We start from the raw sequence: 54197 nt of genomic DNA, 5'->3' as shown, positions 1-54197 counted from the left end.
GAGGCGCTTTTCTCGAGGGCAATAGGCAAAACCAGCTTTTCCGATCTATCCACAGATCGAACCCTTATGCACAGGTCGCCCAGCGCCTTAGCCACCCCCTACCCCGCCGCTATATAGGTACGTAGGCTTTCGGCCTCATGCGTGGCCTGGGCGATCTGGCATTTGACCACGTCGCCGATCGAGACGACGCCGGCCAGACGCTTGTCCAGCAGGACAGGCAGGTGGCGGATGCGGCGGTCCGTCATTCGGGCCATCAACGCTTCAACGGTCTCGGCCGGGTCGGCGAAGACCACCTCGCTGGTCATATAATGGGAGACAGGGCGCTCCAGCGCCTGCGTCCCGTCGCGAGAAATCGCGCGCACAATATCGCGCTCGGACAGGACGCCCACCACGCCGTCGCCTTCGCAGACGATCAAGGCCCCCACCTGACGGCGCTCGAGCTCGGCGCAGGCTTCATTCAGATTGGCGTCCGGCGCCAGTGTGAATACTGCGCCTCCCTTGCCCTTGAGAATCTCGGCGACCAGCATGGCGACTTCCTCCTGATGGGCAGGCCGTCGTCCGCGCGTCGCGGGCGGGCCGCAAGACCAACAGGTTGGCTCAGACGCCGCCGATAGGCAAATCACGGCGCGCGGCGAACCAGCCCCCGATCGGCCCGATGGCGAGAATGCCGAACACGAAGCCGATGGCGTGCGCCTCCCAGGCGATGCGGGCGCCGTCCGCCCCCGGCGCCAGACCGATCAGACCCACAATGAGATTCACCGCCATCCAGGCCCCCGAAGCGCGCAACACCATCGGATGGAACAGCGGAAGGACGCGCCCATGCCCGCCCATCAGCCGGGTGGCGGCTCCGATCAGGCCGAAGACCGCGCCCGAGGCGCCGACCAGCGGCCCCATGCTGTACGGATGCACCAGGCCATAGCCCAGGGCCGCCACGACGCCGGCCGCTATATAGAAGAGGATGAAGACCAGCGGTCCCGGTCCGCGTTCCATCAGACGGGCGACGGGCGCGCCGAAGGCCAGGGCGCCCACCGCGTTCATCGTCACATGAGCCCAGCCCCCGTGCAGCAGCATGGAGGTGAACAGGCCCTGCCAGTCGCCCGCCCACAGCCTTGCCGGAACGAAGGCCATCGACACTCCCAGATCAGGAAGCCGCTCCTGCAGATAATAGAGCACCGGCATGGATGCTGCGATCAGCAGGGGCAGGAAAGGCGCGTTGAACATCTTTTCGCGCGGCGGCCGCGGCGAACGGGCGTCAGATTGGGACATTCGTCCTTGATGAGGCCAGTCGCATTCCAGCTCAAGGCGTCGTTTTGCGCCATTCCGAGACTGATACGGTCTGGCACGGTCATTGCGAGGGCCCTTCCAGAAGTTCTCGGGAGCGCCTGATGCCGTCTCATAGACTGACACTCATGACCGTTGCGGCCGCCGCCGCCGTGCTGGCGGGCCTGCCTGCCGGTTCGGCCGTCGCGCAGTCGACCGGCTCGGCCGGCGCGGGCCAGTTCCAGGCCGGCTACGGCGCCTCGCGCTACACCACCGCCCAGGCCAGCCGCGGCACGACCCGCGACGCCAACGGCAACCGCCTGGTCGTCGACGGCATCATCCAGCAGAACGGCAGCGCCTATTCGCGAAGCGACAGCAGTGCGTCGTCCAGCATTTTCAACGGCGGCGTCGGCTCGAGCGGCGGGACCAACATCGGCGGCTCGACCGCCATCGGCAACAACCTGAATGTGGTGGTCCAGGGCAACCGCAACACGGTCGTCGTCAACTCCAACCAGACCAACACCGGCGACATCAACGCCGGCACCACCCTGAACGGGCCGCGTCCATGAAAATCTCAGCCATCCGTCGCTCGCCTGTGCGCGCCCTCGGCTGCGTCGCCGCCGCCGCCGCCCTGCTGGGCGGTTGCGTCAGCACCTCCGCCGGACCGTCGGGCCAATACGCCAAGCCGATCGGCAACGCCCCGGTGACGTCGAACCCGACGCCCTATTCGACCGCGCTCTACTGCCTGGCCGACTATGCGCGCCGCTATAACCTGCCCTCGCCGCGCATGGCCGTGGGTCGGATCAGCGACTACACCGGCTCCATCTCTTCGGACGGCGGGCGTCAGATCACCCAGGGCGCGTCCCTGATGGCCAACACCGCCCTGGCCAAGGCCGGCGCCCGCATCGTCGAGCGCTACGACACCTCGGTGTCGGAGCTGGAGTTGCGCTACGCCAACAACAAGCTGATCGGCGACGACGTGCCGAACGGCGGAGCCCAGGACGCCGCCTTCCGCCGCATCCTGGCGGGTCAGGTGCCGGGCTCGGACTTCTATGTGGTCGGCGGCATCACCGAGGTGAACTACAACATCCGCTCAGGCGGCTTCGACATCGCCGGCGGCGAAGTGAAACAGAACGGCGGATCGGGCCTGATCACCGGCAAGGTGTTCGTGATGAACGTCGCGATCGACCTTCGTCTGGTGCAGACCACCACCCTCGAGGTCGTGGATGTCGTCTCCTATCAGAAGCAGATCGTCGGCCGCGAAGTGTCGGCAGGCGTGTTCGACTTCCTGAACGGCAACGTCTTCGACATTTCCGCCGGGTCCAGCGGCCTGGAGCCGGTTCAACTGGCCGTCCGCGCCTTGGTCGAACGCGCCACGGTCGAGTTCATGGCCAATCTGTACGGCGCCCCCGGCCCGGAAATCTGCCTCAACCCCGCCAACGACCCGCTGGCCGACAGCCCTGTCGGCGCCACCGGCGGCTATTATCCCGCTTACGCAAACACGGACACGAACAATGGCCAAACTCGCGCCGACCCGTCTCGCTGGCACGATCGCCGCGACAGCGCTGTGCGTAGCGGCGGCCGCTGAGGCTTCCGCTCAAGATCGCGGGCTGGTCCTGAATGAGCAGCTCAACCTTGGCGACGTCATCAGCGGTCAACGCCTGAACGTCGTCAACGTCAGCGACAACGTCGCCGTGTCGAACGCCGCCATGGGCAACGCCCTGTCCGGCGGCGCCGAAGGCCGCGCCGCCGACATCCGTTCGACCCAGGACATGCAGGGCGCCGCGATAGCGGACACCTCCCTGACCCTGCGCGGCGATACGGGCTATGTGAACAGCGTCACCCAGGCGCGCGGCAACTATCTGGCCGCGACCGCCGTCAACACCGGCATCGACGTGGACGCCGGTCAGAATCTGGATGGCGACGTCACCGCGCGTACTCGGATCGAGGAAACCGGCGCCCGCCTGAACTACGGCGGCCACGTCTCAGCCGACGCGATCGGAAACACCGTCGCCCTGGGCGCCAGCGGCACGGGCGACCAGCGCGGCGCCATCACCGGCCGCGCGGATCAGAACTCGACCGGTCAGATCTACGCCGAGAACGAAGCCCGCTTCACCTACGCCCCGGCCCCGGCGGTCTTCACCAGCCATGCTTCGGCCAATGCCGTGCAGGCGACTTCGACCCCTAACTCGCACCAGGATCTGTCAGTCAGCCAGAACGCCTCCGGCGCCGGGGTCACCGCCTGGACCGGCGTGTGGGCGGGCAACGCCTGGGACATCGCCGCGCGCAGCCGCGCCGCCTCCAACCAGGCCGCCTTCTACAACCAGGGCGGCGCTTTGCTGGTCGACGTGGACCAGCAGAACTCGGCCGAGGTTCTGTCGCGCACCGAGCTTAGCTCCTACGACTTCGGCGCCGCCTATTCGACCGCCGAGGCTGTCGGCAATGAGGTTCATGCGGGCAACAACGACATCTATGTCAGCATCGACAACACCCAGATGAACACCGGCGGCGTCACCGCCAGCGCCGGGTTCACCGGCCAGAACGGCTACGACGCCTATGTCGGGGCCAATGCGGCGGGCAACGCCGTCACCGGCTTCGCCTGTTCGACCTGCGGCGGCGACCTGAACGTCCGCAACAGCCAGACCAACGCAGGCGACGTGCGCGCCACGGCGACCGCCACCGTCAACGGTTGGGGCCGCAATGTCGTCGCCGGCGCCAACGCCGTCGGCAACACGGCGACCTTCTATGTCGCACGACCGGGAAATTAACTTTCGGTAACTTGAGCTAGTCAAGCTCGTTTGTCACCGTAAACAGGCGCGAGGCTGAAGAAGCTTCGCGCCTGTCTTACGTGCAGGGCCGCAATCAGTCCCGGGGGCCGCCCGCTCGCACGTCGCGGAGACCACCGAATGCGATCCCCTCGCCCTCGCCGCCTGCTTCTACTCGCCGCGTCCAGCCTCGCCCTGATGGGCGGCGCGGCCCTCCCTGCCGTCGCTTTGACGCCGCCTTCGGCCGTCGCGACGCAGAACGCTCAACCATCCAAGCCCTGGGCTCAGGCGGCCAGCGACATCCCGGCTGACGCGGCCGTACGTTTCGGCGTCCTGCCCAACGGCATGCGCTACGCCATCATGAAGAACGCCACCCCGCCGGGTCAGGCGTCGCTGCGCCTGCGGATCGCGGCCGGTTCCCTGATGGAGAACGAAGACCAGCTGGGTCTGGCCCACTTCATGGAGCACATGGCCTTCAACGGCACGACGAACGTGCCCGAGAACGAGCTGCTGCGGATTCTGGAGCGTCTCGGCCTGGCCTTCGGCGCCGACACCAACGCCTTCACCAGCTTCGACCAGACCGCCTATACGCTGGAGCTGCCGCGCACCAACGACGAGACGGTCGACACCTCGCTGCGGATCATGCGTGAACAGGTCTCCGAGGCCCTGATGAAGGCCGAAGACATCGATTCCGAACGCGGCGTGATCGAGGGTGAAGAGCGCCTGCGCAACACCCCGGCCCTACGCTCGCTGAAAGCCCAGATCGCATTGCTGGCGCCGGGCCAGCGCCTGTCAAACCGCCTGCCGATCGGCGACCTCAGCATCATCCGCAGCGCCCCGCGCGAACGCTTCGTCGAGTTCTACGAGGCCTATTACCGCCCCGAACGGGCCACCATGATCGCCGTCGGGGACTTCGACGTCGATCAGATGGAAGCCAAGATCAAGGCGACCTTCTCGGACTGGACGCCCAAGGCCGCCGACGGCCCCGAGCCTGATCTAGGACAGGTCGCTCCGCGTCAGCCCGAGACCCGCATCCTGGTTGAGCCGGGCGTGCAGTCGTCGGTCCAACTGAACTGGATCCGCAACCCCGACCTCGATCCCGATACGGCTTCCGAACGCCGCGACGCCCTGTTGCAGAATCTGGGCATGGCCGTGCTGAACCGCCGTCTGGGCGAACTGGCCCGCGCGGACAACCCGCCCTTTATCGGCGCCGGCGGCGGACAGGGCGCCCTGTTCAAGACCCTCGACCTGGCCAGCGTCTCAGCCGCCTTCAATCCCGGCGGCATCCAGCGCGCGCTGGAAACCATCGAACAGGAACAGCGCCGCCTGGTGCAGTTCGGCGTGTCCCAGATCGAACTGGATCGCGAGATCGCCAACAGCCGCGCCGCACTCGAAACGGCGGTGCAGGCCGCAGCCACACGCAGCACCCCCGCCCTGGCGAACGCCCTGTTGGGCGCCGTCAACGACGACAAGGTCTTCTCCTCGCCCGCCACCAACCTCGCCTTGTTTGAGGCCACGGTGAAAGACCTGCAGGCGGCCCAGGTCAGTGAGGCCGTCAAGCGCGCCTTTGAAGGTCAGGGGCCCCTGGCGCTGGTCGTCACGCCCGAGCCGATCGAAGGAGGCGAGGCCGGCGTCACCACCCTGCTGGAAGCCAGCCGCGCCACGCCGGTCGCCGCCCCGGCGGAACAGGCGGCTCTGGATTGGCCCTACGCCGACTTCGGCGCCGTCGCCACGCCCGCCTCGACCACCGAAGTCGCCGCCGTCGGCGCCACGGTCGTCACCTTCCCCAACGGCGTGCGCCTGACCGTCAAGCCGACGACCTTCAAGGACCAGCAAATCCTGATTTCGGTCCGCACCGGCATCGGCGAGATGAGCCTGCCGACCGATCGTTTCACCGCTCAGTCCCTGGCCCCGATGGTCTTCACGGCGGGCGGCCTCGGCAAGCTGACGGCCGATGAGCTGAATCGGGTCCTGACCGGCAAGATCTATGGCGCTGGTTTCAGCATCGACAGCGACGCCTATCAGTTGTCGGGCGCCACCCGCCCGGCCGATCTGCAACTGCAGATGCAGGTGCTGGCCGCCTATCTGACCGACCCGGGCCTGCGTCCGGCGCCGTTCGAACAGATCAAGGCCGTCCTGCCGCAGTTCATGGCGCAGCAGATGGCGACCCCCGGCGGCGCCTTCGGCCTTCAGGCCTCGGGCCTACTGGCCAGCGGCGACAAGCGCGAATCCATGCCTTCGCCTGCGGAAATCGCCGCCTTCACCCTGGATGAACTGAAGCAGGGCGTGGTTCAGGGCCTGGCGACCGGCCCCATCGACATCGTCATGGTCGGAGACGTCAAGATCGAGGACGCAGTCGCCTCCGTCGCCTCAACCTTCGCCGCCCTGCCCGCCCGCGCTCCGGCCGCCCAGCCTCTGGCCGGTTCGGACCAGCGCCGCTTCCCGGCGCCGACGGCCGAACCGATCCGCCTGACCCACGCCGGTCCGGCCGAGCAGGGTCTGGCCTATGTCGCCTGGCCGACCACCGACGCCGTCAACGACCGGACCGAAGCGCGCAAGGCCTCCATCCTGGCCGAGGTCCTGAAACTGCGTGTCATGGAGGAGATCCGCGAGAAGCAGGCCCTGGCCTACTCGCCCGGCGTCCGCGCCTCGTCGTCCGACGTGTTCACGGGCTACGGCTCCATCTCGATCACCGCCGACACGGCGCCCGAGAAGTTCGACGCCTTCTTCGCCGCCGTCGACGCCATCATCGCCGACCTGCGCGACAAGCCGGTCAGCGAGGACGAGTTGAATCGCGCGCGCCTGCCGGTGATCGAAAGCCTGCGCCGCAGCCAGGCGGGCAATGAATACTGGCTAGGCCAGTTGGAGGATCTGGCCGCCAGGCCCGCTACGCTGGAACAGATCCAGACGCACATCAGCGATCTGGAATCTTTCACCGCCGCCGACATTCAGGCGGCCGCGCGCCAGTATCTGAAACCGGATGCGGCGTGGAAGGCCGAGGTCGTCTCTATCAACGCCCCGCAATAACGAAGAAAGGGCCCCGTTCTGCAAGGAACGGGGCCCAGTCGTTTAGGCCTATCGACGGAGAGTCGATGGCTGAGACTAGACGCCGGCGTCTGTCGCCAGGCTGAACAGCGGGTTCAGAAAACCCGGCCGCCGACCCCGCCGTCCATCATGATCATGCCGGTAGAGGCGGCGCCCTCGACCATCTCCTCGCGATACTCGGTGTAGGTCTCTTCGCGGATCATGGTCAGAACCTTCACGCCGGCGCCGTAACGGCGCAGCAGCGAGCGCTCATTACACTGACGCGCCTGCTTTTCAGGACGGCATTCCAGACGGCCGCCGGCGCCGTGCCACAGGGCGTCGCCCTTGTTGCAGGCCGTGGTTTCGCCGGCCGCGCCTTCCGCCTCGCTGACGGTCCACTGCAGCTTTGTCCCCGCCAGGCAGCGGTACAGTTCGCCGTCGTAGCTGTCCGCGACGTCGCGGCCCGGAACGACCTGGGACGCCGGGTGCGGCACATTGCGGTCGTCGATGCAGACGGCCTGCAGCACGACCTGTTTCTCGATACGGCGCGACGCGGTGAAGGGCACCCGCACCATCTGCATCCCGCCCTGGACGTTCAGTCCCTGAATGGTGGTGGGATAGGGCTGATCGACGTTGAAATAGGCCCCGCCGCCGCCCGCCACGATAACCGTGGACGCCGCGCGCGATCCGGCCCAGGCGCGCGCCGAGGCGTTGGCGCTGGCGTTCGCATTGACGTTGACGTTGACGTTCACATTGCCGCCGCCAGAGCCGCAGCACGGAGGGGGCGGAGGCGGCAGGCATCCTCCGCCGCCGCAGGGCGGCGTCACCGGCGGGCGCGGGGGCAGACAGCCGGTGGGGCCGCAACCGCCGCCCGGCGGCGTCACCGGCGGGGTGATCGGCGTCGGCGGAGGCAAGATCGGCGTGGGCGGCGGCGGCGGCAGGCAACTGGACGGCCCGCACTGCGCCGCAGCCGCATCAGCAACCGCCATCAGCCCGACAAAGGCCACAGCGCCGGCCAGCATTTTCGTAATCCCTATCCGCATGGGATCGGACTCCTGCATTGATCGTCAGCAGAGGCAATGCAAGCGCCGGGCCGTTTCGAGTGTCCGCCAATGGGCTGTTTCATCCCCTCATGCGCGAGTTTGCGCCGTTCCGGCCCGTTAGCCGCAGCGCCTGTCCCATTGTGATCCGTGCCATTGTGGGGCGACGGTCAGTCGATCCGCTTCAGGTCTGTCACATAGCGCCGCCAGTTCTGGACATAGTGCTGCGCCGACATGCGCAGACCCTCGATCTGACCCTCTTCCAATTCCCGCACCACCTTGCCGGGCTGTCCCATGACCAGACTGTTGTCGGGAATGACCTTGCCCTCGGTGATCAGGGCGTTGGCGCCGATCAGGCAGTTCTTACCTATGCGCGCGCCGTTCAGGACGACCGCGCCGATGCCGATCAGGCTGTTGTCGCCGATTTCGCAGCCGTGCAGCATCACCTTATGCCCCACCGTGACCCCGGCGCCGATCGTCAGGGGCGATCCGAGGTCGGTATGCAGGATGCTGCCGTCCTGAATATTGCTGTCGGCTCCGATGACGATGGGGTCGTTGTCGCCGCGCAGCACGGCGTTGAACCAGATGCTGGCGCCCGGATGCAGAATCACATTTCCTAGGACGGTCGCACTGGGCGCAATCCAGTATTCGCCTTCCGCTGGAAGCTGAGGCTTGCTGTCGCCCAGACTGTAAACACTCATCCGCACACCGCCTATTCTTCTTAAAATGAAGGCTTTAACCCTTCAGAAACCACGTTAGCATCAGTCTGTTGATGCGATTCGGCAGGCCCCATTCGCCCCCGGATCCGAAGCCGGATCAAGCCCGGTCCGGTCAGATGCTGGAGAATGCGCTTGGCGTGTTCGCGACCAGTTCGGGGACGGCGACGCACCTGCTGCGGCGAAGACCCTGCGACCGTTCGGGACGGCTGCGCGACTTCGGCCCCCACCTCCCCCACCGACGACCAAGGCGAGACCCAGCCGGGCTCGCCTTTTTTCATGCCCTGGAGGCGTCCATGAGCAAACGATCGGCCATCAAGCGTCAGCTGCGCGAAGGCGTGCTGGATTCGCCCGAATTCATTCAGGACGCCAAGGTACGGCGATTGCCCGCCCGCGTTGGCGGCTGGTCGCCCCTGCCTTCGAATGATGAGCGGGACCAGGCCTATATGAAGACGCTGAAGCCCAAGTCCGACGGCCAGGCCGAACTGATGGACGCCGTCGACCACGCCAATCTGGTGCTGGCGCTGGGCCCGGCAGGCACGGGCAAGACCTATCTGGCCGTCGCCAAGGCGGTCGAGGCGCTGGAGGCGGGCAAGGTCGGCCGCATCGTCCTGAGCCGTCCCGCAGTCGAGGCCGGGGAATCGATCGGCTTCCTGCCCGGCGACATGGAGGACAAGCTGGCCCCCTATCTGCGCCCGCTCTACGACGCCCTGTCGGACCGTCTGTCGATGAAGCGGGTCAAGGCCCTGATGGCCGAGGGCCTGATCGAGATCGCCCCCATCGGCTATATGCGCGGTCGCACGCTGAACAACGCCTTCATCGTCGTGGATGAGGCGCAGAACTGCACCTACGTCCAACTGAAGATGCTGCTGACCCGTCTGGGCTGGCACTCGACCATGGTGGTCACGGGCGACCCGCAGCAATCCGACCTGCTGCCGGGGGTCTCCGGCCTGTCCGACATCGCCGACCGTCTGGAAGCCGTGCCCGAGATCGCCGTGGTCCGCCTGGCCGAGCGCGACATCGTGCGCCACCCGCTGGTCGCCAGCATGATCGGGGTGCTGTAACCTGAGCCTTCCTCTGAGGAGAGGACGAAAAAATAGAGTCCAATTCGTCTGAATCGTCTGAAATCTCCCCTCGGCCCGCGCGCAGTCTAGCACAGGCGCCGAGGGGGGATGGCCGATTGCAGATTTAGGCTCGCGCGTGATCGCCGTCGTTCACCATCTGCTTGTGGCGGACATAGTCGGAATGGTGCGATCCTTTCGCGCACCTTCTCCCTCCCCTTCATGGGGAGGGTGGTCGCGCAGCGACCGGGTGGGGAGGGCTTGGCGATACGGAACTCAGGCGGTCCTGAATCCAAGCGGTCACGGCTCAACGCCTGAATAGCGAAGCCGCCCCCACCCGTCTTCGCCCTACGGGCTCAGCCACCCTCCCCATGAAGGGGAGGGAGAGGCGTTGCGCCTATGTCAGGCTCGTACCGCCCGGCTGGCGTCGACGCCCAGGGCGGTCACGGCGGCGGCGGCGATGTGTTCGGCGTTGAGGCCGGCATGGGCGTACATGACCTCGGGCTTGTCCTGATCCTGGAAGATGTCGGGCAGGTGAAGGGTGCGGACCTTCAGCCCGCCGTCCAGCGCGCCCTTCTCGGCCAGCAGTTGCAGCACGAAGGCGCCGAAGCCGCCCATGGCGCCTTCTTCCACCGTGATCAGCGCCTCATGTTCGCGCGCCAGACGCAGGATCAGATCGGCGTCCAGCGGCTTGGCGAAGCGGGCGTCGGCGACGGTGGCCGAGACGCCGCGCGCGGCCAGCATATCGGCCGCCTTCAACGATTCCTGCAGGCGGGTGCCCAGCGACAGGATGGCGACCGACGTGCCTTCGCGCACGATGCGGCCCTTGCCGATCTCCAGCGGGGCGGCCAGTTCGGGGATGTCGACGCCCACGCCCTCGCCACGCGGATAGCGGAAGGCGCTGGGGCGGTCGTCAATGGCGAGCGAGGTCGAGATCATCGCCGCCAGTTCGGCCTCGTCGGCCGCAGCCATCAGCACCATGCCCGGCAGGGCGCCCATATAGCCGATATCGAACGACCCGGCGTGGGTCGCGCCGTCCGCGCCCACCAGACCGGCGCGGTCCATGGCGAAGCGCACCGGCAGGGACTGGATCGCCACATCGTGGACGACCTGATCATAGCCGCGCTGCAGGAAGGTCGAATAGATGGCGCAGACCGGCTTCATCCCATCAGCGGCCAGACCGGCGGCGAAGGTCACGGCGTGCTGTTCGGCGATGCCGACGTCGAAGGTGCGATCCGGGAAGTCCTGGCCGAACAGATCCAGCCCCGTGCCCGACGGCATGGCGGCGGTCACGGCCATGATGGCCGGATCGACCTGCGCGTGCTTGATCAGCTCGGTCCCGAATACCTTGGTGTAGCTAGGCGCGTTGGAGATGGCCTTGGCCTGCTTGCCCGAGATCACGTCGAACTTGACCACGGCGTGCAGCTTGTCGGCGCTGCTCTCGGCCGGAGCGTAGCCCTTGCCCTTCTGGGTGACGACGTGGACCAGCACCGGGCGGTCGGTGATGGCCGCCGCATTCTTCAGAATGGGGACCAGATTCTCCATGTCGTGACCGTCGATCGGCCCGACGTAGTAGAAGCCCAGCTCCTCGAACAGGGTGCCGCCGACGATCATGCCGCGAGCGTATTCCTCGGCCTTGCGCGCGGCGTCGCGGAAGGGACGCGGCATATGGTCGACGAACTTCTTCCCGACCTTGCGGATATTCTGATAGGCGCCGCCCGAAACCTGTTTGGCCAGATAGGCGCTCATGCCGCCGACGGGCGGAGCGATCGACATGTCGTTGTCGTTCAGGATGACCATCAGCTGGCCGCTGGTGGCCTCGGCGGCGTTGTTCATCGCCTCATAGGCCATGCCCGCCGACATGGAGCCGTCGCCGATGACGGCCACGACGCGGTTGTTCCCGCCCTTGGCGTCGCGCGCGGCGGCGAAGCCCAGCGCCGCTGAGATGGAGGTCGAGGCGTGGGCCGCGCCGAAGGGGTCGTATTCGCTCTCGGACCGCTTGGTGAAGCCCGACAGGCCGCCGCCCTGTCTCAATGTGCGAATCCGGTCGCGCCGCCCGGTCAGAATCTTGTGCGGATAGCACTGGTGGCCAACGTCCCAGATCAGAATGTCCTGCGGCGTCTCGAAGACGTGGTGCAGGGCGACCGTCAGTTCGACCACGCCCAGACCCGCGCCCAGGTGCCCGCCGGTCACCGACACGGCGTCGATGGTCTCGGCCCGCACCTCCTCCGCCAGCTGTTTCAGCTGGGGAATGTCGAAGCCCCGCGTGTCAGCAGGAAACTTGACGGTGTCGAGAAGCGGGGTGTTGGGCATAGGGATCGGGGGCCTTCAGACGACGGAGCGTCAAACAGTAACCCGCTGAGGGCGGGCGCGTTTCCTATCAGGACCGGCGTTTAAGCACAAAGTCCACGCTGGCCTTGAGGATTTCGGCCTCATGACCGAACAGGTCAAGGTGCGAGCGGGCCTGATCGGCCAGATGCGCGACCCTCTGTCGCGCCGCATCGACGCCCAGCAGGGTGACGAAGTTGGTCTTGCCCAGGGCCGCATCCTTGCCGCCTGCGGCCTTGCCCATCTCTTCGGCCGAGCCTTCGGCGTCCAGAACATCGTCGACGATCTGATAGGCCAGACCGATGTCGTGGGCGAAGCTGGTCAGGGCGTGCCACGCCGCCTCATTGGCGTCGGCGACGATCAGGGGAATCTCGAAGGCGTAGGCGAACAGGGCGCCGGTCTTCAGCCGCTGCATCCGGGCCACTCCGCCCAGATCATCGCGCACCCCCATCAGGTCGATCATCTGGCCGCCCGCCATGCCGCGCGCGCCCGAAGCGAAGGACAGACGCCGCGCCAGTTCGCAGCGCACGGCCGCGTCGTCGTGGGTGTCCTCGTCCAGAATGATGTCGAAGGCCGCCGTCTGCAGCGCGTCGCCCGCCAGAATGGCCGTCGCTTCATCATAGGCGATGTGCAGGGTCGGACGGCCGCGCCGCACGTCGTCGTCGTCCATCGCCGGCAGATCGTCATGCACCAGCGAATAGGCGTGGACGCATTCCAGCGCGCAGGCGGCGCGCAGGACGGCGCGGTCGTCCGCCTCCAGCATCCGGCCCGCCTCAATGGCGAAGAAGGGACGCAGGCGCTTGCCCGGCCCCAGGGCGGCGTAACGCATGGCCTCGGTCAGGCGCACTTCCGGTCCATCGGCGCGCGGCAACAGTTCATCCAGCGCCACGGTGACGACATCGGCGACCTCAGCGACGCGGTCGATGACGGCTTGCTCGGGCGAGTTGGCGGCGAGCACCTTCAAAACAGCCTCCCGCCCAGCGGCAGGTCGCGATCGACGCCGACCAGGACGACGTTCCCCTCCGCATCCGGGAAGCCGAGGGTCAGCACCTCGGACATCACTGGGCCGATCTGGCGCGGCGGGAAGTTGACGACGGCGGCGACCTTGCGGCCGTCCAACTGGTCCAGGGTGTAATGATGGGTGATCTGAGCCGAGGACTTCTTGACGCCGATGGCGTCGCCGAAGTCGATGGTCAGCTTATAGGCGGGCTTGCGCGCCTCGGGGAAAGGCTCGGCCTTGATGATCCGGCCGACGCGCACGTCGACCTTCATGAAGTCGTCGAAGCCGATCTGCGGCGCGAGGTCGGTCGCGGACATCAGCCGAACTCGGCCGGTTCGACGCCTTTGGCCTGGCCGTCGGCGCCGACGACGATCTTCTCGACCCGCAGCTGGGCGGCCTTCAGCCGCGCCTCGCAGTGAGCCTTCAGCCGCGCGCCCTCTTCGTACAGGGCGATGGACTCTTCGAGCGGCGCCTGACCCGATTCCAGGCGCGAAACGATGCCCTCCAGACGCGACAGGGCGTCCTCGAAGCTGAGATCGGCGGGCACGGCGGGGGAAACGGATGCGTCGGTCATGATGGGCGCAACCTAGAGAGGCGCGCGCGCCGCTTCAACGGCCTTCCTGAGACCGCGACGTCAGCGCTTCACGAAACGGCGCAGGGACCAGTATTTGAAGCCCTGATTGTGGGCCAGTCGCCAGCCGTGCGCCTTCAGCCGCTGGCCGACCATGTGGTTGAAATAGCCGTGCGCCAGCACCAGCACGTCATGGCCTTCAGAGGCGCGGGCGATCAGCACGCGCGCGGCCTGATCGGCGCGGACCTCGGCCTCGGCGCGGGTTTCCTGACCCTCATGATGATTGAAGGCGTGCCACCAGATGCGCGAGATCACGCCCCAATAGCGCGGCGACAGCTTGATCCAGGCGGGAAAACGCGGCGGCGGCAGGGGCGCTTCGATGAACAGGGCGTCGACCAGCACGTCGCGATCCGGCGCCACCGCTCTGGCGGTTTCCTGCGCGCGCGGCCGTGTCGAAGCGTAAATGGCCCCCGCCCCTTCGGCCGCCGTCAACAGCGCCTGAGGCGGCGTCTGGCCCGCGCGCAGACCGCCGATCTCATAGCGGCCCCACCAGTCGCGATATTGATCCGAGGTGATCATGCATTTGCGCGACAGGGCCGGTTCGCCGTGGCGCGCCAGCGTGATGGCCCCATAGGCGACTTCAGCCCCGGCGGAGCGGGCGGCCGCGACCGGCGTCTGAGTTGCGGATTCGGAATGAGTCATGAGCGCAGGAGAAGTCATAGCACGGGGATCGGCCTGTGAAACCAAGGCCTTGGCGTCCCTTAACCTCCCCATCCGAGCATTGGCGTGCGCCGCGGACGACGCACCTTGGATAAAGGTGGTAGCCCTCGTCGCCCGCCCCTGCAACCACGCAAAGATGACGAGGCTGCGATGATGTCGCCACGCGGGTCTCGACACGCCTTCACCCGACGCCCGCCCGGCGCTATTGCGTCGATCATGAGCGACCCTGTGATCCGCCCCGCCCGTCCTGACGACGCCGCCGCCCTGGCCGTGCTGGGACGCCAGACCTTCATCGACACCTTCGTCACCGGCTTCGGCATTCCCTATCCGGTCGCCGACCTGACCGCCTTTCTGGACGCCAGCTTCAACGCCGAGGCCATCACCACCAAGCTGGCCGAGCCGGGCGCCGCCTGGTGGGTCGCGGAGCGCGACGGCGAACTGCTGGCCTTCGCCAACGCCGGGCCGAACACCCTGCCCCACCCCGACGGCCGCGCCAGCCACGCCGAGCTGCGCCGCCTCTATGTCGGCAAGCAGGCGCAGGGGCTGGGCCTCGGCACGAAGCTGCTGAAAATCTCGCTGGACTGGATGGAGGCCAATACCGACGGCCCCCTGTGGATCGGCGTCTGGAGCGGCAATCTGAAGGCGCAGAAACTCTACGCCGCCTACGGCTTCGAGAAGGCGGGCGAGTACCAGTATCCGGTCGGCGCCTGGATGGACGACGAGTTCATCTTGCGGCGCGGCTAGGCCGGGGCCAGTCTTAAACCCATGCTGCTGCCCTTCTTCACCGCCCTGCGCGAGGCCAAGGTGCCTGTGTCGCTCAAGGAATGGCTCCATCTGATGGAGGCCATGGACAAGGGCGTGGCGGGGCGCGACGTGGAGGCCTTCTACCACCTGTCGCGCGCCGTCCTGGTCAAGGACGAGAAGCACTACGACCGCTTCGATCAGGTCTTCGGCAAGGTGTTCAAGGGGCTGGAAGGCGTCAGTCCCGGCGAAGAGATCACCGCCGACATCCCCGAGGACTGGCTGCGGCTGCTGACCGAAAAATACCTGACCGACGAGGAGAAGGCGCAAGTTGAGGCGCTCGGCGGTTTCGACAAGCTGATGGAGACGCTGAAGCAGCGGCTGGAGGAGCAGAAGGAGCGCCACCAGGGCGGCAACAAGTGGATCGGCACGGGCGGGACCAGCCCCTTCGGCCACGGCGGCTATAATCCCGAAGGCGTGCGCATCGGCGGGCCGGGGCGGCACGGCCGCGCGGTCAAGGTCTGGGAAAAGCGCGAATACAGGAACCTGGACGACACGGTCGAACTGGGCACGCGCAACATCAAGGTCGCCCTGCGCCGCCTGCGCCGCTTCGCCCGCGAAGGCGCGGCCGAAGAACTGGACATCGACGGCACCATCGACGGCACGGCGCGTCAGGGCTGGCTGGACATCCAGATGCGGCCTGAGCGGCGCAATACGATCAAGGTGCTACTGTTCCTCGACGTCGGCGGCTCGATGGACGGCCATATCCAGCTATGTGAAGAGCTGTTCTCAGCCGCGCGGACCGAGTTCAAGAACCTGGAGTTCTTCTACTTCCACAACTGCCTCTACGAAGGGGTGTGGAAGGACAACCGGCGCCGCCACAGCGAGCGCATCCCGACCTGGGACCTGATCCATAAATATCCCGGCGACTGGCGCGCCATCTTCGTCGGCGACGCGACCATGTCGCCCTATGAAGTGACCATGCCCGGCGGCTCGGTCGAGCACTGGAACGAGGAGGCGGGCGCCGTCTGGCTGAAACGCGCCCGCGAACAGTGGGACAAGTCGGTCTGGCTGAACCCCGTGCCCGAACGCCACTGGAGCTACACTCCCTCGGTCAGCCTGATCGGCGAGGTGATGGAGCACCGCATGTTCCCCCTGACGCTGGAGGGACTGGAACGGGCGATGCGGACGCTGGCGCGCTAATCGACGCTCAGCGCGCCGAAGGCGGGCTGGATGCCCGTTGCAGTCTCCTGACGGAAGAAATAGCGGCCGGGGTGGAGGAAGAAGGTCGCCTCCGACGCGCCGGGCGGCAGCAGATAGTGATCCGACGGCGGACCGGCGGCGGCTTCCGCCATCGGCAAGGCCTGGATCAGCGCCTGTTCGTTCAAGAGGGGGACCTTGATCGTCACGCGCCGTCGCTCGGGATCCGCCGCCAGCCACCCGGGGCGGCCTGCCACAGGCGTCATGCGCGGATGGAAGACCGACATATCCATCTTTCCGGCATAGTTGGGCGTGGCGATGCTTTCGCCATCCTTTGACACCACGATCGGGGCATCGGGCGCAAAACGGGCCAGGATGGCGGCCACGTGGGGGGCATCGTTCTGAGGCGCGAGCGCGGGCCAGTTCATCGACTGCTCAATGGTCAGCGGATCGATGCCCGTCTTGGCCTTGAGACGCGCGGCGAACCATAGGCCGCCCCGTCCTTCGGTCTCCATCGCGTGACTGTAGCCGACGAAGACGAAAACGCGCGCCTCGGGGTGGGCCGACAGGATGTTGGCGATCAGGTTGTCGGCCTGCGCCTCTTCACGCGCCGCGATCTGCGCTGCGCTGTCCGCGCCCTCGGGCGCCCTTTGGTCGAAGCGCTGTTCATAGTCCGAGAAGCGGTAACCGAGCTGGGCCGCCTCGCGCACCATCTCGGCGAAAACCGGATCGTGGGTGTAGTAGCCGTAGCTGGCCAGGAAGGGCGCGCCCCTCGCATAGGCGCCGATCCGGACAAGGGGGTCAGGCTGAGGCGGGGTGAAGGTCTCGGCGGCGAACCAGTCATAGCCCAGCGGGCGCAGCGCCCGCATGACCCGCGCGGCGAAGGCGCGGTGTCCGGAAATATTGTGCGCTTCATTCAGGATGACGATGCGGGTGTCGCGGGCGGCCTCGGTAATGGCCTCGATCGCATCGCGGGCCACGGCGCCGTCAAGATCCGGCGGAACGACTGACGGCCGAGGCGGCCGTTCGTCCAGACCAACGGCGGTCTCCTCATCGCCCAGAAAGGACGCGAACTGGCTGAGCATCTGGCGCGCGGCCTCGTCGCCAGCTTCGGACCTGGCCTTGAGGTCCAGATAGGTCGGCAGATAGCGACCTTCGGTGAAGAAGAGCTCGTCATTCGACAGCGCCTCCTGCGGCCAAACAGGAGTCGCACGCGCTACGCCCGCCCCTGCAGCCCCTAACAAGATCGATCTACGCGACCACATCCGCTTGCTTCCCCCCAGCAGCGACTGACATGACGACGATACTTAAAACAGATTTCGGCAGCACTGTGGCCGCGACCGCCGCCCAGCAAGGGCGGCGGTCGAGACGAAATCAGTCCTTGTCGCCCTTCAGGGCGTCCTTGACGCCGCCGACGGCGTTCTGGACCTTGCCCGCGACCTGATCGGCGCGGCCTTCGGCTTTCAGCTTTTCATCGCCGGTGACCTTGCCGGCGGCTTCCTTGATCTTGCCGCCGATGTTCTTGGCGGCGCCTTCGATGCGGTCGTGATCGGCCATGGGGAGCTTCCTGTCTGACGGCCGCCGGGACTGGCGGCCTCTCAGGGAAAACAACCCTTTCTGCTCAACCCGGTTCCGAGGCTGCGGCATGACGGTCGCGCAGCCAGCGGGCGACGGCCCAGCTGTGGGCCTCATGGCGCAGACTGAACAGGACGCGCATCGGCTCCATCCAGACCAGTTCGTGGTCGGCTTCCTGTTTGGTCGAGGGGTCGGCGCCGGCCACGCTAACCACCCAGACCCCGCCGACGTTGTTCACCGGCGTGCCGTCAGACTTGAGGAAATACTGCCCCGCTTCGGTCAGGCGGTCGACCGGCTGGATGATCAGGCCGGTCTCTTCAGCGAACTCGCGGACCAGGGCCTGCTGTTCGGTCTCCTCGCCATCCAGGGCGCCGCCGGGCAGATCGTAATAGACGACCCCTTCGCCGCGATCCACGCGGACGCAGGCCAGACGGCCTTCACGCTCGGCGATGCCGAAAACAGCGGGGCGGTGGATGTAGTCGAGGCCCGGGCGGGCCGTGCCGAACTGAAGCTTCATTTCACCGAGCTTAAACCCGCCGCGCCGCCGGGCGAAAGCCCAAATGCACGCTCAGAGGTCGAACGCCAGTCGCGCGCGCACGCCATGATGCGCCGGGTCCACTTCGATCGCCGAGCGCAGGCCGCTGGCCATCGCCGAGATGATCTTGGAGCCCAGGCCGGTGCCCTTGGGCGCGCCGTCGCCAAGACCCGGCCCGTCGTCCTCGACAGTCAGCAGGGCTCGCCCGCCGCCCTCCGCCTGTTCCAGGATGATGCGGATTTCGCCTGCCGCGCCGGGCTCATAGGCGTATTTGACGGCGTTGGTGACCAGTTCGGTCACGATGACGCCCAGGGACACGGCCTGGTCCGTCGTCACCCTCAGGGGCTCGGCGCGCAGGGTCAGGCGCGACCCATCGCCATCCGGCCCGATCGACTTGCTCAGTTCCTCGACCAGCCCGGCCAGATATTCATCCATCTGCACCCGTTCGACATCGGCCGAGGTGTAGAGGCGGCGGTGGACATGGGCGACGGCCTCAATGCGGACCTGAGCCTCGCGCAGAGCGGCCCGCGCGCCTTCGTCGGCGAGCTGGCGCAGTTGCAGGGAGATGAAGCTGGAGACCAGTTGCAGCGAGTTGCCCACGCGGTGATTGACCTCGCGCAGCAGAGCCTCGGCGCGGTCGCGCTCTTGCCGCACTTCATCGTTCGCTCGCTGGTTCTCATGCTCCAGACGGCGACGCAGCAGGGCGTCCTCGACCGCCGAACGCAACAGGGCGGTGAAGTCCTCGGACACGTCCTTGATGACGTAGTCGGCAGCGCCCGCGCGCAGGGCGGCCACGGCGATCCGCCCGTCCTGCGCACCGGTGACATAAACCACCGGCGGCGGGGTCGGCAGGGCCAGGATGTCCGGCAGAACGTCCAGTCCTTCGCGGCCCGGCATATAGTGATCCAGGGCGCAGACATCGAAGGCTTCCGCCTTCAGCGCCTCATAGCCCGCATCGGCATCGGGCGCGCAGACGACCTGATAGCCGTGGCGCTCCAGTTCCTTCTGGACCAGGCGCGACAGGCCGCGATCATCGTCGATGTATAGAAGCCGTATGGGAGGCTGGACCTGATCCACGTGTCAGATCTCGGGGGCTTGCATGACGGAAAGGAACAGGCCCAGCTGACGGATCGCGCCCGCGAAGGCCTCATAGTCGACCGGCTTGGTGATGTAGACGTTGCAGCCCAGGTCGTAGCAGCGCTGGATCTCGCCCTTGTCGTCCGTCGTGGTCAGCACCACCACCGGGGCGCGGCGCAGACGCTCGTCCGCCTTGACCCGCTCAAGGATATCCGTGCCCGACATGTCCGGCAGATTGAGGTCCAGAAGGATCAGCAGAGGGCCGCTGCGGCGAACCTCTTCCTGAAAGAGATAATCCAGCGCCGCATCGCCATGGTCGAAATGAACGATGTCGTTGGCGATATTCGCCCGCCGGATGTTCTTCTCAATGAGCTTGGCGTGGCCATGGTCGTCCTCGACCATGACAATCTTCACCGAGTGGCTCACAGGCGATCTCCTTGATAGTCACCCAGCATAATCAGACGCTTCGGAAATTTTAGGTAAAAAGTCGAGCCTTCGCCCAGTTCGGATTCGACGTCGATCACGCCGCCCATCCGGCGAACGATGTTGCGTACGAACGCCAGGCCCAGGCCTTCCCCCGGCGTGTCCTGCTTGCCCGAGCGCCGGAACAGCTCGAATATCCGTTCATGATCCCGAGGCGAGACGCCCCGGCCGTTATCTCGCACAGCATAAGAGACCCAGCCGTCCGGCTCCTGCCGGCCGCTGACCTCAATATGGATCGGCCGGCCCGGCTGCTGATACTTGACGGCGTTGTCGATCAGATTGCTGAAGACCTGCTCGATCGACAGACGGTCGTTCTCCATCGCAGGCAGATCGCTGATCGTGATCTCGCCGCCCGTTTCGGCGACCTGATGGCTGACGGTGTCAGCGATGGCGCGGACCATGGCCGTCATATCGAGCGTCTCGGGCTGAAGGGCGCGGCGCCCCTCGCGTGACAGGCGCAGGATGGCGTTGATCAGCCGGTCCATCTTGGCCGTCGAGGTGCGGATAAAGCCCACCGCTTCGGGCGCATCCTCGCGCACTGAACGCAGCGCCTCAGCGTCCACAAGCTCCGGGTGGGTCGCCTCCAGCGAGGTCAGCTGCTGCTCCAGAGCCTTGCTGACCTGCTCCAGCTCAGACGTGTAGCCCATGACATTGACCAGGGGCGCGCGCAGATCGTGGCTGACGATATAGGCGAACCGCTGGATTTCCTCATTGGCGCGGGTCAGTTCAGCGGTGCGGTCACGGACCTCGTTTTCAAGCCCGGCGTTGACGCGGTCGAGTTCGAAATGCGCCTCCTCGATCTCGGCCACATAGCGTCGCACCATCCAGACGCTGATGCCCGCCAGGATCAGCACCAGAACCGCCGCCAGGGCGTTGACTGCGACCGTGACCGTTTGCGCCCGCTCGGACTGACGCGTCCTTTCCGTCAGACGCTGCGCCTCGACCGCATCCACTGCAGACAGCTCGACGCGGATCTGGTCCATCAGAAACTTGCCGCGACCGTTACGGATCAAGGACACCGCTTCGCCGATGCGCCCCGTTCGCGTCAGCTCGATCGTGTCCGCCATCAGTTTCAGACGCTCACGATAGAGCCCCTTCACCTTGGCCACCCGGCGGGCCTGATCCTGATCGCCGACCGCCAGTTGCTCCATCCGCTCGACCACGCCCGGCAGCTTGGCCACTGCGTTCTCGTGCAGCCCCAGATATTCGGTCCGAGCCGTCAGCATGAAGCCTCTCTGACCCGTCTCGGCCTCGGTCAGCAGCATCAGCATGTCCTTGGCCGCCAGACGCACCTGCTGGCTGTGGTCGACCGTATCGTTATAGGTCGCCGTCCGCTGGATCATGACGAAGGTCGCGGCGTTCACCGCCATCAGCAACAGGATGGCGAGCGCCAGAAGCGCGATGATGGAGCGACTGAGGGTCGGGGTGCGCAGGAAGGTTCCGAAGGTGCGCAGGGCCGGCCGAATGCGTTTCATGGCCGGAACCATATTCGCCGCCTGCGCGGTGTCCAGCGATTAACCGTGAAGTCGCCTAAACCGAGCCGACGGTGCGCAGGCGGGCCTTGGGGTGAATCTCATTCTGGCTCATCACCACCGTCTGGCCCCGGAAGCGTTCGATGATGGAACGGACGTAGGGACGCACCTGCGGCCCGGTCAGGAGGACCGGGTTCTCGCCCGTCATGGCCGCGCGCTCGAACACGTCGCGCACGGCGCGGATGAAGTCCTGAAGTTTGCTGGGCGCCATCGCCAGCTGCTTGTCTTCGCCGGGACCGACCAGACTGTCGGCGAAGGCCTGTTCCCACTCGGGCGACAGGGTGACGATGGGCAGGGCGCCGTCGTCGGCCTTGTGCTGCCAGCACAGCTGACGCGCCAGACGGCTGCGGACGTGCTCGACCAGGGTGGAGACGCTGGTGGTGTGCGGCGCGGCCTCGGCCAGGCCTTCGAGGATGGCGGGCAGGTCGCGGATCGACACCTTTTCGCGCAGCAGGGCCTGCAGGACGCGCTGAAGCGTCGTCACGGTGACGACCGAGGGGATCAGCTCCTCGACCAGCTTCTGCTCCTCGCCCTTCAACTCCTTCAACAGCTTCTGCACCTCAGCATAGGACAGCAGCTCGGCCATGTTCTCCTTGAGGATTTCGGTCAGGTGCGTGGTCAGCACTGTCGAGGGGTCGACGATGGTGTAGCCGCGGAAGGTCGCCTCCTCGCGCAGGGACTCGTCGATCCAGGTGGCGGGCAGGCCGAACGCGGGCTCGCGCGTGTGTTCGCCGGGCAGTTCGACCTGACGCCCCGCAGGGTCCATCGCCATCAGGGAGGACAGACGCACCTCGCCCGATCCGGCGTCCATCTCCTTGATACGGATGGCGTAGCCCTGATTGGGCAGGCGCATGTTGTCGAGGATGCGCACCGACGGCATGACGAAGCCGTATTCCTGGGCCAGCGATCGGCGCAGGGCGCGGATCTGGTCCGTCAGGCGCCGCCCCTCCAGATCGTTGATCAGGGCCAGCAGGGCATAGCCCAGTTCGATCTTCACCTCGTCGATGGTCAGGGCGGTGGAAATGGGCTCCTCGACATCCTCCCTGGGCTTGAGGTCCACCGGCTCGGCGGGCGGCGGCTTCAACCGGTCGCGGCCGAGTTTCCACGCCATGAAGCCCGTCGCCAGCGCCAGTCCCGCGAACGGCAGCAGCGGCATCCCCGGGATCAGGCCGATCAGGCCCGCCGTGCCGGACACCACCCCCAGCGACACCGGATTGGTCGCCAGCTGCGCCGCGAAGGCCTTGTCGGCCGAGCCCTCGACCCCGGCCTTGGTCACGAGGAAACCCGCCGCGACCGAAACGATGATGGCCGGAATCTGCGTCACCAGACCGTCGCCGACCGTCAGCTGCACATAGGTGTTGGCGGCCTCCATGGCCGGCATGCCGTGCTGCAGCACCCCGATCAGCAGGCCGCCGATGACGTTGATGAAGGTGATGATCAGGCCCGCGACCGCATCGCCGCGCACGAACTTCGAGGCGCCGTCCATGGCGCCGAAGAAGGTGGATTCCTGCTCCAGTTCCTTGCGACGCAGCTTGGCCTGTTCCTCATTGATCAGGCCGGACGACAGGTCGGCGTCGATGGCCATCTGCTTGCCCGGCATGGAGTCCAGGGTGAAGCGGGCCGAGACCTCGGCGATACGGGTCGCGCCCTTGGTGATGACGACGAAGTTCACCACCAGCAGGATGGCGAAGATGATCACCCCGATGATGAAGTTGCCCCCCATCATCAGCTCGCCGAAGGCCTGGATGATCTTGCCTGCGCTGTCGTGGCCTTCCTGGCCGTTGCTGAGGATCAGCCGCGTCGAGGCCAGGTTCAGCCCCAGGCGGTAAAGGGTCGAGACCAGCAGCACGGTCGGGAAGATGGCGAAGTCCAGCGGCCGCTTCATCATCACGGCCGTCATCAGGATCAGCACGCTCGAGACGAGCGAAATCGCCAGCAGCAGATCCAGAAGCATCTTCGGGACCGGCAGGATCAGCAGCATGATGACGCCGATGACGCCGACCGCCATGCCGACTTCGCCACGCAACAGCCAGCCCATCGCATCACGCCCCGTGGGGCGCGCCATGCCGTCCTTCATCAGGAACGGCGCGTCAGCCATGACGACGTGCGAAGGTCATGTCGCCTGATGACAGGATTCGCCAGATCTCATCCATGTCAGCCATGCCCCAGCGCCTTGAGCGCCTGCCGCGTCGCATCGGCGACCACCGCCTCGCGCTGGGCGTCGGTCGAATCCTTCGTGGCGTGGAAATAGACGGCGATGGCGATGGGCGCGCCGTCGGTCGGATACAGCACGCCGATGTCATTCACCGGACCGTCGCCGCCCGTGCCGGTCTTGTGCGCGACGGTCCAGCCGGAAGGAACGCCCGCCTTCAGGCGCGCCTGCCCCGTCGGCGACGCCACCATCCATTCCAGAAGCAACCGCTTGAAAGCCGAATCGAGCGGCGAGGCCTCCGACAGGATCAGCCGCTCGATATTGCGGGCCGACTGCGCAGGCTGGATGGTGTCCTTGTCGCCGTCCGCCCGGTTCAGTTCCGGCTCCAGCCGATCCACGCGGGTCGTCTCATCGCCGATGCCGCGATAGAAGGCGCGCAAGGGCTCCAGCCCGCCCATTTCGCGGATCAGGATGTTGGCGGCGGGGTTGTCGCTGACTTCGACCGCGCCCTTCATCAGTTGCTCGATGGTCAGGGCCCGACCGACGGCCGGCTCCGTCACCGGGGCGTGGCTGATCATGTCGGCCTGCGTCACCGGGATCGCCCGGTCCAGCCGCTCCTGCCCCGCCTGAACGCGCAACAGGGTGGCGGCGGCCAGATACATCTTGAAGGTCGAGCAATAGACAAACCGCTCGTCGCCGCGCCAGTCGGCGCGCTTGCCTTCGGTCAGGACCGAGACGCCCAGACGGCCGCCGTGGCGGGCTTCCAGCGCCGACAGGTCGAGGTCCAGAACGACGGGCTCGGCCGTCGCAGGCTCCGTCGCTTGCGCACAGGCGCCCAAGGCCATGCCCCCAAGCGTCAGAGCGCCCGCGCCGATCAGCAGGGTGCGACGGTCGGCGCGCACCGGATCAGCCCGCCGCGCCGTAGGCGGCCGCCACGCCCGACTGGGGCGCCGGGATCGGCGTGCCCTGATCGGCGTATTCGTTGAGCTTGTTGCGCAGGGTGCGGATGGAGATGCCCAGGATCGTCGCCGCATGGGTGCGGTTGCCCAGGCAGTGGCTGAGCGTGTCCAGAATCAGCGTCTTCTCCATCTCGGCCACGGTCTGGCCGACAAAGCTGCGGGTCACGGCGTCGGCGGCCTGCGCCGCCTGACCGGCCACGCCTGCGTCATAGGTCGAGGCGGCGGGGGTGGAGGCTCCCTCCCCGCCCAGCAATGGGCGTCCGTCCGGCAGGCGGATGGCGTCGACGTCGATCTCGGACCCGGACGCCAACAACACCGCGCGGTGCATGGCGTTTTCCAGCTCGCGCACGTTGCCGGGCCAGCGGTGGGCGATCAGGGCGCGTCTGGCCTCAGGGCCGATGACGCGCGGCGGCACGCCGTTGGCGGCGGCGTATTTCCTGACGAAGTGGTCGGCCAGCACGGCGATATCGCCGGGGCGTTCGCGCAAAGACGGCAGGCGCAGGTTCACGACGTTCAGCCGGTACAGCAGGTCTTCGCGGAACGTCCCCTCGGCCACCGACTTGGCCAGGTCGCGGTTGGAGGTGGCGATGATGCGGATGTTGACGGGCACCGGCTTGGAGCCGCCGACGCGGTCGATCACCCTTTCCTGGATGGCGCGCAGCAGCTTGGCCTGAAGGCGGGCGTCCATCTCGGAGATTTCATCCAGCAGAAGCGTGCCGCCGTCGGCCTCCTCGAACTTGCCGATCCGGCGCGCCACGGCGCCGGTAAAGGCCCCCTTCTCGTGACCGAACAACTCGGATTCCAGCAGGTTATCCGGGATGGCGGCGCAGTTGACGCTGATGAAGGCCTTGTCCGCACGGCGCGAGCTGCTGTGCAGATAGCGGGCCATCACCTCCTTGCCGACGCCGCTCTCGCCGGTGATCAGGATGGAGGCTTCCGAACGCGCCACCTGATCGGCCAGCTGGATGACCGACTTCATCGCCGGATCAGCCGAGATCATCGGCCGCTCGTCATCCGCCACCGCCGACAGGACGGCGGCGATCAGGTCCGCCTCGGGCGGCAGGGGGATGAACTCCTTGGCCCCGGCGCGGATGGCGTCGGCCGCTTCCTTGGCGTCAGCGTCGACGCCGCAGGCCACGACCGGCACATGAATGCGCTCGGCGTCGTTGGCGGCGATCAGGGCGGCGATGTCGATGCGGTAGTCGACCATCAGCAGGTCCGCGCCCTGCCCCCGGCGCAGTTGCTCGGTCGCCTGATCGGCGCGCTCGACGTGCTGGACCTTGGCGCCGTGCGCCATGGCCATCTTCACCGCCGTCGCCAGTTGGCCGCTTAAACGACCCACCACCAGAAGACGCATCGCCCTACTCCTTCAAATCCTGTCCGTGACGAGGCGGCCGATCAGGCGCCCTTGTCCTCGGTCTTGATGATTTCCGTCATGGTCACGCCCAGACGATCCTCGACGACGACGACCTCGCCGCGCGCCACCAGACGGTTGTTGACGAAGATGTCGATCGCCTCGCCGACCTTGCGGTCCAGCTCCAGCACAGAGCCCTTGTTCAGCTTCAGCAGCTGGGCGACCGACATGTGCGCCTTGCCCAATACGGCCGAGATGTTGACCGGCACGTCGAAGACAGGCGCCAGATCGACAGCGGACTTCTCGCCGCCGTCATCGGCCAGATTCAGGGCGGTGGAATCGCCGAATTCCTCAAGCGAGAGATCGTCGGTGGCCATCAGAAGCCCCTCCTGTCATGGGCGCCGCCTTCAAGGGGCGGCTCAGCGTGGCCGGCTTCGGCGGCCAGTGCGGCGTTGAGCGCCGCAACGACGCGCGCTTCAGCTTCGGCCGGGTCGAACTCGGCGCGCCCGTCAGCCCATTCCAGGGCGAAGGCGGCGGCGGGCAGATGCGGTTCGTCGCGGAACACCACCAGCCCTGAAAAACCCGCCTGAGCGCACAGAGCCTCGATCTGAGCGCGGCCGTCCTCGTCCAGCCCCGAGGCGCGGACGACAAGGCGCGGCGTGGCGTCCATCTCCTGCCCGAGAGACTCGATGGCGGCCTCCAGCGGACGACGCGGGAAGCGTTCGAAGGCGGCCGAACCGATCACACGCGCGGCGGCCAGCGCCAGTTCGGCGGACTCGCGGCGGTGCGCCTCGGCCACGCCGCGCAGGGCGGTCGCCGCCTGGGAAACCGTCTGCGCCACGATGGACAGGGCGTCGGCGCGCAGGGCCTCGACCTCGTTCAGCGCCTGCTGGCGGGCTTCCAGCCGCGCCTGGGCGACCAGGGCCTCGACCTCGGCCGGGGCGAAGGCGCGCTTGGTCGGCTGCCAGGTCGAGGCGCGCAGCACGGCGCCGTCAGCCCCGAACTCGGTGTCGAAGGCGAAGGGGACGGCGTTGGCGGGTTGGGCGGTCATGTCAGTAGATCAACTCGTCGTCGCCGCCCTGGCCGGCCAGCATGATGTCGCCGCGCGCCGCCAGATCCTTGGCCACCTGGACCATGGCCATCTGGGCGTTATCGACGTCCTTGAGGCGGACAGGCCCCATCGAATCCATATCCTCGCGCATGATCTTCGAGGCGCGCTCGGACATGTTGGAGAAGAACATTTCGCGCAGGGAATCCGAGGCGCCCTTCAGTGCCAGCCCCAGTTGGTCCTTCTCGACCGAGCGCAGCAGGGTCTGCACCCCGCCCGGATCAAGGCGCGACAGGTCCTCAAACACGAACATCAGGGCGCGGATACGCTCGGCCGCGTCGCGGTTGCGTTCCTCCAAGGCGCCGATGAAGCGGGCCTCGGTCTGGCGGTCGAAGCTGTTGAAAATGTCGGCCATCAGTTCATGGCTGTCGCGCTTGGACGTGCGCGCCAGATTGGACATGAACTCGCTGCGCAGAGTCTGTTCGATCTTGTCGAGGATGTCGCGCTGCACCGGCTCCATGCGCAGCATCCGCTGGACGCATTCCAGGGCGAAGTCCTCGGGCAGGGCCGTCAGCACGCGCGAGGCGTGGTCCGGCTTGATCTTGGACAGGACCACCGCGACCGTCTGCGGGTATTCGTTCTTCAGATAGTTGGCGAGCACGGCCTCGTTCACATTGCCGAGCTTGTCCCACATGGTGCGGCCGGCGGGACCGCGGATCTCCTCCATCAGGGCCTCGACCCGGTCGGAAGGCATGAAGGAGGCCAGCAGACGCTGCGTCTGCTCGTAGGAGCCCATCAGCGAGCCCGAGCCGCCGATACCGGAGACGAACTCGACCAGCACCTCTTCGACCACGGCGGCGGTGACGCTGCCCAGCCCCGCCATGGCCTGGGAGACCTCCTTGATCTCCTCATCGTCGAGCTGCTGCCACAGGGCCGTATGCTCTTCGCCCAGAGAAAGAAGAACGACGGCCGCCTTTTCTGGCCCCGTCAGCTTCTTGGCGTCGTCGACCGCCGCGCCTTTTGAAACCAGCCGCGCCGCCATCAGGTTTCATGCATCCAGGCGCGCAGGATCGCCGTGGATTCCTCTGGGTGGCTGTCGACGAAATCGGCGACCTTCTTGATAGACGAGGCTTTCACCTGACCCTCGATGCGGGCGATGTCGATGCGTTGCTCCATGTCGCTGGGACCGGCCAGCATGGGCGCGCCGCCCGGCAGGGTTCCGCCGACAAGCTGGGTGTCCAACGCCGTGACGGGAATGCCGCCGGCGCCGGCCAGGGCGGGCACGCCCGCACGCCCCTGACCCGATGCGGTCTTCAGCAGCGGACGCAGGACGAAGAAGATCAGCAGCAGGCCGGTGACCAGCAGGACCAGCAGTTCGACCCCGCGCATGATGTCGTTCTTGTCGAAGGCGAACAGCGACGATCCCTTTTCCTCGCCCGGCGCGGCGGAGGGCTCGCGGTTGAAGCGGACGTTGACAACTTCCAGCTTGTCGCCCCGCGCCTCGTCGATGCCGACGGCGGCGGCGACCAGGGCCTTGATCTGCTGAACTTCCTCGGCGGTGCGGGCGGCGTAGGTCGGCTCGCCCTTGCCGTCGGCGGCGGGAGTGTATTTGCCGTCGACCGCGACCGAGACGGACAGTTTCTTGACCTCGCCCGGCTCCTTCACCGTCGTGGTGGTGGTGTTGGAGATTTCGTAGTTGGTCGTCTCGGTGTTCTCGGCGCGGGTCGAGCCGATCGGGTTGGCGACCGGAGCGTCGTCGCCGGGAATGTTGGCCGTCGCGGTCGCGCCATCGCCCTGACCGGTCGTTTCCTGCGACTGGCTGCCGTTCGTCGAGGTCGAGCGAACGACCTGGCCGTCAGGGTCGAACTTCTGCTCCTGAGTGGTCGAGCGGCTGTGGTCGATGTCCGCCGTGACCTGGACGCGCGCGGCCCCGGCGCCGACGACGCCCTCGACGATGTCCTTGATGCGGGCCTGCATCTGCGCCTCGGTCGAGGCCTTGGCGGCGTCGGCGGTGGCGGAGGTGAAGCCGGTCTCTTCGGAGCCCGCAGCCAGGGTGCGGTTGGCCTGATCCGTCACCGTGACCTTGTCCGGCTTCAGGTTGGGCACGGACGACGCCACGACGTTGCGGATGGCGCGCACCTGATCGGTCGTCAGGTCGCGGCCCGACAGACCCACGACCACGGCGGCGGTCGGATCGATGGCGGCGGCCTGAAACATCTCGCGCCGGGGCATGGTGATGTGGACCCGAGCCGAACTTATGCCGCGCATCGACATGATGGTGCGCGCCAGCTCGCCCTGCAGCGCGCGCTGTTCGTTCAGGTTCTGCTGGAACTCGGTCTGGCCCAGCACCGACTGATTGTCGAAGAGTTCGTAGCCGACGCTGCCCGAGGTCACGAGCCCCTTGCCCGCCAGCATCAGGCGCGCCGTGCCGACTTCGTCGCGGCTGACGAAGAGGGTCGAGCCGTCGCCCTTGGAGGAATATTTGATGCCCGCCTGGCTCAGGGCGGCGCTGATCTCTGAGGCTTCGCGCAGGTCGAGGTTGGAATAGAGCAAGGCGTCCGGCGCCTGCCCCACGCGCAGCATGACGGCGACCAGCACTGCGGCCACTCCGGCCGCCACGCCAAGGATGGCGGCCAGGCGTCCGATGCCGAACTTCTTCAAAGCTTCCGTGAAGCCGCCCACGCGCAACCGCCCCTGCACACGCGGGACGAACCGAACCCGCTAGGCAGAAACTGCCGCCTGGATGGTAAATGCGGCGTTAAGAGGCGTTAAAGAGATGGGAATCCGCGCGCCCCGCTCCCGATGCGAGAGGGATAACTCGCACACAAAAGAAAAAGGGGCTGCGGGACCATCACGCCCCGCACCCCCTTCGGCGCCCCCCGGCGCCCGCCCGCTTCCTAAACGGAGGCAGGCTGTCTGGTCGAAAGCCTTAGACCTTCTGGGCCTCGGCCTTCGCGTCGGCGGCGACCTTGATGCGGGCCTCGGCGATGGCGTCGGCGATCAGGTGGGTCGGCTTGTTCTCGGAAACCGAACGCTCGAGGATTTCCTCGAAGGTCTCCATCAGGCGCGACAGCTTGCCTTCGACCCACGAGGCGTCATAGGCGCCGCCGGTCTGACGGGCGTTCATTTCCGAGGCGACGTTGATGATGCCGCCGCCGTTGATGACGTAGTCGGGCGCATACAGCACGCCGCGCTTGAACAGTTCGTCGCCGATATCGGCGGTGGCCAGCTGGTTGTTGGCGGCGCCGCAGACGGCCTTGACCTTCAGGCGGTCCAGCGTCTGCGGGTTCAGCGTGGCGCCGAGCGCGCACGGAGCGTAGATGTCGGCGGCGACGTCATAGATGGCGTCCGGGGCGACGATCTCGGCGCCGGTCTTGGCGGCGACGGCTTCCAGATTGGCCTGATTGACGTCGGTGATGATCAGCTTGGCGCCGGCCTTGTGCAGCTTCTCGGCCAGATAGGCGCCGACGTGACCCACGCCCTGAATGGCGACGGTCAGATCCGTCATGTCGTCCTGTTTGAACAGGCGGCGGGCGACGACCAGGTTCGAGCGGAACACGCCCTCGGCGGTGACCGGGCTGGGATCGCCCGAGGCTTCCGGGCCGTCCTTCAGGCCCAGAACGAATTCGGTGACCTTGCGTGCTTCGGCGATGTCCTCGACCGAGGTGCCGACGTCTTCGGCGGCGTAGTAGTGGCCGCCCAGACCGTTCAGATAGCGGCCGAAGGCGTGGAACAGCTCAGGCGACTTCTGGGTGCGGCTGTCGCCGATGATGACCGACTTGCCGCCGCCCATCTCCAGATCGGCGATGGCGTTCTTGTAGCTCATGCCCTTGGACAGGCGCAGCACGTCTTCCAGAGCCTCGGCCGAGGAAGCGTAGTTCCACATGCGGGTGCCGCCCACGGCCGGACCGCGCGCGGTGGAGTGCACCGCAACAATAGCCTTTAGGCCGGTTTTCTCATCATAGAAGGCGTGCACGCCTTCATGGTTCGCAAACGAGGGAGATTCAAACAGCGTCGTGCCCATGACAGGCCTTTCCTGGGGTATTTTTTGTGCGCATGGACATACGCGCCCCCTGCCCAAACGGCAAGCATCACCGTGCAGCCGCCGCTGGTTCCGGGCCGACTGCGGCTTGAGGGCTGATTTACCGCAGATTTTGCGTTCAGCGCGCCTTTGGATCGGCCTGCAGCGCCGGCAGGACTGCGGGCGCCCCGGACGGCAGGGACCGCGCCGGATCACGCAACCAGGCCTCCACGTCGGCGAAGACGGTTTCAGCCTGCAGGTCCCGGTTCAGGATGTGCCAGCCGTCCGCATAATAGCCCGTGGTCAGATTCGGCCGCTCGCCTGCCTGCTCCAGGGCGCGGCGCATCGGCCGCTTGGTGATGATCTGGTCGTGGGCGCCGTACAGCAGCAGGGTCGGCTTTTCGACGCGGCCGAGACGCAGGGTCGCCGTCTCCATCAGGTCGACCAGGCCGTAGAGGGAATCGAACCGGGTCGACAGGATCGACAGCGGGTCGCGGCCGTTGCGGATCAACTCCAGCGTATTGTCCGAGGCGCGGATGTCGCGCACGGCGAACGACGGCGGCTCGACCTGTCTGGCCCCCATCAGGCGAGCGGCGGTCCACAGCCCAGCCCGGTTGAAGGCGCTCTGGCTGGACCAGCCCCAGACCCCGGGCGCCAGCAACACGACCCGATCAGCGTCGGGCGGGGTATCAGAACCAAAAGCGGCAATGGCGGACGATCCGCCCATGCTCTCGCCCGCCACCACGATCAGAGCGTTCGGCCTTTGCGCGCGGACCAGGGCGACGATGGTGCGCAGATCGGCGCTAGTCAGGCTCTCGGCCGCGAACTCACCCCGTCCGGGCGCAAGGCCGAAGCCGCGCTGATCATAGGCCCAGGTCTCGATGCCGCGCGTCGCCCACCAAGGCCCAGCGAAACGGAAGGAGGCGTAGTGGTCGTTGAACCCGTGCAAGGCGACGATGACGGCCCACGGCGCCTGCCCCTGCGGGCTCCAGCGCAGATAGGGCAGCCGCGCCCCGTCCTGCACCACAAAGGCGCCGCGCCCCAGGGTTCCTTCCTCGACGCGCGGACCGGTGAAGCCTGAGGGCGGCGTCAGGGGCGGCTGGACGTAGGGGGTGGCGCAGGCGGACAGGGCGAGGGCCAAGACCGCAAGGGCTGCCGCCCATCCACTCCTCCTAGTCTTCACGCCAATATCTCCGCTGTCCTCTGGCGAAGGTAGGGCAGAACCTCGGCCTCGAACCAGGGATTCTTCTTCAGCCAGGCCGTATTGCGCCAGGACGGGTGCGGCAGAGGCAGGATGTCCGGCGCATAATCGCGCCAGGCGCGCACCGTCTCGGTCATATTGGCCTTGACCCGGTCGCCCAGCGCCCAGGCCTGCGCATAGCCGCCGACCAGCAGGGTCAGTTCCACCTTGGGCAGTTCGGCCAGCAGGCGCGGCCGCCACAGCTCGGCGCAGCGGCGCGGCGGGGGATAGTCGCCGCCTTTCGGATCGGTGCCGGGGAAGCAGAAGGCCTGGGCGGCGACCCCGAGGCGCGGGTCGCCGTAGAAGGTCGCCTCGTCCACGCCCATCCAGTCGCGCAGACGAACGCCGGACGGGTCGGTGAACGGCAGGCCGCTTTCATGCACCCGCCGCCCCGGCGCCTGGCCGCAGATCAGCAGGCGGGTTTCAGCTGTGACCATGACCACCGGGCGCGGCGTATGCGGCAACAGGCCCAGACACGCCCGACAGGCGCGGATCTCGGCCAGGACGTCGTCGAGCGCCGTCTGCGGGCCGGTGTCCGGATCAGTCGAAGTCGTCATCCGAGGCTTCGACCGGCGGCAGGGCGGCGAGGGCCACGGCCGTCTCGGCTTCCGTCGGCAGGCGCAGACGGATCACGCCGCGGAAGTTGTTGGGGTCGACGACCTTGCCCTTCTTGGTGATGGTCAGCCTGCCCTGACGCATCAGGCCCAGCGCCGTGGCCTTCACCTTGGGCAGCATCCGCTGCCACTGTTCGGGCTGCAGTTCCTTGGCCACATCGGCCGGTTCAATGCTCTTGCCGCCGACGTTTTTCGGATCGGCCTTGGCCAGTTTTTCAAAAATGGCTGCTTCGATTGGATCGCTCATAGGCGCTATATGCGGCAGCCCGAGTTCAGAAAGAAGGCGTAATCGCATGGTCGGCAGGATCACCATCACCGAAGGCGAATTCGCCGGCTGGGAAACCTATGAGGTGACGCACAGCACCTTTGATTCGACCGTCGGCCCCTTCTATCGCCGGCCCGACCCTGACGGCTCGATGCGCTGCGCCTTCCGGGCCGAGCAGAAGCACATGAATTTCGGCGGGCGGATGCACGGCGGCTGCCTGATGACCTTCGCCGACATCGCCATGTTCCAGATCGCCTATCAGGAGATGGAGGGCGCTTCGGGCGTGACGGTGCAGCTGGATTCCACCTTTATCGACGGCGCCTATGTCGACGAACTGATCGAGGCGACGGGACAGGTGACCAAGGCGGGCAAGAGCCTGATCTTCGTGCGCGGCCAGATCGTCACCGGCGAGCGGCTGCTGATGACCTTCTCGGGCGTGATCCGGAAATTCACGCCGCGCGACTGACCCGCGTCGCCAGCGACAGCACCAGGGCGAAACCCGCCGCCGGCCACAGGGCGATCAGTCCGACGCCGTGATAGACCAGCGCCCCGAGCATCGCGCCGCCGCCAAGGCCCGCCCACAGCACCAGATAGGGGCGGAAGGCGAAGCGCTCGCCCCCGCGCAGCGCCGCCGCCAGCGCGTGACCGGTCTTGACCAGTGTTCCGGTCATATAGGTCAGGCTGACCCCGACCTCTCCGTCGCGCAGGAAGACCGAGTTCTCGGCCGCCATGGCCAGAACCATCAAGCCAATGGTCACGGGCGTGGCGCCGACGCCCGCCGCCACGGCGGCCCCGGCCAACAGCGCCGCTTCCAGCATCAGAACCCGACTGCGCGAGCGCGGCCCCTGCCCTCCCGCGATCAGGGCGCCGATCATGGCCCCCATAACGAACAAGATCAGGATGGCTGCAACTCCGAGGGCTTCGTCCCACCGCCCCCCGGCCAGATTTACGGCCAAACGAGTAGTATTGCCGCTCATGAAGGAGACGAACACCCCGCCCAGGTGCAGGAAGCCCAGGCTGTCGACATAGCCCGCCAGGGCGGCCAGCAGCAGGGCCAGCCAGCGATCCGACCGCGTCAGAGTGCGCAAGGCAGGCTCACATCCCCGCCGCAGCCGCCGGACGGGCGCGGCAGGCCTCCAGCCAACGGGCCAGATGGGTCAGTTCCTCAGGCGGGCGGTATTTGACCAGCCGGGCGAAATCCAGCCCCACAGCCCCGACGATGTCGGCGATGGTGAAGCGGTCGGCGGCGATGAACTCATGATCCGCCAGATGCCGGTCCAGCGTCTTCATGAAGCGTTCGGCCCCAAGACGGTTGTATTCAGCGACCTGGGGCTGGGGCGCCTCAAGCGCGGCCAGGGCCGGATGGGTGAAGCGCACGTTCAGCATCATCGGATTGGCCAGATACATTTCGCACCGACGCATCCACATCTCGATGATAGCCTGCTCCCTGGCGTCGCGGCCGAACAGGTTCGGCTCGGGGTGCAGCGCCTCCAGATAGCGGCAGATGGCGATGGATTCGGTCAGGCAGGTCCCGTCGTGCAGTTCCAGCGCCGGAACGTGCGGCACGCCGAACTTGGCGCGATAGGCCGGGGTGCGGTGCTCGCCCGCCAGAAGCTCGATCTCGACCAGTTCGACGTCGGTCACGCCCTTCTCGGCCATGACCCAACGGACGCGGCGTGGATTGGGCGCGCGGCGGCTTTCATAGAGCTTCATCAGAGGGTCCCTTCGGCTGCCCTCGGAAACGCTACTAGGCGAAGACGGCGGCGGGCAAGGCCCCGACGATGCAGGCGGTCATCAGGGTCGCCAGGAAGCCGGCGAACAGCGCCTTCCACACCAGGCCCAGCACCTCCTCGCGACGCTCGGGCATCAGCACCGACAGGCCGGTGACGGTGATGCCGACCGAGCCGATGTTGGCGAAACCGCACAGGGCATAGGTCATCAGCATGCGGGTGCGCTCGCTCATCTCGGCGGCTGGGACCTTGCCCAGCTCGATGAAAGCGACGAACTCGGTCAGGGTCAGCTTGACCCCCAGCAGCCAGCCCGCCTTCTGGGCGTCGGCCCATTCCACGCCGGTCAGCCAGGCTACCGGAGCGAACAGCCAGCCCAGGATGCGCTCGACCGTCAGCGGATCTCCGGCGATGACGAAGCCGCCCAGAATGATGTTGGCCAGCGCCACCAGGGCCACGAAGACGATCAGCACGGCCGAGATGTTCAGCACCACCATCAGGCCGTCGGACGTGCCCTTGACGATGGCGTCGACGGCGCTGTCGTATTTCAGCGCCGAGTTATAGTCGGCCACCGCCCCGCCCTCGCCGGGCTTTTCCGGGATGATGACGCGCGCCAGCATGACGCCCGCCGGAGCCGAGACGATCGAGGCGACCAGGACGTGGCCCGCCGCATTGCTGAGCACCGGCGACAGGATGGTCGCATAGGCCACCATGGTCGACCCGGCGACGGTGGCCAGACCCACCACCATCATCAGAAAGACTTCCGAACGGGTCAGCTTGTCCAGATAGGCGCGGATGACGATGGGGCTTTCGATCATGCCCAGAAAGACGTTGGCCGCCACCGCCAGCGCCGAGGCGCCGCCCAGCCCCATGGTCCGCTGGAACAGGAAGCCGAAGCCCAGGGTGATCCACTTCAGGATCTTCCAGTGCCACAACAGGGCCGACAGGGCCGAGATCACCAGGATCAGGGGCAGCACCTTGAAGGCGAAGGTGAACAGGGCGCTCTCGTTGGCCACGGCGTAGGGCTGATCCCCGCCCGCTAGGAAGCCGAAGACGAACTTGGTGCCCTCCTCGGTCGCCAGCTCCAGCCCCTTTACGGCATTGTTGATGCCGTCCAGCACCACCTGCGAGCCGGGAATGGCGAAAGTCGCCAGCACCAGAGCCGCCTGCACCAGCACCGCCCCAATCGCCAGCCGCCACGGAAAGGCGCGGCGGTTCTCGGAGATCGCCCAACAGACGGCGACAATGACGACCAGCCCGAACAGGCTCTGGAGGTTCAGAAGGCTGAACATGAAACAAGCGGCTCCGCGACCGGCGCTATGGGAGCCGGCTTCTTCAGTGCGCATCAACGCCAGCAGAAGGCCGCTGGCAAGGGGAGACTTCCCTTCTCCCGATGGGAGAGGGCGACTAGAGCGTTCCGCGCACCAGCTTGCCGTAATCGTCCATCAGGCTGAGCGACAGGTCGCCCGGCGTGAAGCGATGGTCGCCGACCTGGCCCACCGGCGTCACCTCTGCGGCCGAGCCGGTCAGGAAGCATTCGGAGAAGTCGGCCAGCTCTTCCGGCAGAATGTCGCGCACGACAACTTCAACACCCCGCGCCTGGGCCATCTCAATGACGGTCTGCCGGGTGATGCCGTCCAGGATGTGGTCCACGCGCGGGGTGTGCAGGACGCCGTCCCTGACGAAGAAGACGTTGGCGCCGGTCGCCTCGGCGACATAGCCGCGCCAGTCCAGCATCAGGGCGTCGTTGAAGCCGCGCTTCTCAGCCGCCGTCTTGGACATGGTGCAGATCATGTACAGGCCCGCCGCCTTGGCCGTGGACGGGGCCGTCGCGGGGTCGGGGCGACGCCATTTGGCCCACTCCAGCGCAATGCCCTTCTTCTTGACCTCGGGGTCGAAATAGCTGGGCCATTCCCAGGCGGCGATGGCCAGGTGAACCTTACTGTTCAGCGACGAGACGCTCAGCTGTTCGGCGCCCAGGTAGGCGACAGGCCGGATATAGCAGTCGATCAGGCCGTTGCGGACGCAGGTTTCCTTGCAGGCGGCGTCGATCTCGGCCACGCTATAGGGAATCTCGAAGTCGAGCAGTTCGGCAGAGCGCTTCAGGCGCTGGCTGTGGGCTGTGAGCTTGAAGATTTCACCGCCATACATACGCTCACCCTCGAACACCGACGAGCCGTAGTGAAGGCCATGGGTCAGGACGTGCGTTTTCGCTTCCCGCCAGGGGACGAAGTCGCCGTCAAACCAGATCCAGCCGTCACGATCGTCGAAAGGAACGAAGGCCATTGAAGTACGTCTCCTGCGCAACGATCTCGGTTAGACGCCTGCCGCAACCCAGCGTCAACGGCGCCTCGCAGGGAGAATGGCGATGAGCATGGTCGAGCCGCGCGCCAATGGGCGCTCCGGCCCCGTCGCCCCGGCCGGCAGCGGACGGCACATCCTTGTCGTCGACGACGACGACCGCATCCGCGAACTGCTCAAGGAGTTCCTGAGCCGCGAGGGCTATCGCGTCACCGGCGCCGCCCACGCAGGCGCCGCACGGCGCATGGTCGAACTGATCGAGTTCGACCTGATCGTGCTGGACGTGATGATGCCGGGCGAGAGCGGCTTCGACCTGACGACCTGGATCCGCAGTCAGGCGGCCCTGTCCAAGACGCCGGTGCTGCTGCTGACGGCCAAGGGCGACCCGGACGACCGGATCGAAGGCCTGTCGCGCGGGGCCGACGACTATATGTCCAAGCCCTTCGATCCGCGCGAACTGGCGCTGCGGATCGAGGCCATCCTGCGCCGCACCGGCGGCAAGCTGATGACGCCCAGAGAGATCCACATGGGCCCCGCCGTCTTCGACATGGAGCGTCTGGAACTGACGCGCGACGGCGCCCTGCAGCGCCTGACCGAGGCCGAGGCGCAACTACTCAAGACCCTGGCCATCCACGCCCATTCGCCTGTCGAGCGCATGACCCTGTCGCCCGACACCGCCGATGTGACAGGCCGCGCCGTCGACGTGCAAGTCACCCGCCTGCGCCGCAAGCTGGAGGCGGATCCCAAGAACCCGCGCTACCTCCAGACCGTGCGCGGCATCGGCTATATGCTGGCCCCGGACTGAGGCGACGCCGATGCGGCTGATGCCGTTCAACGTCTGGACGCGCTGGATCAAGCGCCGGGTGCCGACCTCTCTGTGGGGCCGCTCGCTGCTGATCATCGTCCTGCCTGTCCTGATCATGCAGGCGGCGGTGACCTGGGCCTTCTTCGACGCCCACTGGCAGGCGGTAACGGCGCGCCTGTCCGAAGGCCTCGCGGGCGACGTGGCCTGGGCGGCCGAGAGCTATCGCGACGACCCCTCGGCCCGGAATCTGGCGCTGATCTCGGAACGCGCCGAGCGGTCGATGCAGTTGTCCATCGCCTTCCAGCCCGAAGCCTCCCTGCCCGCCGAAGAACGGCGCGGCGCTCTGGGACTGGTCGACCGCACGCTGGAGAAAGCCCTCGCCTCGCGGCTGGACCAGCCCTTCTGGTTCGACACCACCCGCTACCCCGCCTATGTCGATATCCGCGTGCAGGAGGCGGACGGCGTCCTGCGCGTTATCGCCCCGCGCGAGCGGGCCGTGGCGACGCAGGCCCACATCTTCGTCCTGTGGCTGATGATCGCCACCGTGCTGCTGCTGGCCGTGGCGGTGCTGTTCATCCGCAATCAGGTGCGCGCCATCGAACGTCTGGCCCACGCCGCCGAAGCCTTCGGCCGGGGCGAAAGCGTGCCGCGTTTCAAGCCGCACGGCGCGCGTGAGGTGCGGGCCGCCGCCAGCGCCTTCCTGGACATGCGCTCGCGCATCCAGCGCCACATCGACCAGCGCACGGCGCTGCTGGCCTCGGTCAGCCATGACCTGCGCACGCCCCTGACCCGTCTACGGCTCGAACTGGCCCTGGCGCCGCCCTTCAAGCGCGCCGAGGCGATGAAGGGCGATCTGGACGAGATGGAGCATATGATCGACGAATACCTGGCCTTCGCGCGCGGCGAGGCCGGGGAAGCCGCCCAGACCATCTCCGTGCCCGAAATGCTGCGCCGCGCCGCCGACGACGCCCGCCGCGCCGGGGCCGCCGCTGAAGTCGAGACGCCCGACGACCTGAACATGCTGGCCCGACCGCTGGCCTTCCGCCGGGCGATCAACAACCTGGTCGGCAACGCCGCCTCGCATGGCGAGCATGTGCGGCTGTCGGCGCGCCCCCTGCCTTCCGGCGGGCTGGAGATCACGGTCGAGGACGACGGTCCCGGCATCCCCGAAGACATGCACGAAGAAGCCTTCCGGCCCTTCTCGCGGCTGGACGCCTCGCGCAACCAGAACCGCAAGGGCGTGGGCCTGGGCCTAGCCGTGGCTCGGGACGTGGCGCGCAGCCACGGCGGCGACATCGCCCTGGGCCGCAGCGAGCTGGGCGGGCTCAAGGCCGCGATCCGGCTGCCGGCGGATCGTCGCGCCCCCTAGATCTTTGAGCGGCGCCCCTAGCAGAACCGTAAAATCATCGCCATCTTGTTCCGCGTTCCAGGGGGGCCTGGAATTCTGGAGCCTGACTATGCGTCCTATTGCTTTTCTTGCACCGATCGCCGCCGTTCTCGCCCTTTCCGGCGCCGCTGCGGCTCAACCTTCAGCCGTCGTCGTGACGGTCAGCCCCGACTTCGCCAAGACGGCGGCGGAGCTGGGCGAGCGCGACGTTCAACAGCAGGTCAGCGACCTGACCCGCACGGTCGAGCGCGTGCTGACGGATCGTCATGCGCTGGACGGCGCCCGGCTTGAACTGGTCATCACCGACCTCAAGCCCAACCGTCCCACCATGCAGCAGTTGTCCGACAAGCCGGGTCTGGACGCCATGCGCAGCCTGTCGATCGGCGGCGCCGCGGTCGAAGGCACGGTGACGACAGCTTCCGGCGAGGTTCAGCCGGTCAAGTTCGACTACTACACCCCGACCCTGGCCGACGCGCGCGGCGCCACCACCTGGACCGACGCCCAACGCGCCTATGACCGACTGGCCCGCAACCTGGCCGACGGACGTTACGTCAAGCGCTGAATCGCCTGACGATCAGCCGCTGAGTTCAGTGGACTTGGCGACCGCCGCCTTCACGGCGCTTTCGACAGAATGGTCGAGAGCGCCGTTTTCATTGAGGGCGACCAGACCGGCCTGGGTCACGCCGCCCGGCGAGGCCACGCGGTCGATCAGGGCGTTCAGCACCTCATCGCCCTCTACGCCCGCCGCAGCAGAACGCAGGGTGGCGCGCGCCAGACGCGCGGCGGCCTCGGGCGACAGGCCCTCGGCTTCGCCCGCTTCAGCAAGAGCTCGCGTAAAGGCGAAGAAATAGGCCGGGCCACAGCCGGACACCGCCGTGGCGGCGTGCATCAGCGCCTCGTCGTCCAGCAGGACGGTTTCCGCGATCGACTCGAACAAGGACTGCCCAAGCTTCAAGGCGTCCGCATCAGCTGACCACAGCGTCGCCACCCCTCGCGCCTGGGCCACGCCGGTCGTCGGCATGACGCGAACGACCGGGCGTCCGCTGTAACCGTCAGAGATCGTCTCGCCACGCACTCCGGCCATGACCGAGACAATCACGGCGTCCGCCGCCAGATGCGGCAGCAACGCCTGCGCGGCCTCCAGCCATTTGGCGGGCTTGACGCCGATAACGAAGGCGCGGGCGCTCGCCAGCTCTTCCAGCGGCGGATTGATCCGCGCGCCTCTGGCCCGCGCCGCCTCGGCGACCGGCTTTTCCGACGGCGTCAGAATGATCAGATCGGCCGGATCGACAGCGCCCGTCGCCAACCAGCCTTCCAGAATGGCCGAGCCGAGGCGCCCCACGCCCTGAAGAACAACCGGACGTCCCACACTAGCCATCAGGCGTTACCCACCGTCTCGAACAGGCAGGCGTCGATCGCCTCCTTGGGTTTCTTGGAGCCGCGCACCATGAAGTCGAAAGCCGGATAATAGCGGTCCGCCGCCTCGACCGCCGCGTCGATCATCGACGCGGCCTGCGCCAGGGTCGGACGTTCGGTGTGCGGCAAAGCCAGGGCGTGGCGGAAGACGATCTCGCCCTCGTCCGGCCAGATCTCGAAATGCCCAAGCCAGGTGCGCTGATTGATCATGGAGACCAGTTCATAGGCCGCTGCGCGGCGCGTCTTGGCCACGCGAAGGTCCAGCGCCAGACACAGTTGAAGGCAGTCGCCCTCGGGCCGCCAGGCGAACCACAGCTCATAGTCCTTCCAGTCGCCGGCCAGGGCGAAGGCCAGATCGCCCTCATCCGTGCGGTCGAACGGCAGGTTCTCCGCCGTCAGGACGTGTTCGACCACGTCCAGCGGATCAAAGGGCAGGTCGACCTCTTCGGGTCTCACAGCATCCATCAGGCGTTCAACTTCTTCAGCAGCGACAGCGACTCAAGTGAGCGCTTTCGAGGACGGTAGGCGTGTTCGCAGATTCGGCTCAACCGGCTGAATCCGGGGTCGAGGTTGCGTCTGTGGACGATCCCTTGGCGGCCTTCTTCGGGGCGACGGCGGCGGCCTTCAGCGCTGCGATCTCAGCCCGCAGGGCGGCGATCTCGTCCTTCAGCACGTCGAACTCGTCGCGACGCACCAGATCCATTTCGGCGACGAAGCGGTCGGCCTGGGCGCGCCAGGCGGCCTTGGCCTCCTCGCCCGCGGCCTGGGCCAGGCCCATGGCGCCGGTGGTCAGCTTGGCGAACTCATCAAGGAGGGGATTGCGCGTCTGCATGGCGGCCTCTTGAGAACTCCCGGACCATCGGGCCCGGACATGGTTAACGGTGCATTGATTTGGGTAAACCAAACCTTACCTGCCAGCGGCCTATAGACTGCTTCGCGGGAAAAGCGCGCGACGAATGCAGTCCCGCTTGCTAGACCATGGGCAACTTCTGAAGGCGCAGACGGAGGCCCCGTGCCCTTTCCCGAATTCGACCCCGTCCTGATCCATCTCGGCCCCCTGCCCATCCGCTGGTACGCCCTGGCCTATGTGGCCGGCATCGTCCTGGGCTGGTGGTATGCTTCTCGCCTGGCCAAGACCAAGCGGCTGTGGGCGCCCGGCAAGCCGCCGGTGACGGGACCGCAACTGGACGATCTGGTGCTGTGGATCACGCTGGGCGTCATCCTGGGCGGCCGTTTCGGCTACGCCCTCTTCTACAAGCCGGCGATGTTCACCCAACTGTTCACCGGCGACAGCTGGGGCGAGCGGCTGGAATTGCTGCAATTGTGGACCGGGGGCATGAGCTTCCACGGCGGCTTCCTGGGCGTGGTCGTGGCCCTCGCCCTGTACGCCCGTCGCCAGAAGGTGAACCCGCTGAGCCTGGGCGACCTGATCGCCCCGGTCGCGCCGCTGGGCCTGTTTTTCGGCCGCATCGCCAACTTCATCAACGGCGAGCTGTGGGGCCGTGAGACGACGGTCCCGTGGGCTATCCGCTTCTGCAACGAGCGCATCCAGCAGATGTACGGTTTCTGCCCCGCCGGCAACGAGCCGCGCCACCCCAGCCAGCTTTATGAGGCCGGGCTTGAGGGCCTGCTGCTGTTCATCGTCCTGTCGCTGGCGATCTGGAAGTGGCGCATGTTCAAGCGCCCCGGCTTCGTCACCGGCCTGTTCCTGCTGGGCTACGGCGTCTGTCGCGCCGCGCTGGAGAACGTGCGCCAGCCCGACGCCGGGCTGGAGAACCTGCCGCTGGGCCTGACCATGGGCATGATCCTGTCGATCCCGATGATGCTGGTCGGCGCCTGGCTGATCTGGCGGGCGCTGAAGAAGCCGGAAGTCGCGGAGGCGTAAGACTACTATGGCGGAGACGCTCAACGACCGACTGGTCCGCGAGATCGTGCTGACCGGGCCGATGACGGTGGCGGACTACGTCACCCGCTGCCTACACGACCCCAGGGGCGGCTATTACGCCACGCGCCCAGCGCTGGGGGAACGAGGCGACTTCATCACCGCCCCCATGGTCAGCCAGATGTTCGGCGAACTGATCGGCCTGTGGGCCGTCGAGACGTGGAGCCGCCTCGGCGCGCCCGAGCGGGTGCGGCTGGTCGAGGTCGGCCCCGGCGACGGCACGCTGATGTCCGACGTGCTGCGCGCCGCGCGGCTGGTTCCGGCCTTCCTAGAGGCGATCGACCTGATCCTGATCGAGCCCAGCGCCCCCTTACGCGCCGAACAGGCCCGGCGCCTGACCGACGCCGACGTGCATCCGCGCTGGCTCAGCGCCCTGCACAAGGTCGAGACCGACGCCCCGGTCCTCCTGATCGCCAATGAGGTGCTGGACTGCCTGCCCGCGCGCCAATTCATCAAGACCGAAGGCGGCTGGGCCGAGCGCCGCATCGGCGTCACCGACGACAATGAGCTGACCTTCGGCCTGACCGCCATCGCCGACGGCTTCGAGGCGCCCGGCTTCGACGTCGAACCGGGCCAGATCATCGAGATTTCCGAACAGCAGGCCGCCTTCGGCCGCGATCTGGCCAGCCTGATCCGGGCCGCCTCGGGCGCCGCCCTGCTGATCGACTACGGCCGCAGCAGGCCCGAGGCAGGCGACACCCTTCAGGCCCTGCGGCGACATCAAAAGGTCGATCCCCTATCGACGCCGGGAGAAGCCGACCTGACGCAATGGGCCGATTTCCCCCTGGTTCTGGAGGCCGCCGTGCGCGGCGGCGCCGACGTCACCGGCTGCGTCGGCCAGGGCACCTTCCTCAAGGCGCTGGGGATCGAAGCCCGCGCCCAGCGGTTGATGCAGGGACGCCCCGAAGCCGCTCCGGTCATCCAGCGCCAGTTGGACCGCCTGACCGCGCCGCATCAGATGGGCGAACTGTTCAAGGCGGCGGCGATCTTCTCGCCGCGCTCGCTGGCCCTGCCGGGATTTGAAGTATGAGTTTGGCTCCCATCACCCACCCGTTGCTCGACAGGGCCGGGGTGCGCCACGGCTTCTTCACCCGCGCGGGCGGCGTATCCGAGGGCGTCTACGCCGGGCTGAACGCAGGCGTGGGGTCCAAGGACGACCCAGCCCACGTCGCCGAGAACCGCCGCCGCGTGGCCGAATGGATGGGCGGCGCCGCCGACGACCTGTGCGGCTGCTATCAGGTCCACTCCGCCGTCGCCCGCGTGGCCGAAAGCGGCTGGGCCGGAGAGCGTCCCGAAGGCGACGCCGTGGTCGCGGGCGTGACGGGACCGGTCCTGACCGTCCTGACCGCCGACTGCGCCCCCGTCCTGTTCGCCGACGCCGACGCGGGCGTGGTCGGCGCCGCCCACGCAGGCTGGAAGGGCGCCCTTGGCGGGATCATCCACTCGACCGTCGCCGCCATGCAGAGCCTGGGCGCCGAACCGGCGCGCATCGTCGCCGTCGTCGGCCCCTGCATCGCGCAAGGCTCATACGAAGTCGGCGCCGATTATCAGGACCGCTTCGCCCACCACGACCCCGGCAGCGAACGCTTCTTCGCTCCCGGCGCGACCGACGACAAACGCCAGTTCGACCTGCCCGGCTTCGTCCTATGGCGTCTGGAACAGGCAGGCGTTAGCGAAGCGGCATGGACCGGCGACGATACCCGCGCGGATGAAGGGCGTTTCTACTCCAACCGCCGCGCCTTCCTCGCGGGCGAACCGGACTTTGGACGGTTGATCTCAGCGATTACGCTCTCCTGACCCTTCTCCCCTTGAGGGAGAAGGTGGGCGCCAGAGGCGCTCGGATGAGGGGTGTCAGCGCGACGTTCAAAAGACATCCGCAATAGCGAAGCACTAATTCGGACACCGGGGCGATCACACCCCTCATCCGTCAGGCTCCGCCTGCCACCTTCTCCCTCAAGGGGAGAAGGAAGGCCTCAGCCCGCCATCGCCATGTCAGGCACGCGAACCGTCTCGCGCCACGCTTCCGGCTGAGCCAGCAGGGCGCGGACCAGCTTGTTGTTCAGGGCGTGGCCCGCCTTGACGCCTTCGTAGCGGCCCAGCAGCGGCGCGCCGAGGACATAGAGGTCGCCGATGGCGTCCAGCGCCTTGTGGCGCACAAACTCGCGTTCCATGCGCAGACCGCCGGGGTTCAGGATCTGGTCGCCGTCGATGACCACGGCGTTCTCCAGCGAGCCGCCACGGGCCAGACCGGCCTGACGCAGGGCCTCGACCTCATGGGCGAAGCCGAAGGTGCGGGCGGCCATGATGTCCGAACGGAAGGTCGCCTCGTCCACCACGAAATCCACCACCTGATTGCCGATGACCGGCGTGGGGAAGTCGATCTCGAAACGCATCTCATAACGGTCGCAAGGCAGAAGAACGGCGGACTTGTCGCCCTCCTCCACCCGGATCGGCTTCAGGATTTCGATAAAGGTCTGGGGCGCTTCCTGACGACGGAAGCCCGCACGATCCAACAGCTGCACGAACTGCAGCGCCGAGCCGTCCAGGATCGGCAGTTCCGGCCCGTCCACTTCGATCACGGCGTTGGAGACGCCCAGCGCCGACAGGGCCGCCATCAGGTGCTCGATGGTCGACAGGCGCACGCCCGCCGCATTCTCGATCATGGTGTTCAGGCGCGCGTCCACGACCGCCTCGCCCGAGACGGGGATTCGGTTGTCGCGGTCGGTCACGTCGGTGCGCACGAAGACGATGCCGTGGCCAGGCGCAGCCGGGCGCACCACCAGACGCACGCGGCGGCCGGTGTGCACGCCGACGCCGGCGCAGATGGCCGGGGCGACGATGGTCTGTTCGTACTGGTCGTTGCGGACCGTCACTCGGATACTCTCTGTTGCGCGACCCGCCCCATGCAGGACGGTCTTCGCCTCACCCGACGTTTAACCACGCCGCCGCCAGGTCGAAAGCCAAGTCCAGTTTCGGATTGTTTCGGTTCAGTTACGGCAGGGCTTGAAACAGCCTGTCGCCGAGCAGCCATCCAACATCGGCCGTGATGAACGCCAAAAGAAAACGCCCCGGAGGTCGGCTCCGGGGCGTTCAATATCAGGGCTTTTTGGGTCGATCAGTTCGCGAGGCGGCGAAGAAAGGAAGGGATCTCCAGGTCGTCATCGTCGGACTGGCCCACCTGCGGGTCTTGCTGTTGGGGCTGCATCGACTGGGTCTGGCGCAACTGCTGGGTCGTGCGGTTCGACGACGGCGGCGGCGCATAGGAGGGTTGTTGCTGCTGCGGCTGCTGGCGCTTGCGGCCGAACAGGCTCCAGCCGCTGCGGCGGTGATCGCGTTCGTCATAGAAAGGCTCTTCGGCGGGCTCTTCATGACGGGCGGCCGGACGCTGGGCCGGTTGCTGCGGCGCAGGCTGCTGACGCTGCGGGGCGCGATCGAAATAGAGGTCGCCCTGCTCAGTCGGGGCCGCAGGCTGAGTCCGGCTGGCGCCCTGCTCATATTCCTCGACCCACGGATCGACGATCGGCTCCAGATTGCGCGGCGCGTCACGGATGACAGGCTCGGGCTTGGCTTCAAACTTCGGCTCCGGCGCGCGGGCGGCCGGGGCTTCATAGGTCGGGGCCGGTGCCGGTTGCGACGGCGCCTCGCGCACGGGGTCGATGCGGACTTCCGGCTGACGCGGCGCAGAAGCCGACGGAGCGCCCGTTCGGCTGAAGGTCTGACCCTGCGGCTCGATCTGCTGGATGACGGCCTCGTCCATGCCGGTCGCGACGACCGAGACGCGGATCTTGCCGTCCAGGGCCGGGTCGAAGGCGGCGCCGAAGATGATGTTGGCGTCGCCGTCCACTTCGCCGGCGATGGCGTTGGCGGCCTCGTCGACTTCCAGCAGCGTCATGTCCATGCCGCCGGTGATGTTCACCAGCACGGCCTTGGCGCCCTTCAGGCTGGTTTCGTCCAGCAGCGGGTTGGCGATGGCGTTCTGGGCCGCCAGCAGGGCGCGGTCGTCGCCCGTGGCCTCGCCCGTGCCCATCATGGCCTTGCCCATCTCGCTCATCACGGCGCGGACGTCGGCGAAGTCGAGGTTGATCAGGCCCGGCAGGATCATCAGGTCGGTGATCGAGCGCACGCCCGAGTGCAGGACCTGATCGGCCATGCCGAAGGCGTCCGAGAAAGTGGTCCGCTCATTGGCGACGCGGAACAGGTTCTGGTTCGGGATAACGATCAGGGTGTCGACGTAACGCTGCAGCTCGGCCACGCCCGCGTCGGCCAGGCGCATACGGTGGCGGCCTTCGAAGGTGAAGGGCTTGGTCACGACGCCGACGGTCAGGATGCCGCGATCACGGGCGCATTTGGCGATGACCGGCGCTGCGCCGGTGCCAGTGCCGCCCCCCATGCCGCAGGTGATGAAGACCATGTGCGCGCCTTCCAGGTGCGCGTGGATCTCGTCGGCGCTTTCCTCGGCGGCGTTCATGCCGACCTCGGGGTGGGCGCCCGCGCCCAGGCCTTGCGTGATGGTCTCGCCCAGTTGGATGCGACGGTCGGTCTTGGCGAAACTCAGGTGCTGGGCGTCGGTATTGGCGACGACGAACTCCACCCCCTCAAGGCCGGAGTCGATCATGTTGTTGACGGCGTTTCCGCCCGCTCCGCCTACGCCGAACACGACGATGCGGGGCTTCAATTCCGTGGCTTCCGGCCTGACCAGCGAGAGAGACATTGTGTAATTCCGACCTAAGGACCCTGCCCTTCGTCCCCAACGCGAAATCCCCGCCGAATCGCATTGGTTATGAGCGCGTTAAGGAAAACCCTGTCTGAGTTAACGAAGAGTTACCCTCGGTAGCGTGAGTCGGATGGATTGGGAGCCTGGCAAGCTAGCTGGACCGCAAATATTCTTTAGATCGCTCCCTTAGAGGCCCTTGGCATGAAAAAAGGGCGGCCCCGAAAAGCCGCCCTTTCACTTTGGCTACTCAGCCCAGTTTTACCACGGGCGGTAGTTCAGGCCGATGTTGAAACGACGACCATAGGGGTCGAAGTTCGAGTATAGGGTGGTGCCCAACCACGGTGCCTGTTCGGCGTCGAAGATGTTGGTGACACCGGCCCGCAGGGTCAGGTCGTCACGAACATTCCAACGCACCGTCAGGTCGTTGCGCACGAAGTTACCCGTACGCAGATATTCGACCGGCTGGCTGTCAGGGTTATTCACGAAATCGCGATAATTCACGATGTCTTGTGAGGTTTGCCAGTCAGCTACCCAGGTGACGGTCCAGTCTTGGTTCGGCGACCAGGCCAAGCGAGACGTGAAACGCACGCGCGGGTAGAACGGCCGCGAAGCAAGCGGAGTATAGGCATTCGGGTTGGCTGTGGACAGGAAGTTGTCCTGCTGGATCAGCCACAGACCGCCGATGCTGTAATCGAACCGACCCCAGTTCCGGCCGATCATTTCCTCCGAGTCGAAGGAATAGCGAGCCGTGAAATCGAGGCCGCGCGTTTCCATCTTGGCGTAGTTAATCGGCTGCTGACGGAAGCCGCCGACCGGATCCCCGTTCGGAGCGCCAACGCGGAAGGCCACCGAGCGCTCGGCTGCAGAGCTGCCGGCCACGGCCGCGACGTTGCGGTAGACCAGCGAGCAGGCATCCGGGTTCAAGTTAGGACCGCTGCTGACGCAGGATTCCGCCAAGCCCTGAGCCGAAGGCGTGGCGATGACGTCCTCAATCCGAATCTCATAATAGTCGAGCACCGTCGAGAAATTCGGGATGAAGCTCGGCTGCCAGACCACTGAGAAGGTGAAGGATTCCGAAGTTTCCGGGCGCAGGTTAGTGTTCCCGCCAGAAACGCCGGCCACGCCAGAAGCGTAGACGCCGGTCGAGGGGTTGCCCGGAACGAAGTCATCGTCCGGATCGGCGGTCGTACCAGCAAAGTCGAAGGTTAGGCCTTTCTGAGCGGCCAGCGCCGTACAGTTGGCGATCCGGTATGACTTGATATCCTGATCAACCAGGCGGGAAATAATAGCCGTGGCGCAAGGATCTGCGAAGCTGTTACCGAACGTCTCGGTGAAGGGGCTGAAGTTTTCACCCAGGTTCGGAACGCGGATAGACGTGTTGAAGCTGGTCTTGAACGCAATATCGCGGATCGGGCGATAGACGAAGTTGACCCCATAGACGTCCTGGCCGCCGATCGTCGAATAGTCCGAGTAACGATAGCTGCCGCTTAGCTCAGCATACTCCCCAAGGAAGCTGTCACGGAACAAGGGGATCGAGATTTCCCCAAACAGCTCACGCGATTCGTAAGAAGCGCCCTCGAAGTCCGGGCCCGTATTCAGGAACAGCCAACGGCCTGCAGTGTCCTGATCACGCCCGACCGCCTCGGTATATTCCTTGCGGTATTCGGCGCCGACCGCGACCCCGATGGCGCCAGCGCCCCACATATCCCACAGTTGCCCCGACACAGACGCCACGGCGTCGTGTTGACGGTTCAGCTCATGGACGGTGATCGACGCGTCAACATACTTCAACGCCTCAGCGCTCTGGTTGCCGGCGCCGAAGATGTTCAGCGGCGTACATTGATCCAGAGCGGCCTTCCCGCCCGGCGTGTCACGCAGGTCGCCGCCAACGTTCCAGTCTTCGACGAACCCGCCGTTGGCCTGGATCAGCTTGGCACGACAGACGATCTCGCCTGCCTTGCCGTTGACGACGCCGGCGGTGTCCACGACGGCATCGGCGGCAAGGTTGAAGCGCAGGACGTCAACACCACGTTCGGTGTTCTGCATCTTCGCCTGGCCATAGGTGTAGCCGATATCCCAGCTCAGGTTCTTGATCGGACCAAACGCGTCATGGTCGCCGGTCAGCCCCACGACATAGCGTTGCAGTTCACGATCATTATCCTGGCTGCGATCCGGGCCGAACATGGCGTGACGCGCCCATTGACGGCTGACAGGGGCCAAAGCCGCACCCGGCGCAGTCGTCGTCGGGTTCGCATAGTTCGTCACCATGTTGGCGCGAATAGCGTCCTTGATATTCGACGGAAGATAGGCGTTATCCGACCAATTTAGGATAAAGGCCGAAGTTCCGATGATGTAGTTAGTCTCATTACTACCAGTATAACCATCAGCGAGATAGACATCGAAGAATGTAGGCTGCGAAATATCAAAGGTGTTTTCCTTGATATATTTCGCTTCGGCGTAAGCCTTAACGCTGTCATTCAGATGGAAGGTTGCGCCCGTCTGATAGCGTTGCGATTCCGATTCCGGAACACGGCTGTCGGTCGAGAACATCGACGGGTTCTCGCCGTCGCCGCCGATGTTGTAGGGGCGGTTATTACCGACCACGCCAACACGCGAACCAAAGTTGGCCAAGCGGGCCGTGCCGCCATCGAACCAATAGGTCTTGGCCGGATCAACCGAATAGCAGTTCGCGCTATTCACAGCCGTACAATTCGCTACCGGCACGTTCGGATTGGTCGAAGCACTAGGCTGCTGTGCGTTTGCGATCGTCAGCGATCCCCAACGCGGGCGATCTAAACGGACCACACCCGTGTACAGAAGGTTGTCGAGGATACCGTCATAGTTCGGACCAATATCCGTCGACGTAGGATCGGCGTCCATGCCGATGATAACCGGCGCGCGACGCAGCCAGTCGATGTCCATCGAGGTGACGGCGTCGGACACTTCGTATTCAGCGTGGCCGTAGACGTTCAGGCGGTCGTTGAAGAAGTTCTTGCCCGCCAGCGCCGAGATACGGCGAGCACTCTGACCGTCTTCGTTGATGCGAGCGTAGTTGGCGTCGATTTCAACGCCCTCGAAATCCTTACGCAGGACGAAGTTCAGAACGCCCGACACGGCATCGGCACCGTAAACCGAAGACGCGCCGCCGGTCACGATTTCCACGTTCTGAATCAGCAGGCGCGGGATGGTGTCCACGTCCACAGACAGCGACCCGCCGTTGGAGCCGACATGGCGACGACCATCGACCAGCGTCAGGGTGCGGTTTGAGCCCAGGGAGCGAAGGTTGGCGAGCGACAGGCCGCCGTCGCCCAGACCGGAGCCGGTCGTATCAGAAGGCACCACCGAGTTCGACAGAGCAGGAATAGTGGCCAGGTAGTCGATCATGGTCGACTGGCCGCTTTCCAGCAGCTGTTCGCGTTGAACTTGGATCAGCGGCGTCGGAGACGTGGTTGGGTCACGGCGAATACGCGAACCCGTGACGACAATCTCTTCGACCTGGGACACCTGCTCCTCAGGTTGCGTCGACTGCGCCAGCGCCGGCGCCGAGATCGCCATTACGCCAGCGAGGACCGTCGTCCCAAAAAGATAACTGCGGTTCATTTTCATTGGATGTGCCCCAACCTTGTTAAACTCAAAGCGCCCAGGAAATTGAAGGACCCTTGTTAGCTTGGGTCTAACCAATAGCGGCCGGCAAGCAAGCTTTGTGTCGTGAATGGGGCCAATAAACGTCGTTCGTGTAACAATACGGCCACAACCCTGCCTCAGTTGGGTCGTGAACAAGGCGCCTAGAACGAAGGTCGGTGAATTATAATTTTCGAAATTGCGGGAGGCGCGCATGAACAGATTCGCGCCTGCATGACAGCAAGCGCGGGACCCCGGCTCATATTAATTCCGTACCTACGGTATGATAGGCTCGTCGCCCGAAGCGCCGGAGTTGCGTAAGCCCCGCTGCGGATTGCAACGCTTACAAATTATCCCGCAGCCAGCCGGCTGCGCGGGCCACCATTCCCCCGCGATGCACCTTGGGGGCGTCAGCGGCGGTGATCTGGCGGGACATCAGTTTGCGAGCTGAGACCGCCTCGCGCGGGCCGTAGGCGGCGCGAAGCAGGACGCCGGCGGCTGAGCAGAAGGCCGGGCCGGCGGCGGCGTCGGCCAAGTGAGGCGCGCGTTGCGGGCGGCCCAGGCGCACCGGGCGGTCGAAGACGCGCACGGCCAGTTCGCGCACGCCGTTCAACTGGCTGGCGCCGCCGGTCAGGACGAGGCCAGCGCCGGGCTCCAGGCCCATGCCGGCGTGTTTCAGGCGGTCGCGCAGCAGTTCCAGCGTCTCTTCGACGCGCGGGGCGATGACGGTTTTCAGCATGGCGCGCGGGACGATGACCGGGCCGGCCGAGGCGTCCTCGCCGCGCGGCGGGGCTTCCAGCATTTCGCGGTCTTCATTGGCCGACGCCATGGCCGAGCCGTGCAGCGTTTTCAGCCGTTCGGCGCCGACGCGCGAGGTCGAAAGGCCGCGCGCGATGTCGGCGGTCACATGGTCGCCGCCGACGTTCAGGCTTTCGATGTGCAGCAGGGAGCGTCCGCCCCAGACCGCCGCCGAGGTCGAGCCGCCGCCCATGTCGATGCACAGGGCGCCCAGCTCCATCTCATCTTCTTCCAGCGCGGCGAGGGAGGAGACGACGGGCGCAGCCGCCACGCCCTGCAGGTCGAGATGGGCCAGTTCGAGGCAGTGGCTGAGGGCGTTGAACGAGCCCTCGGACATGGAGACGACCAGCAGGTCGAGGCCCAGAGAGCCGCCGCGCATCGAGCGCGGATCGTGAACGCCGCGCGCCCCGTCCACCGACCAGGCGATGGGCAGGACGTGGATCGGACGCCGGTTCGGCAGGCGAATCTGGGCCAGGGCCATTCCGATGGCGCGCGCCAGATCGGCGTCGCTGATCGGGTGGGAGCCGAGAGAGACACGCGCCTGCACCCGGTGGCTGGCCATCTGGCCAATGGCCGTGGTGACGACGACGCCGGAGACCGGAGCGCCCGCCGCGCGCTCGGCGCGTTCGACGGCGTGGCCGATGGCCTGCGCGGTTTCGTCCATGTTGACGATGGCCCCGCCCTTGACGCCGCGCGACTGGACGTGGCCGGCCCCGGCGACCCGGATGGTGCGGTCGGCGTGGCGCACGCCGTCGGGCTTCATGATGAAGCAGGCGACCTTGGACTGGCCGAGATCGAGCGCGGCCACGACCGGCGCGCGCGGCGCGCCCCTGCCCTGTTCCGGCTTCATGTCTCGGCTGCGTCCAACCATGGGTCGTGTCCTAAGAGGTCAGAGAGTTAAACGGCGCCTTCGGAAGGGCGGACAGCCACTTCTTCGGGCGTGCGAAGGTCGATGCGGGCGAAGCCCAGGTCCAGCAGGCGTTCGCGCTGGTCGAGGGCGTCGAGGCGGATGAGGGCGGATTCCTGATCCACGGCGGGCAGCTGGATCAGGGCGCCGTCCTTGAGGCGCAGGTCCCAGCGGCGCTCGTCCACGCGGACCAGGGCGTCGATCTTGGCCATCAGGCGCGGGCGCTGGGCCAGCAGGGGCAGGACGTCGGAGGCGGCCTGATCGGCGCCCTTGCCCACCACCAGCGGCAGGCGCGGATATCTGCCCGCGTCGGCGCCGGAAATGACGAGGCCTTGCGCGTCGATGACGTGCGCCTTGCCGCCCACCTGCCAGACGGCGAGGCGGTCGTGTTCCTTGACGTCGACGATCAGGGTGTCCGGCAGCAGGCGCACAACGCGCGCTTCCTTGACCCAGCCGACCGACTGCACCCGGTCGCGCACGGCGGCCAGGTCCAGGCTGACGATGGGCTGATCCGCATGGACGCCGACAGCGGCGCGCACGGCGGCGGCGGCCTCGGGCGAGGCGCCGGTGACATGGACCTGACGCACCTTCAGACCCATGCCGGTCGTCACGGCGTCAAAGCGTTCGCTGACGGCGGTCGAGATACGCTCGGCGCGCGCGCCGGTCGCCAGCACGGCCGCCAGTATGCCGACGCCGACCACCAGGGTCGCCGCCACGACGCGCGGCGACATGTCCAGACGGCCGATCTCGGCCGCGCGGCCGGACGGAGCGCCACGTGCGCCGCCCTTGCCCGAAGACTGTCGCCGACCGCCGCGCACTACCGCGGGCATGAGGCGTCCTCCACCATCCAACGTACCAGTTCGCGATAATCCATACCGACAAAGGCCGCCTGCTCAGGGACGAGCGAGGTCGGGGTCATGCCGGGCTGGGTGTTCACCTCCAACAGAACGAGAACGTCGTTAACATCGTCATAACGGAAGTCGGCTCTGGAAACGCCTCGGCAACCCATGGCCGCGTGGGCCAGCTCGGCCTGACGTAAAGCCTTGTCAAAAACGTGCGGCGGCAGCTCGGCGGGCAGGACATGGCGAGAGCCGCCGGGCGCGTATTTGGCCTCGTAGTCGTAAAAGCCCTTGGTCGGGGTGATGTCGGTGATGGTCAGGGCGCGCGGGCCGGTCGCCTCGCCGATCACGCTGACCGCCAGTTCCTTGCCGGGGATGAAGGGCTCGACCATCACCAGATCGCCATAGGCCCAGTCGTCGGCGCCGACCTCAGCCACCGGACGGTTGGCGCCTTCACGC

At 66.6% G+C, this 54197-nt stretch carries 53 protein-coding genes (1 of these 53 only partly in view); 14 read left to right on the top strand and 39 right to left on the bottom strand.

The features are described from left to right. Positions 1-98: 98 nt before the first annotated feature. Entirely contained in the window at positions 99-527 is a 429-nt protein-coding gene (locus tag D1604_RS13335) for a CBS domain-containing protein (protein ID WP_024354725.1), read from the bottom strand. A 70-nt stretch (positions 528-597) separates the two neighbouring features. After that, entirely contained in the window at positions 598-1266 is a 669-nt protein-coding gene (locus D1604_RS13330; RefSeq protein WP_119413680.1) for a rhomboid family intramembrane serine protease, read from the bottom strand. Positions 1267-1409: 143 nt separating this feature from the next. Here D1604_RS13330 and hfaA point away from each other — a divergent pair, with 143 nt between their 5' ends. From hfaA to D1604_RS13310, 4 genes are all read left to right on the top strand, one after another. Further along, positions 1410-1829 (top strand): holdfast anchoring protein HfaA, encoded by a 420-nt coding sequence (hfaA, locus tag D1604_RS13325; RefSeq protein ID WP_119413679.1) that lies wholly within the window; start codon positions 1410-1412, stop codon positions 1827-1829. Next, the gene (gene hfaB / locus D1604_RS13320; RefSeq protein WP_003170155.1) at positions 1826-2848 is read left to right on the top strand and encodes a holdfast anchoring protein HfaB; all 1023 of its coding nucleotides are present in this window, start codon (positions 1826-1828) and stop codon (positions 2846-2848) included. Before hfaA ends, hfaB begins: the two co-directional genes overlap by 4 nt. Next, complete coding sequence (gene hfaD / locus D1604_RS13315) at positions 2775-4028, top strand: holdfast anchor protein HfaD (protein ID WP_119413678.1); 1254 nt, start codon at positions 2775-2777, stop codon at positions 4026-4028. The genes hfaB and hfaD overlap by 74 nt, the downstream gene beginning before the upstream one ends. A gap of 138 nt (positions 4029-4166) precedes the next feature. Beyond that, positions 4167-7052 (top strand): M16 family metallopeptidase, encoded by a 2886-nt coding sequence (locus D1604_RS13310; protein WP_119413677.1) that lies wholly within the window; start codon positions 4167-4169, stop codon positions 7050-7052. A gap of 113 nt (positions 7053-7165) precedes the next feature. On the opposite strand, the gene D1604_RS13305 is transcribed toward D1604_RS13310, so the two are convergent. Together D1604_RS13305 and D1604_RS13300 are read right to left on the bottom strand one after the other, a co-directional pair. Continuing rightward, positions 7166-8071, bottom strand: coding sequence for a hypothetical protein (locus tag D1604_RS13305; RefSeq protein ID WP_233552092.1), 906 nt, complete (start codon positions 8069-8071; stop codon positions 7166-7168). A 188-nt stretch (positions 8072-8259) separates the two neighbouring features. Further along, positions 8260-8790 carry a gamma carbonic anhydrase family protein gene (locus D1604_RS13300; RefSeq protein WP_024354732.1) on the bottom strand — a complete coding sequence of 177 codons (531 nt, stop codon included), beginning with the start codon at positions 8788-8790 and terminating at the stop codon, positions 8260-8262. Between the two features lie 299 nt (positions 8791-9089). Here D1604_RS13300 and D1604_RS13295 point away from each other — a divergent pair, with 299 nt between their 5' ends. Then, entirely contained in the window at positions 9090-9869 is a 780-nt protein-coding gene (locus D1604_RS13295; protein ID WP_119413691.1) for a PhoH family protein, read from the top strand. A gap of 399 nt (positions 9870-10268) precedes the next feature. Here the strand turns inward: D1604_RS13295 and dxs are convergent, their stop codons facing one another. The 5 genes from dxs to D1604_RS13270 all read right to left on the bottom strand — a co-directional run bounded on the left by dxs (position 10269) and on the right by D1604_RS13270 (position 14467). Continuing rightward, positions 10269-12179 (bottom strand): 1-deoxy-D-xylulose-5-phosphate synthase, encoded by a 1911-nt coding sequence (gene dxs / locus D1604_RS13290; RefSeq protein ID WP_119413676.1) that lies wholly within the window; start codon positions 12177-12179, stop codon positions 10269-10271. A gap of 67 nt (positions 12180-12246) precedes the next feature. Beyond that, complete coding sequence (locus tag D1604_RS13285) at positions 12247-13119, bottom strand: polyprenyl synthetase family protein (RefSeq protein ID WP_119413690.1); 873 nt, start codon at positions 13117-13119, stop codon at positions 12247-12249. 35 nt (positions 13120-13154) lie between these two features. Then, complete coding sequence (locus D1604_RS13280; protein WP_024354736.1) at positions 13155-13511, bottom strand: tRNA-binding protein; 357 nt, start codon at positions 13509-13511, stop codon at positions 13155-13157. Continuing rightward, positions 13511-13768: an exodeoxyribonuclease VII small subunit gene (locus tag D1604_RS13275; protein WP_004370819.1), complete on the bottom strand. Its 258-nt coding sequence runs from the start codon at positions 13766-13768 to the stop codon at positions 13511-13513. The genes D1604_RS13280 and D1604_RS13275 overlap by 1 nt, the downstream gene beginning before the upstream one ends. A 60-nt stretch (positions 13769-13828) precedes the next feature. Further along, complete coding sequence (locus tag D1604_RS13270) at positions 13829-14467, bottom strand: histidine phosphatase family protein (RefSeq protein ID WP_119413675.1); 639 nt, start codon at positions 14465-14467, stop codon at positions 13829-13831. Positions 14468-14701: 234 nt separating this feature from the next. Between D1604_RS13270 and D1604_RS13265 the strand changes: the two genes are divergently transcribed. Together D1604_RS13265 and D1604_RS13260 are read left to right on the top strand one after the other, a co-directional pair. Continuing rightward, positions 14702-15229 (top strand): GNAT family N-acetyltransferase, encoded by a 528-nt coding sequence (locus D1604_RS13265; RefSeq protein ID WP_119413674.1) that lies wholly within the window; start codon positions 14702-14704, stop codon positions 15227-15229. 21 nt (positions 15230-15250) lie between these two features. Beyond that, entirely contained in the window at positions 15251-16429 is a 1179-nt protein-coding gene (locus D1604_RS13260) for a vWA domain-containing protein (RefSeq protein ID WP_119413673.1), read from the top strand. Here D1604_RS13260 and D1604_RS13255 read toward each other — a convergent pair. From D1604_RS13255 to D1604_RS13175, 17 genes are all read right to left on the bottom strand, one after another. Then, positions 16426-17670 (bottom strand): hypothetical protein, encoded by a 1245-nt coding sequence (locus tag D1604_RS13255; RefSeq protein ID WP_119413689.1) that lies wholly within the window; start codon positions 17668-17670, stop codon positions 16426-16428. The genes D1604_RS13260 and D1604_RS13255 overlap by 4 nt on opposite strands. Before the next feature lie 130 nt (positions 17671-17800). Beyond that, positions 17801-17983: a CsbD family protein gene (locus D1604_RS13250; RefSeq protein WP_024354741.1), complete on the bottom strand. Its 183-nt coding sequence runs from the start codon at positions 17981-17983 to the stop codon at positions 17801-17803. A 64-nt stretch (positions 17984-18047) separates the two neighbouring features. Beyond that, complete coding sequence (locus D1604_RS13245; protein WP_119413672.1) at positions 18048-18518, bottom strand: NUDIX domain-containing protein; 471 nt, start codon at positions 18516-18518, stop codon at positions 18048-18050. A 51-nt stretch (positions 18519-18569) separates the two neighbouring features. Continuing rightward, positions 18570-19613, bottom strand: coding sequence for a sensor histidine kinase (locus D1604_RS13240; RefSeq protein WP_024354743.1), 1044 nt, complete (start codon positions 19611-19613; stop codon positions 18570-18572). 3 nt (positions 19614-19616) lie between these two features. Next, positions 19617-20039: a response regulator gene (locus D1604_RS13235; protein ID WP_004370806.1), complete on the bottom strand. Its 423-nt coding sequence runs from the start codon at positions 20037-20039 to the stop codon at positions 19617-19619. Beyond that, positions 20036-21571: a sensor histidine kinase gene (locus tag D1604_RS13230; protein WP_024354744.1), complete on the bottom strand. Its 1536-nt coding sequence runs from the start codon at positions 21569-21571 to the stop codon at positions 20036-20038. The genes D1604_RS13235 and D1604_RS13230 overlap by 4 nt, the downstream gene beginning before the upstream one ends. 55 nt (positions 21572-21626) lie before the next feature. Continuing rightward, positions 21627-23726 (bottom strand): flagellar biosynthesis protein FlhA, encoded by a 2100-nt coding sequence (gene flhA, locus D1604_RS13225; protein WP_119413671.1) that lies wholly within the window; start codon positions 23724-23726, stop codon positions 21627-21629. A gap of 56 nt (positions 23727-23782) precedes the next feature. Continuing rightward, entirely contained in the window at positions 23783-24682 is a 900-nt protein-coding gene (gene bla, locus D1604_RS13220) for a class A beta-lactamase (protein ID WP_233552090.1), read from the bottom strand. Between the two features lie 4 nt (positions 24683-24686). Beyond that, positions 24687-26096: a sigma-54-dependent transcriptional regulator FlbD gene (gene flbD, locus D1604_RS13215; protein WP_119413670.1), complete on the bottom strand. Its 1410-nt coding sequence runs from the start codon at positions 26094-26096 to the stop codon at positions 24687-24689. Between the two features lie 41 nt (positions 26097-26137). After that, positions 26138-26470, bottom strand: a complete 333-nt coding sequence (gene fliN / locus D1604_RS13210) for a flagellar motor switch protein FliN (protein ID WP_024354748.1) — start codon at positions 26468-26470, stop codon at positions 26138-26140. Then, a complete protein-coding gene (locus tag D1604_RS13205; protein ID WP_119413669.1) occupies positions 26470-27144 on the bottom strand; it encodes a flagellar assembly protein FlbE in 675 nt (224 codons plus the stop codon). The genes fliN and D1604_RS13205 overlap by 1 nt, the downstream gene beginning before the upstream one ends. Before the next feature lies 1 nt (position 27145). After that, positions 27146-28183 carry a flagellar motor switch protein FliG gene (gene fliG / locus D1604_RS13200; protein WP_024354750.1) on the bottom strand — a complete coding sequence of 346 codons (1038 nt, stop codon included), beginning with the start codon at positions 28181-28183 and terminating at the stop codon, positions 27146-27148. After that, complete coding sequence (fliF, locus tag D1604_RS13195) at positions 28183-29823, bottom strand: flagellar basal-body MS-ring/collar protein FliF (protein ID WP_119413687.1); 1641 nt, start codon at positions 29821-29823, stop codon at positions 28183-28185. Before fliF ends, fliG begins: the two co-directional genes overlap by 1 nt. A 247-nt stretch (positions 29824-30070) precedes the next feature. Beyond that, on the bottom strand, positions 30071-31165 hold the full coding sequence (locus D1604_RS13190) for a Glu/Leu/Phe/Val family dehydrogenase (RefSeq protein WP_119413668.1): 1095 nt from the start codon (positions 31163-31165) through the stop codon (positions 30071-30073). Positions 31166-31301: 136 nt separating this feature from the next. Continuing rightward, positions 31302-32303: an alpha/beta fold hydrolase gene (locus D1604_RS13185; protein ID WP_233552088.1), complete on the bottom strand. Its 1002-nt coding sequence runs from the start codon at positions 32301-32303 to the stop codon at positions 31302-31304. Between the two features lie 38 nt (positions 32304-32341). Next, positions 32342-32959 carry a uracil-DNA glycosylase family protein gene (locus D1604_RS13180; RefSeq protein WP_119413667.1) on the bottom strand — a complete coding sequence of 206 codons (618 nt, stop codon included), beginning with the start codon at positions 32957-32959 and terminating at the stop codon, positions 32342-32344. Beyond that, positions 32943-33263: a DUF3253 domain-containing protein gene (locus tag D1604_RS13175; RefSeq protein ID WP_119413666.1), complete on the bottom strand. Its 321-nt coding sequence runs from the start codon at positions 33261-33263 to the stop codon at positions 32943-32945. Before D1604_RS13175 ends, D1604_RS13180 begins: the two co-directional genes overlap by 17 nt. A 46-nt stretch (positions 33264-33309) precedes the next feature. On the opposite strand from D1604_RS13175, the gene D1604_RS13170 reads away from it, so the two are divergent. Beyond that, the gene (locus tag D1604_RS13170) at positions 33310-33747 is read left to right on the top strand and encodes a PaaI family thioesterase (protein WP_119413665.1); all 438 of its coding nucleotides are present in this window, start codon (positions 33310-33312) and stop codon (positions 33745-33747) included. Here D1604_RS13170 and D1604_RS13165 read toward each other — a convergent pair. From D1604_RS13165 to D1604_RS13150, 4 genes are all read right to left on the bottom strand, one after another. Next, on the bottom strand, positions 33731-34369 hold the full coding sequence (locus D1604_RS13165; RefSeq protein ID WP_119413664.1) for a YoaK family protein: 639 nt from the start codon (positions 34367-34369) through the stop codon (positions 33731-33733). The two genes, D1604_RS13170 and D1604_RS13165, sit on opposite strands and share 17 nt — an antisense overlap. A gap of 7 nt (positions 34370-34376) precedes the next feature. Continuing rightward, complete coding sequence (locus tag D1604_RS13160; protein ID WP_119413663.1) at positions 34377-34994, bottom strand: glutathione S-transferase family protein; 618 nt, start codon at positions 34992-34994, stop codon at positions 34377-34379. A gap of 34 nt (positions 34995-35028) precedes the next feature. Beyond that, on the bottom strand, positions 35029-36300 hold the full coding sequence (locus D1604_RS13155; protein ID WP_024354759.1) for a NupC/NupG family nucleoside CNT transporter: 1272 nt from the start codon (positions 36298-36300) through the stop codon (positions 35029-35031). Between the two features lie 115 nt (positions 36301-36415). Continuing rightward, on the bottom strand, positions 36416-37294 hold the full coding sequence (locus D1604_RS13150) for a branched-chain amino acid aminotransferase (RefSeq protein ID WP_119413662.1): 879 nt from the start codon (positions 37292-37294) through the stop codon (positions 36416-36418). 88 nt (positions 37295-37382) lie between these two features. Here D1604_RS13150 and D1604_RS13145 point away from each other — a divergent pair, with 88 nt between their 5' ends. The 3 genes from D1604_RS13145 to D1604_RS13135 all read left to right on the top strand — a co-directional run bounded on the left by D1604_RS13145 (position 37383) and on the right by D1604_RS13135 (position 40063). Beyond that, the gene (locus D1604_RS13145; RefSeq protein WP_199683787.1) at positions 37383-38114 is read left to right on the top strand and encodes a response regulator; all 732 of its coding nucleotides are present in this window, start codon (positions 37383-37385) and stop codon (positions 38112-38114) included. A gap of 10 nt (positions 38115-38124) precedes the next feature. Then, positions 38125-39483, top strand: a complete 1359-nt coding sequence (locus D1604_RS13140; RefSeq protein ID WP_004370787.1) for an ATP-binding protein — start codon at positions 38125-38127, stop codon at positions 39481-39483. 88 nt (positions 39484-39571) lie between these two features. Further along, on the top strand, positions 39572-40063 hold the full coding sequence (locus D1604_RS13135) for a hypothetical protein (RefSeq protein WP_119413661.1): 492 nt from the start codon (positions 39572-39574) through the stop codon (positions 40061-40063). A gap of 12 nt (positions 40064-40075) precedes the next feature. Here the strand turns inward: D1604_RS13135 and D1604_RS13130 are convergent, their stop codons facing one another. The 3 genes from D1604_RS13130 to D1604_RS13120 all read right to left on the bottom strand — a co-directional run bounded on the left by D1604_RS13130 (position 40076) and on the right by D1604_RS13120 (position 41749). Continuing rightward, a complete protein-coding gene (locus tag D1604_RS13130) occupies positions 40076-40879 on the bottom strand; it encodes a pyrroline-5-carboxylate reductase family protein (protein WP_119413660.1) in 804 nt (267 codons plus the stop codon). Then, positions 40879-41382: a YbjN domain-containing protein gene (locus D1604_RS13125; RefSeq protein WP_004370784.1), complete on the bottom strand. Its 504-nt coding sequence runs from the start codon at positions 41380-41382 to the stop codon at positions 40879-40881. Before D1604_RS13125 ends, D1604_RS13130 begins: the two co-directional genes overlap by 1 nt. Positions 41383-41461: 79 nt before the next feature. After that, positions 41462-41749 carry an accessory factor UbiK family protein gene (locus D1604_RS13120; protein WP_119413659.1) on the bottom strand — a complete coding sequence of 96 codons (288 nt, stop codon included), beginning with the start codon at positions 41747-41749 and terminating at the stop codon, positions 41462-41464. Positions 41750-41929: 180 nt separating this feature from the next. On the opposite strand from D1604_RS13120, the gene lgt reads away from it, so the two are divergent. The 3 genes from lgt to pgeF are packed head-to-tail and all read left to right on the top strand — an operon-like array spanning position 41930 to position 44656. Further along, positions 41930-42802 (top strand): prolipoprotein diacylglyceryl transferase, encoded by an 873-nt coding sequence (lgt, locus tag D1604_RS13115; protein WP_119413658.1) that lies wholly within the window; start codon positions 41930-41932, stop codon positions 42800-42802. Between the two features lie 7 nt (positions 42803-42809). Next, a complete protein-coding gene (locus D1604_RS13110; protein ID WP_119413657.1) occupies positions 42810-43889 on the top strand; it encodes a class I SAM-dependent methyltransferase in 1080 nt (359 codons plus the stop codon). After that, entirely contained in the window at positions 43886-44656 is a 771-nt protein-coding gene (gene pgeF / locus D1604_RS13105; protein ID WP_119413656.1) for a peptidoglycan editing factor PgeF, read from the top strand. The genes D1604_RS13110 and pgeF overlap by 4 nt, the downstream gene beginning before the upstream one ends. 176 nt (positions 44657-44832) lie before the next feature. Here pgeF and lpxC read toward each other — a convergent pair whose 3' ends face one another. The 6 genes from lpxC to D1604_RS13075 form a co-directional block, all read right to left on the bottom strand. Continuing rightward, a complete protein-coding gene (gene lpxC / locus D1604_RS13100; RefSeq protein WP_119413655.1) occupies positions 44833-45732 on the bottom strand; it encodes a UDP-3-O-acyl-N-acetylglucosamine deacetylase in 900 nt (299 codons plus the stop codon). Between the two features lie 242 nt (positions 45733-45974). After that, positions 45975-47570: a cell division protein FtsZ gene (gene ftsZ, locus D1604_RS13095; protein WP_119413654.1), complete on the bottom strand. Its 1596-nt coding sequence runs from the start codon at positions 47568-47570 to the stop codon at positions 45975-45977. Between the two features lie 261 nt (positions 47571-47831). Continuing rightward, positions 47832-51179 carry a TonB-dependent receptor domain-containing protein gene (locus D1604_RS13090; protein ID WP_158584943.1) on the bottom strand — a complete coding sequence of 1116 codons (3348 nt, stop codon included), beginning with the start codon at positions 51177-51179 and terminating at the stop codon, positions 47832-47834. A 358-nt stretch (positions 51180-51537) separates the two neighbouring features. After that, positions 51538-52863 carry a cell division protein FtsA gene (ftsA, locus tag D1604_RS13085; protein WP_024354772.1) on the bottom strand — a complete coding sequence of 442 codons (1326 nt, stop codon included), beginning with the start codon at positions 52861-52863 and terminating at the stop codon, positions 51538-51540. Positions 52864-52889: 26 nt separating this feature from the next. Next, complete coding sequence (locus D1604_RS13080) at positions 52890-53729, bottom strand: cell division protein FtsQ/DivIB (protein ID WP_024354773.1); 840 nt, start codon at positions 53727-53729, stop codon at positions 52890-52892. Then, positions 53717-54197, bottom strand: partial view of a D-alanine--D-alanine ligase gene (locus D1604_RS13075; RefSeq protein WP_024354774.1) — the 3' portion only. The gene runs 458 nt beyond the window's last position; the window shows 481 of its 939 coding nt (coding positions 459-939); the start codon falls outside the window, past its right edge; it ends in the stop codon at positions 53717-53719. The genes D1604_RS13080 and D1604_RS13075 overlap by 13 nt, the downstream gene beginning before the upstream one ends.

This window comes from Brevundimonas sp. LPMIX5, assembly GCF_003576505.1.
Taxonomy (GTDB): domain Bacteria; phylum Pseudomonadota; class Alphaproteobacteria; order Caulobacterales; family Caulobacteraceae; genus Brevundimonas; species Brevundimonas naejangsanensis.
Note: the sequence above shows the minus strand (reverse complement) of the source record. Positions and strands in the feature narration are given on the sequence as shown.

Bases quoted from the DNA above. Each gene is read 5' to 3' on its own strand.
- D1604_RS13335 (WP_024354725.1), bottom strand. From the start codon at position 527: ATGCTGGTCGCCGAGATTCTCAAGGGCAAGGGAGGCGCAGTATTCACA.
- D1604_RS13330 (WP_119413680.1), bottom strand. From the start codon at position 1,266: ATGTCCCAATCTGACGCCCGTTCGCCGCGGCCGCCGCGCGAAAAGATG.
- hfaA (WP_119413679.1), top strand. From the start codon at position 1,410: ATGACCGTTGCGGCCGCCGCCGCCGTGCTGGCGGGCCTGCCTGCCGGT.
- hfaB (WP_003170155.1), top strand. From the start codon at position 1,826: ATGAAAATCTCAGCCATCCGTCGCTCGCCTGTGCGCGCCCTCGGCTGC.
- hfaD (WP_119413678.1), top strand. From the start codon at position 2,775: ATGGCCAAACTCGCGCCGACCCGTCTCGCTGGCACGATCGCCGCGACA.
- D1604_RS13310 (WP_119413677.1), top strand. From the start codon at position 4,167: ATGCGATCCCCTCGCCCTCGCCGCCTGCTTCTACTCGCCGCGTCCAGC.
- D1604_RS13305 (WP_233552092.1), bottom strand. From the start codon at position 8,071: ATGCTGGCCGGCGCTGTGGCCTTTGTCGGGCTGATGGCGGTTGCTGAT.
- D1604_RS13300 (WP_024354732.1), bottom strand. From the start codon at position 8,790: ATGAGTGTTTACAGTCTGGGCGACAGCAAGCCTCAGCTTCCAGCGGAA.
- dxs (WP_119413676.1), bottom strand. From the start codon at position 12,179: ATGCCCAACACCCCGCTTCTCGACACCGTCAAGTTTCCTGCTGACACG.
- D1604_RS13280 (WP_024354736.1), bottom strand. From the start codon at position 13,511: ATGTCCGCGACCGACCTCGCGCCGCAGATCGGCTTCGACGACTTCATG.
- D1604_RS13275 (WP_004370819.1), bottom strand. From the start codon at position 13,768: ATGACCGACGCATCCGTTTCCCCCGCCGTGCCCGCCGATCTCAGCTTC.
- D1604_RS13270 (WP_119413675.1), bottom strand. From the start codon at position 14,467: ATGACTCATTCCGAATCCGCAACTCAGACGCCGGTCGCGGCCGCCCGC.
- D1604_RS13265 (WP_119413674.1), top strand. From the start codon at position 14,702: ATGAGCGACCCTGTGATCCGCCCCGCCCGTCCTGACGACGCCGCCGCC.
- D1604_RS13260 (WP_119413673.1), top strand. From the start codon at position 15,251: ATGCTGCTGCCCTTCTTCACCGCCCTGCGCGAGGCCAAGGTGCCTGTG.
- D1604_RS13250 (WP_024354741.1), bottom strand. From the start codon at position 17,983: ATGGCCGATCACGACCGCATCGAAGGCGCCGCCAAGAACATCGGCGGC.
- D1604_RS13245 (WP_119413672.1), bottom strand. From the start codon at position 18,518: ATGAAGCTTCAGTTCGGCACGGCCCGCCCGGGCCTCGACTACATCCAC.
- D1604_RS13230 (WP_024354744.1), bottom strand. From the start codon at position 21,571: ATGAAACGCATTCGGCCGGCCCTGCGCACCTTCGGAACCTTCCTGCGC.
- flhA (WP_119413671.1), bottom strand. From the start codon at position 23,726: ATGGCTGACGCGCCGTTCCTGATGAAGGACGGCATGGCGCGCCCCACG.
- flbD (WP_119413670.1), bottom strand. From the start codon at position 26,096: ATGCGTCTTCTGGTGGTGGGTCGTTTAAGCGGCCAACTGGCGACGGCG.
- fliN (WP_024354748.1), bottom strand. From the start codon at position 26,470: ATGGCCACCGACGATCTCTCGCTTGAGGAATTCGGCGATTCCACCGCC.
- D1604_RS13205 (WP_119413669.1), bottom strand. From the start codon at position 27,144: ATGACCGCCCAACCCGCCAACGCCGTCCCCTTCGCCTTCGACACCGAG.
- fliG (WP_024354750.1), bottom strand. From the start codon at position 28,183: ATGGCGGCGCGGCTGGTTTCAAAAGGCGCGGCGGTCGACGACGCCAAG.
- D1604_RS13190 (WP_119413668.1), bottom strand. From the start codon at position 31,165: ATGGGCACGACGCTGTTTGAATCTCCCTCGTTTGCGAACCATGAAGGC.
- D1604_RS13180 (WP_119413667.1), bottom strand. From the start codon at position 32,959: ATGACGACTTCGACTGATCCGGACACCGGCCCGCAGACGGCGCTCGAC.
- D1604_RS13175 (WP_119413666.1), bottom strand. From the start codon at position 33,263: ATGAGCGATCCAATCGAAGCAGCCATTTTTGAAAAACTGGCCAAGGCC.
- D1604_RS13170 (WP_119413665.1), top strand. From the start codon at position 33,310: ATGGTCGGCAGGATCACCATCACCGAAGGCGAATTCGCCGGCTGGGAA.
- D1604_RS13160 (WP_119413663.1), bottom strand. From the start codon at position 34,994: ATGAAGCTCTATGAAAGCCGCCGCGCGCCCAATCCACGCCGCGTCCGT.
- D1604_RS13155 (WP_024354759.1), bottom strand. From the start codon at position 36,300: ATGTTCAGCCTTCTGAACCTCCAGAGCCTGTTCGGGCTGGTCGTCATT.
- D1604_RS13150 (WP_119413662.1), bottom strand. From the start codon at position 37,294: ATGGCCTTCGTTCCTTTCGACGATCGTGACGGCTGGATCTGGTTTGAC.
- D1604_RS13145 (WP_199683787.1), top strand. From the start codon at position 37,383: ATGGTCGAGCCGCGCGCCAATGGGCGCTCCGGCCCCGTCGCCCCGGCC.
- D1604_RS13140 (WP_004370787.1), top strand. From the start codon at position 38,125: ATGCGGCTGATGCCGTTCAACGTCTGGACGCGCTGGATCAAGCGCCGG.
- D1604_RS13135 (WP_119413661.1), top strand. From the start codon at position 39,572: ATGCGTCCTATTGCTTTTCTTGCACCGATCGCCGCCGTTCTCGCCCTT.
- D1604_RS13130 (WP_119413660.1), bottom strand. From the start codon at position 40,879: ATGGCTAGTGTGGGACGTCCGGTTGTTCTTCAGGGCGTGGGGCGCCTC.
- D1604_RS13125 (WP_004370784.1), bottom strand. From the start codon at position 41,382: ATGGATGCTGTGAGACCCGAAGAGGTCGACCTGCCCTTTGATCCGCTG.
- D1604_RS13120 (WP_119413659.1), bottom strand. From the start codon at position 41,749: ATGCAGACGCGCAATCCCCTCCTTGATGAGTTCGCCAAGCTGACCACC.
- D1604_RS13110 (WP_119413657.1), top strand. From the start codon at position 42,810: ATGGCGGAGACGCTCAACGACCGACTGGTCCGCGAGATCGTGCTGACC.
- pgeF (WP_119413656.1), top strand. From the start codon at position 43,886: ATGAGTTTGGCTCCCATCACCCACCCGTTGCTCGACAGGGCCGGGGTG.
- ftsZ (WP_119413654.1), bottom strand. From the start codon at position 47,570: ATGTCTCTCTCGCTGGTCAGGCCGGAAGCCACGGAATTGAAGCCCCGC.
- D1604_RS13090 (WP_158584943.1), bottom strand. From the start codon at position 51,179: ATGAAAATGAACCGCAGTTATCTTTTTGGGACGACGGTCCTCGCTGGC.
- ftsA (WP_024354772.1), bottom strand. From the start codon at position 52,863: ATGGTTGGACGCAGCCGAGACATGAAGCCGGAACAGGGCAGGGGCGCG.
- D1604_RS13080 (WP_024354773.1), bottom strand. From the start codon at position 53,729: ATGCCCGCGGTAGTGCGCGGCGGTCGGCGACAGTCTTCGGGCAAGGGC.